Raw genomic sequence first — 56,249 nt, 5'->3', positions numbered from 1 at the left:
CCCGACGCGCGCCAGGCGTCCTGCGCGATCGCCGGCACCGCGGTGGTGGAGGGACGCGACGAGGAGGAGGCGGCGGACCGGATCAGGTGCCTGGCGCGCTGGTTCACGGAGGAGTCGGTCGTCGCGGATGCCTGACACCCGCGATCGGGAGGCGTGGTTCGGCGGCGTGGTTCGGCGGGGTGGTTCGGGACGTCGGCCCGCCGGCTGATGGTGGCCGGCGGCGCGTGACGGCCCGGAGGTCAGCCGCCGGTCGCCGGGACGGGTTCAGGGACGGGTTCCGGGACGATGGCGAGGGCGTCGATCTCCATCAGCAGTTCCGGCCGGAAGAGGGCGACCACCTGGACCACCGTGCTGGCGGGCGGACGTGTGAGGTCCACGAACTCGTCGCGCACCGACAGGATCGCGGGCACGTGCGCGATGTCCGTCACGTAGTAGTTGAGCCTGATCACATCCCCGAAGGTCGCTCCCGCGGCCGACAGGCAGCGGCTCATGTTCTCGAAGATCTGCCGTGCCTGCGCGGCGGGGTCTCCCTCGCCCACCAGCTCGCCCTTCGGGTCGAAGGGCATCTGACCGGCCACGGCGACCAGGCGTCCCGGACCGGTGACCACATGGGTGTACCCGTCGCTCGGGAAGACGCCCTCAGGGGCGGAGATGTGCGTGAGGCGCGACTGCTTCATGATCACATCCTCCAGTGAGGCTCCCCGGCCGCCCGGGGAGACGACGGTTTCAGAACTCGCAGTACATGACGTGGAGACCGACACGACCCAGCTTCGGATGGTCGAACGCGCCGGGGACCGTACCGACGATCCGGAATCCGAGCCGCTCGTAGAGGGTGACGGCGGTGTGGTTGGACTCCACCACGGCGTTGAACTGCATGCCCGCGTATCCGTGTTCGCGCGCCCAGTCCAACGCGTACCGGCAGAGCGCGGTGCCGACGCCCTGTCCGCGGGCTTCGGCGGCGACCATGAAACTCGCGGTCGAGACGTGCGAACCGCGGCCGGGGCGGTTGGTGCCCATCTTGGCGGTGCCGAGGACCCGGTCACCGGCCACCGCGACGACCGTCAGGCCCGGGGGTCTCTCAATCCAGATGTCGCGCGCCTCCGCCTCGGTCATGGCGGGGTCGTACGGAAAGGTTTCCTCCGCCTGCACCACCTCGCGGACCACCGGCCACACCTGATCCCAGTCGGACTCGACGAACTCCCGAATGCGCATGGGATCACGCTAGTACCGCGACCACCGTTATTGCCAGTTCTTTGGCTTCTGGGGCAACATTTTAGGCAACTCTGGCAAGTCCTTGCCCTCGACACTCTGACGAAACCGGGAGCGACATGACCATCAGCAAGCGAGTTCGCCAGGGCGTGCCGCCGTTCGACCCGGAGCTGGGAGGCCCGCTGCGGGAGATCCTGGACCGGCTGCCCACGCCTCTCACGCCCGAACTGATCGCCGACCGGCGCCGGCGCTCCGCGGAGGGCAGACTGTCGGACGACGACATCGCGCGTGGCGGGATGTTCGAGATCGAGGAAAGACGTGTGCCGGGCCCGGATGGCGCCCGTGACGTGCCGCTGCTCATCTGCAGGCCCACGACCGGGACCGGGCCGTACCCGGTCGTCTACAACACACACGGGGGCGGCATGGTGGCGGGCAGCAACCGGTCCACCGAACTCGCCGGAGAGCTGGACCGGGCCGCCGAGCTGGGGCTCGCCGTGGTGGCCCCGGACTACCGCCTCGCCCCCGAGCATCCCGACCCGGCGCCCGTGGAGGACTGCTACGCCGGGCTGACGTGGGTCGCGGACCACGGGCGCGAGATCGATGTGGACCCCGGCCGGATCATCCTCAGCGGCAACAGCGCCGGGGGTGCGCTCGCCGCCGGTCTCGCCCTGCTGGCGAGGGATCGCGGCACTCCCCGCCTGCTCGGGCAGATGCTGCAGTTCCCGATGCTCGACGACAGATGCGACACGTTCTCGGTACGGCAGATGGCGCGCGTCGGCCTGTGGGACGGCCTGTCCAACCTCGCCGGCTGGACCGCATTGCTCGGCGAACGCCGCGGGACGGCCGAGGTCTCCCCCTACGCCGCACCCGCCCGGGCGGCGGATCTGTCCGGCCTTCCGCCCGCCCTCATCGAGGTGGGATCGGTCGAGGCGCTGCGGGACGAGGGGATCGACTACGCGAGCCGCGTCTGGCGGGCCGGGGGCGAGGCCGAGCTCCACGTGTGGTCCGGAGCGTTCCACAGCTTCGACGAGTGGGTGCCGGAGGCCGTCGTCTCCCGGACCGCGCACGAGGTGCGGGTCGCCTGGCTCCGCCGCCTGCTGTCCCGATGATCTCCGCGGCCGGCCGGACATCCATCCGTACCGGTGCCGCCACCACCGCACGCCGCCACCACACAAGGAGAGAACGTGAGCACAGCCACACCGCCACGCCTGCTGTTCGCCGGAGGCGCGAGCCCGATCTCGACCAGCGTGGACATCTCCACCATCGCGCTGACCCAGGCGCGGGCCCGTGGCATCCACACCCATCTCATCAACCGTCCGCGGTCGCTGGCCGCGACGCCGGAGGTGAACCGCCTGGCCGACGAGGTCACCGCCGTGGACGCGGACGACCCCGGCGCCTGTGCCCGGTGGGTCAGGGAGCGCGCGGCCCGGGGCGACCGTTTCGACATGGTCCTGGGCCTGCGCGACACCGTCCAGTTGTCCGTCGCCGATGCCGCTGCCGTCTTCGGCGCGCCCGGAAATCCGGCCGACGCGGTGCGGCGCGTGCGCAACAAGGACGCCTGCCGCGCCGCGCTGGCGGCGGCGGGCTTCCCTCAGCCCGCGGTGCGGCTGTGCGCGTCCGCCGACGAGGCCGCCGCCTTTCTGGCGGACGGCTCCGGTCCATGGGTCGTCAAGCCGCGGGATGCCGCGGGCAGCATCGGCGTGCGGAAGGTGACCGGGGTGGAGGAGTTGCCCGCCGCCGTCCGGGCACTGCCGGACCCGGACCTGTTCCTGGTGGAGGAGTTCGTCGAGGGGCCGGAGTACAGCGTGGAGGGCGTCTTCCTCGGCGGGGTCCCCAAGGTGCTCGCCGTGACGGCCAAGATGAAGCTACCGCCGCCGTACTTCGTGGAGATCGGGCACGTGCTGCCCGCCGGACTGCCCGGCGACGTTCTCGCGGGTGTCGAACAGCAGGTCACCGGGGCGCTCACCGCCCTCGGCCTGCGATTCGGCGTCTTCCACGCCGAGCTGTGGCTGACGCGGGAGGGCGTCGTGCTCGGTGAGGTGCATCCGCGCCCCGGCGGCGACTGGATCCACCGGCTGCTCGAGCACGCCGTTCCCGGGCTGGAACTGTTCGGCCTGCTCTTCGACGACCTCCTGGGGAGGCCGGTGAACGAGAACCTCACCCCGGTGCGTGCGGCGGCCTCGTATTTCCTCACCGCACCGCCCGGCCGGCTGACGCGGGTGGAGGGCTGGGCCGAGGTGGCGGCGCACCCCGCCGTACTCCACGCCGAACTCGGCGTACGGCCCGGCGACGTCGTCGGCCCGGTACGGCAGTCGGCTGACCGGGTGGGCGCCCTGGTCGTGGGGGCGGATTCCCCGGAACAGGCGCGGGAGCTGGCCCTCGGCCTGGCCGCGTCGGTGCGCTTCGAAGTCGAGCCGGCAGGGGGGCGGAAATACGTTTAAACGGACGCCCGAAAATGGAGAACAGGACGATAGGCAAGTATTGCTTAGCAGCGCCGGGCAACTATTTCCTAATTTAGGCAAATCTATTGCCAAGATGTTCGCCCCTTAGTTAGATTGTCAGCCAGAGCCGATGAAGGGCGCCGGGGCTGCCGATCACGCCCTGCGCTCGACGAGTCATCCTGCGAGGACCAGTCATGTACAAGCACCTTTTCGCTTACATCGCTGCTCTCTGCATGCCTGCTCTGGCCGTGGCCGGGCTTCTCCTGTTCGGCGCAGGGCTGTCGGCGTCGGCGCCCACCGGCCGTCCGGTGGCCGCCGACATCGACTGGCCGGCGGTTCCGGCGGTCGTGTCCGACATCGACTGGCCGGCGGTTCCGGCGGTCGTGTCCGACATCGACTGGCCATAGCCGGTCGGCGCCGATCCCCCGGCACCGCGAGAGCATCCGCTCACACCGGCCGGCTACGTCGGCCGCGACCCGCGAGAGCGGTGGGTACCCGAGGCCCGATCCCTTCCAGGATCGGGCCTCTTTCCGCTGTGGGCGAGGACAAACGTCCGGTGGATTACGGTGTGGAGGCAGGTCGTCCCGAGGAGTCCGATGTCGCCGAACCCCGCCGCCCGTGTCCTGGTCGTGGACGACGACCCCACCGTCGCCGAGGTGGTGGCCCGCTATCTGGAGCGGGACGGGCACCAGGTCGAGTGCGTGGGTGACGGGGCCGAGGCGCTGCGGCGGGCGCTGGCCGACCCGCCCGACCTGATGGTGCTCGACCTGATGCTGCCCAAGCTCGACGGTCTTCAGGTCTGCCGGAAGCTGCGGGAGCGGTGGCCCGTCCCGGTGATCATGCTGACCGCCCTCGGTGAGGAGATGGACCGGGTGGTCGGCCTGGAGACCGGCGCCGACGACTACGTGACGAAGCCGTTCAGCCCGCGCGAGCTGGCCCTGCGCGTGCAGTCCGTGCTGCGGCGGGCCCGCGGCGCGCTGGTGCCGACGGGCACCGGCGTGCTGCGTGACGGCGACCTGGTGGTGGACGTCGGCGCCCACGAGGTGCGCCTGGACGGCAAGGAGATCACGCTGACCGCCCGGGAGTTCGATCTGCTCGTCTACCTGCTGCGCAACCCCCGCCAGGCGTTCAGCCGCACGGCCCTGCTCGACCAGGTCTGGGGCTGGTCGTTCGGCGACTCCTCCACGGTGACGGTCCACGTGCGCAGGCTGCGGGAGAAGATCGAGGACGATCCCACCGACCCGCGCCGGATCGTCACGGTCTGGGGCGTCGGCTACCGCTACGAGCCGCTGTCGTGATCGTCCAGATCGTCGCGGTCGCCGCCGGGCTCGGTCTCGTCATCGCGGCCCTCGGCCTGGCGCTGCTGCGGGTGCTGCGCCGCCGGTCGATCGGAGTGATGCTCGCGGTCGTCGCGGCCGTGACGGTCTCCGCGACGCTGGCCGGGGTGGTCGCCATCACCCTCGCCATGATCCTCGATGGGCGGCCGAAGAACATCGTGCTCACCGTCGTCGGCATCGGCGGCCTGGTGGGCATCGGCGTCGCGCTGGTGAACGCCCGCACGGTGGTGCGCGCCAGCAGGAGCCTCGTCGGCGCGCTGGAGAGCGTGCCGCCCTCCGGCCTGTTCACCCCGCCGCCCGCGCCGCTCCCCGCCGAACTGCAGACCATCAGCACCGCGCTTGAGCAGGCGTACGAGCGGCTGCGGCTGGGCCACGAACGCGAGCGGGCGCTGGAGAGCGCGCGGCGCGAACTGGTCGCGTGGGTCAGCCACGACCTGCGCACTCCCCTCGCCGGCATGCGGGCGATGGTGGAGGCCCTGGAGGACGGAGTGGCCGACGACCCCGAGACCGTCAAGCGCTACCACGTCCAGATCAGGGTGGAGGTGGACCGGCTCGCCGGGATGGTGGAGGACCTGTTCGAGCTGTCGCGCATCCACGCGGGCACGCTGCGGCCCAGGCTCACCCGCACGGGGCTCGGCGACCTCGTCGCGGACACCCTCGCCGCCGTCGAACCGCTGGCCCGCGCCGAAGGCGTGCACCTCACCGGCGAGGCGGACCCGCGGGTCCCGGTGTCCGCGGACGCCGGGCAACTCGGCCGGGCCGTACGCAACCTGGTGGTGAACGCCATCCGCCACACGCCCGCCCGGGGCACGGTCGTCGTACGGGCGGTGGCGGAGGGGACGACCGCCCGCCTGTCCGTGCTGGACGGCTGCGGCGGCATCCCGGAGGAGGACCTTCCCCGGGTCTTCGACGTCGCGTTCCGCGGCGAGGCGGCGCGGACACCCGGCCCCGACGGCGGCGCCGGGCTCGGCCTCGCCATCGCGCGCGGCATCGTGGAGGCCCACGACGGCGAGATCGACGTGGTCAACCGGGGCCCCGGCTGCCTGTTCACGATCACGCTGCCACTGGCCTGACCGCGCCTCGCCGCGGCCGGGGGTCACTCCGGCTCGTTCCCGGCCGTCCCGCCCACGGTGAAGGGCGTGGTGACCCCCTCGTACATGAGATGGGCGACGAGCCCCTCCGTGGCGTGCGGCAGGTTGTGGCAGTGGTCCATCCAGATGCCCGGGTTGCCGGCGACGAAGGCGAGGTCGTACGACTCGCCGGCGCCGACTTCGAGCGAGTCCACCCACCAGGGGCCGCCCGTCGCGCGCACGCCGTCACGGCTCAGCACCACGGCGTGGTGGCCGTGCAGGTGCATCGGGTGCGGCTCTCCGCTGTCGTTGACGATCCGCACCCGCACCACGTCGCCCTCCGCGACGACGAACATCGGCACGTCGGGGAACATGTGGCCGTTGATCGTCCACCAGATTCCGGGACGTCCGTCGAGGAAGCCCGGACGGCGCCCGATCACGTAGTCGAACCGCCGATCGGGCCGGTCCGGGTCGAACCCGAGCGGCGCCGGCGTGCCGTAGGTGAGCAGGTCCAGCGAGGTCGCGGGCCGGGGGACGGCGGGCACGTCGTACGACCGCGAACCGAGCACGACGCCGGCCGGACCGCCGATGTGCACCCGCACCGGCGAGCCGTCCTCGGGCATCGTCACCTCGATGTCGGCCCGGCCTCCCGCCGTGACCGTCACGGCGGTGTCCCGTACGGGAGCGGGCTCGTGCAGGTCCGTGCCGTCCACGGCGATGAGCCGGAACGGGGCGCCGCTGACCCATACGGACGTCTGGCCGTTCTCCGTGTTGATCATCCGTACGCGCACCCGTTCGCCGGGGAGGGCCTCGGCGCGGACGTCTCCCTCACGCCCGTTGATCGTGCGGGCCCCGTCGTAGAGGTGCAACAGCGCCACGACGTCGGCCGTGCCCGCGGGCGGCCGCGCCGCCGGGGTCACCACCAGGGCGCCCAGCAGGCCGCGGCGCACCTGCTCGTGGGACACCTGGTGGGAGTGGTACCAGAAGGTGCCGGCCTGACCGGCGACGAACCGGTAGGTGAACGACCGGCCCACGCCGACCGCGTCCTGGGTGACACCGGCGACCCCGTCCGCGGCGTTGGGCACGTCGACGCCGTGCCAGTGCAGCGTGATGCCGTCCGGCACCGACTCGTTGACCAGGCGGACCTGCACCAACTGTCCGACGGTCGCGTGGATGACCGGGCCGGGGGAGGTGCCGTTCAGCGTGTACCCGTCCACCGGGCGGCCGGTGGACAGGCGGAACCGCTGCCTGCGCGCGACCAGGGTGATCGAGACGTCGGCCTCGCGGTCGGGGTCGGCCGTCAACGACGTCAGGCTGCGCGCCGACGCCGCGTGTTCCGACGCCGCGTGTTCCGAGTGGGTGTGCGCCGAGGGCGTGTGCGCCGAGTGCGCGGAGGTGCCGGCGGCCACGTGTGTCAGGGCGCCGCCGTAGTCCGCGTACCCCATGTCCATGACGGAGTACGCGCCGGGCATGAGGCTGTCCTGCCACATCCAGGCCGGCGGGCCGAGCAGGGCGATGGTCGCGGCGCCCGCCAGGACGGTCCGGAGGCGGGCGCCGCGACGGCGAGTCCCGTCCATGCGAGTCGTCGTCAGACGACGGTCTCGACCCGGGCGTGGGGCTGGGCGGTCACGCTCGCCGCCGCCCGACGCCCGCGAAGCGCCGCGTGGACGGCCGCGCCGAACAGCAGCAGCGCGTTCAGGCCGTGCAGGGCGCCCAGGGCGGGGATCTGGTGGCCGAGGAGGCCCAGGGAGACCTGGACCGCGACGAGCAGGACCACGAGGGCGGCCCCCTTGACCGCGCCGGGGAGCTTCGCGAAGAACGAGGAGACCAGCAGGAGCAGCGCGATCGCAGGGATGATCATCATCCCGTTCATGCCGTGGACCATGAAGGCGAAGAACTCGGGGAACTCGATTCCCCCGCTCTCCACGCCCGCCTTGTCGATCACGCCGCCCTGCTCGATGTACTTGAACAGCCCCGCGTCGCCGAGCACGACCATCATCGCCTGCACGGCGACCTCGACCGCGACGAGTGCGGCCAGGACCTTGTAGACCAGCTTCATGACGCTCTTCCCATCCGGGACCCGGCAAGCCCTTCGACGCCCGGGCTCCGCGGTCCTCTCCTGTGTCGGCCGGCGCCCGTCTCCGCGCACCGGCCCTTACACAGAGGACGTTAGGAACGCCTCCATGGCGAACACTTAACACCGACTTGGTGACTCTTGGCGTCGCCGGTTCCGGCATGAGAAGCGCGGCTCGGCGCCGCGCTCGCCGCCCAGGTCACAGGTCGGTCTGGTGTTCCAGCTGGCCGCGCCAGGAGGGGACGTCCGGGGCGACCTCCCGCCGGCGCGGGGTGAACGCCTCCGCCATGGCCCGGAACGTGGGGCACGGCCAGCGCCACATGCAGCTCCGGCACCGCAGGATCGGGTTGCCCGGGTCGCTGGAGATACCGCCGGCGTCCCGGGGCTGGTGCAGATCGAGCAGCCGGATGCCGAGCTCGGAGAAGCTCAGCAGCTCCTCGCGCGCCTTGGCGAGGAAGTCGAGGTCCTCGGACGCCAGCCGGGCGCTGACCGGGACGTACCCCTCGCGGTTGACCAGGCCGCGCAGCGGCTCGGCCGCGTCGCGCCACGACGAGGCCTTCTCGGTGCGCACCTGCATGGTCTCCAGATGCTCGCGTAGCACACGCCGCTGTGGATCCTCGGGAATCTCACTGTTCATCTGCTCTCGGGCCCGCTGTGCTCGGCGCCCGCCCTCCTTTGCGAAGTGACGACCAAGACGCGGAGGATCCGGGCCCTCCATCCGGCGACGCCGGTGTCGCATACCGTCAAGCTTCGCGCACTCCGCGTTTACGTGGGGCCGGAATCGGGGACAAAGGGCGGACGACTCTTCGACGAATCCGATGGAGCGTGACCCGGGGCCGGGACGACGCTAGTGTGCGCCTCGTGGAGCTCAAAGTCGCGACGCAATCCCACGCCAGTCAGGCCGTCATGGCCGTCTTCGGCGAAATCGACCTATATACCGCGCCCCGGCTGCAGGCGGAGTTCACCCGTCTGCTGGAGACCGGGCCCGACAGGGTGGTCATCGACATGTCAGGAGTGGAGTTCTGCGACTCCACGGGCATGAACGTGCTGCTGTCGGCGCTCAAGCGGCTGCGCGAGCGGGGCGGCACGCTGGAGGTGGCGGCCCCGAGACCGGCGGTACGCAAGATTCTCCAGGTCACCGGCCTGGACTCGGTGTTCACCGTGCACGACACGGTGCCCGCCGACCTGCTCACGGCCGAGCATCAGGGCTAGGCGCATGGGGGAGATGGCAGTACCCGAGCCGGACACCGCGGTGGTGATCCCGGCGAAGGACGAGGCCGACCGGATCGGCGCCACCGTGACCGCCGCCCTGAAGCTGCCCGGCGTGGATCTCGTGGTCGTGGTCGACGACGGCTCGTCCGACGAGACCGGCCGGGTGGCCAGGGCGGCGGGCGCCCGGGTCGTACGGCACAGCCGCAACCGGGGCAAGGCGGCGGCGATGGAGAGCGGCGCCGAGGCCGTGCGCCTCCTGGACGAGGACCATCCCCGGCACCTGCTGTTCCTGGACGCCGACCTGGGCGAGACGGCGGCGGCGGCTCTCCCGCTGATCGCGCCGGTGCGCGCGGGCGAGGCCGACATGACCATCGCGAAGTTCGCGACCAGGGTGAAGCTCGGCGGGCACGGCATCGTCGTGCGGCTGGCCCGCGACGGCATCAAGCGGCTCACCGGCTGGGAGGCCACCCAGCCGCTCAACGGGCAGCGGTGCCTCACCCGGGCGGCGTTCGAGGCGGCCCGGCCGCTCGCGCACGGCTTCGGCGTCGAGACCGGTATGACCGTCGACCTGCTCAGGAAGGGCTTCCGAGTGGTCGAGGCCGAGGTCGAGATGTCGCACCGGGCGACCGGCACCGACTGGCGCGCCCAGTTGCACAGGGCCAAGCAGCTCCGCGACGTCGGCCTGGCCCTCGCCGCCCGCGAGCCCGCAGTGGACCAGGCACGCGCCGCCCTGCGCCCGCCCCGCCGCCACCTCCCCTAACCCCCGCCGTGATCTTGTAGTTTGTCGCAGGCTGCGCGTCTACCTGGGCCGATCGGCTCCGTGATCATGCAGCAAAGCGACCTGCGGGCGTCTTGCCCGCGGCTACATTGTTCGTGATCTTGCACTGTCCGTCGCGATGCAAGATCATCTGCCGAGATGCCGCAGGTGAGTGCCCGTCGGTCGTGATCAGTGCAAGATCACGAAAGGGATAGCCCCTGGTCGACGCCGCCACTTGCGACAAAATCCAAGATCACGGCGCGGGTGTGGTGGAATTTGGGGGTGGATTCGCGGGGGCGTGCTCGGATCGCCGCCCGGCTGGCCCCGGCCGCCGGCGGCCTGTCGATCGTTCTCACGATCACCATCGGCGTCCTCGGGCCGTCGGCGATGGTGCCCCGACTGCCGGGGCGGTCGTGGCAGCCTCCCTACTCGCTCGATCTCGCGCCGGACGGTCGTCTCGTCGTCGCGCTGGCCGCCGCGGCGCTCGTCCTCGGCACGGCAGGCCTGGCCGCCGGCCTCGCTTACGCCGACCGGATGCCGCAGGCGCGCACGCTGGTCGTCGCCGGGTGCGCCGCCGCCGCGGTCCTCGCGTTCCTGCCGCCCTCGGGGTCGGCCGACCACCTCAACTACGCGGCGTACGGCCGGATGGCGGCCCTCGGCCACGACCCGTACGCGACCGTGCCCGCCGACCTTCCCGCCGATCCCGTCGTCGGCCGGGTGGAGGAGTGGACCAGGACGCCCAGCGTGTACGGCCCGGTCGCGACGGCCGTGCAGGCGCTGGCGAGCCACGTCGGGGGCGACTCGGTCCGCCTGACAGTCTTCGTGATGGCCCTGGTCAACGCCGCCGCCTTCGTCGCCACCGGCCTGCTGCTCCACCGCGCCACCGCCGGCGATCCCGTGCGGCAGCGCCGCGCGGCGCTGCTGTGGACGGCCAATCCGCTGCTCGTCTACGAGCTCGTGGCCGGGATGCACCTCGACACCGTGGCGATCGCGTTCGTCGTGGCCGGGCTGGTCGCCCGCCGGGGCGTGCCGCTCGGCCTGGGGGTCGCGGTCAAGGCCACCGTGGGCCTGGTGGCGCTGGGCACGGCGTGGGAGCTGCGCAGGAGCCCCCGGCGGCTCGCCCTGGTCGCCGGGCCGGCGGCGCTGACCGTGGTCGTGGCCTACCTGCTGGCCGGGCCCCACGCGCTCGACCAGCTGCTGAACGCCAGCAAGTCGGTCTCGCTGGCCACGCCGTGGAAGCTCGCGCAAAGGGCCCTGCAGGTGATGTTCGGGTCCGGGGCCTACCGGGCGTGGATCCAGGCGGGGTCGCTGCTCCTGCTGGCCGCGCTGGCCGCCCTCCTCCTGCGTGGACGTCCCACCGCCGAGCGCGAGGGGCCGGTGGTGGCCCTGGCCGTCGCCGTGGCCTGGTTGTTCGCCACGCCGTACGCGCTGCCCTGGTATGACGGGCTGGGGTTCGCGCTGCTGGCCCTGGTCGCCTGGCCGGGCCTGGAGGCGTTCCTGGTCGCCCGGCTCGCCGTGCTCTCGCTCGCCTACCTGCCCGCGCGTCAGGCGGATCAGCCGGCCGACCTGGGGTGGCTCGTCGGCGTGGTCAGGGGCTGGGTGGCGCCGTCGCTCCTGCTGGCGCTGACGATCGCGCTGCTGTGGTGGGCGGCGCGGTCTGGAACGCGCGTACGGACGCCGCCAGCGCCAGCGGCACCGCGACCGTCAGGGCCATCGCCGGAATCGCGATCCCCGAGTCGTTGATCAGGAACCCGGCGAACGCCGCGGTCAGCGCGCCGAACAGCCCGGCCCGCAGCTCCGGCGCCCGCTCGTAGGCCAGGCTCAGCGCGGGCGCGCCCCACCGGGACGGCCGGGCCAGCACGAGGAACAGGAACGCCAGCGCGACCACCGACAGCAGCGTCAGCGGGAGATTGCCCAGCGTGTGGAGCATCGCCCCGAGCTTGCGCCCGACGACCGAGCCGCCCTCGCCGCCGATGATCTGCTGGACGAACGCCCCGAGGTGGGTCCGCCGGTCGGCGGGACGCAGCCAGTCGGCCACCGCGATCAGCGAGATGAGCGCGACCCCCGCCACGCCGATCAGCCCCAGCCGGAGGACCGACACACGCTTGCCCGCGGCCATCAGCACGCACACCGCCACGCCGAGGACGAACGACGGCACCCCGCCGAAGTCCGCGCCCCAGGTCGGCCAGCCGTCCCCCGCGATCGCGAGCAGGCCGTACGCCACGCACACGGCCGCGGCGAGCCTCGGCCGGCGGCGCAGCACGTGGGCGACGGCCGCCAGGAGCAGGATCGTGCCGGTCGAGTAGACGGCGAAGGCCATGTTGCCGAAGCCGTAGAACCTGCCGCCGGTCACGGGCTCGTAGCCGGCCACCGCGTTCACCTGCAGCCGCGAGCCCGTCACCACGTCGGCGAGGAGCGCGAGCGAGCTGATCCCGGCGACCACGGCGGGCGGCCCCAGCACATGGCGGCGCCACGGCCCGGCGTACGCGAGCCCGGCCACCAGGACGGCGAAGCCCAGGATCGTGCCGAGCAGGGCGGGCATCGGGTGCGCGAAGCCCCACCACGGCACGAGCTGCGCCAGGAAGATCGACACCGGGAGCGCGCCGCTGACCGTGGCGACGACCCGTGTGGTCGTCGGCATCCGCCGGTGGCGCCTGATCACGAGCGCGGCCAGGCCGTAGAAGAGCAGTTGCGCGGCGACCAGCGTGATGAAGAACGGCTCTCTGACCTCCCTGAGCACCTGGCTCGCGAGGTCGGCGTCGGCCAGCTCGGCCGCTGAGGGTGCCTCGCCGCCCCCGGACCAGGGCCTGCCGACCGCACCGTCGGGAGTGGGGAGGCCGAGCAGGTGCGTGACCGTCGTCGTGACGTCGGTGATCGTGACCAGCGCCCGCTGCCGGGTCGAGGAGGCGGTCAGCGCCCCGTGCCCGTACGGCCCGCCGGCGGCGATCGCGACGTGCAGGTGGGCGATGGCGCCCTCGCCGCGGCCGGGGGAGTCGGACAGCCCCGCCACGAGCACGGCCGAACCGGCGGGCACCTTGGCGAGCACCTCGGCGACGGTCCGGTCGGCGGCGCTCACGGCCGCCCGCCGCGCCTGCCCGCGCCCGTCGCCGGCCGGGTCACCGGCCTGGTCACCGGCCGGGTCGTCTGCCGGGCCGTCGGCCTGGGCCCCGGTGATCTCCCCCGCCTCCGCGACCACGAGGGCGTACGGCGCGAGGTCGGGCAGCGCGGCGGGCGTCGCGGCGTACGTCGCGACCCTGCCGGACCGGTCGGCGGCGGCCAGGGCGGCCCCCGGGCCGGCGGCCGCGATCCTTCCCCCGGCGGCGGTCACGGTGTCGGCGAGGAGTCCGAGCCGGGCCTTGAAGGGACCGGCCTGCTGCACGGCGACCAGTTCGGACCAGTTCGGGATCGTCGCCGTGCCGCCGGCGGCGGTCACGGGCTCGGGAAGGGGGCCGCAACCGGCGCCGGGAGCTCCCGCCCGCTGGCCCGCGGAGACCGTCAGCCAGCCGGCGGCCGGGCAGGTCACCGGCAGCCCCTCGGGAGGGACCGTCCTCGTGGACAGCGACGCGCCGGAGCCGCGGGCGGCCAGCCCCCACAGGGCGGGGGTCCGTCGCGGGTCGAGGTCGTCCCAGCGCAGGCCGGGCACTCCGATCACCACGACCCGGCCCGTCACCGCGGCCGCCTGCCGTGCGGCCGACGCGGGAGCGGCGGGCAGGACGAGGGCCGCCACGACGAGCACCAGGATCGACGCCAACAGCCTCGCCGCGGCTCGGGCCGCCGGGCCCCGAGCCGGGCCCTGTGCCGGGCCCCGAGCCGGGCCCTGTGCCGGGCCCCGAGCCGGGCCCTGTGCCGGGGCTGATCCAGGTGGCACTGTCCCGCGCTCCCTCATGATCGATAACGGTGCGGACACGGTCCACGGTAGCCTGCCTGGTCATGACGACTGGCCGCATCGCCGGGGGCCGCCGGCCCGCCTGGGCGTGGGCGCTCGCCCTGGTGGCGCTGGCCGCCGCGGCGTCGCCGCTGATCGCCTACTGGCTGACCAACCCCGAGGACCAGCGTCTGGTGGACCTGGACGTCTACCGTACGGGCGGCTGGGCGCTGCTGCGGGGTCTGCCCGTCTACGACGTGATCACGCCGGCTCCCCAGCTGCTGCCGTTCACCTATCCGCCGGTGGCCGCGATGCTGGCGGTGCCGCTCGCCATGATGTCGTGGCCGGTCGCGCAGTGGGTGTGGACGGTCGCCATCGTCGCCGTCCTCGCCGTGACGGTCCGGCACGCCTTCCGGGCTCTCCTGGACGGGGTGCGCGGCGTCCTGGCCGCGCCGCTGCTGTTCGCCGTGCTGTGCGCCGCGTGCACCTATCTCATGCCGATCAGGGACCAGTTCAGGTTCGGCCAGGTGGACCTGTTCCTCCTGGCGTTGTGCCTGCTCGACTGCGTGGCCCGCAGGCCGTGGTGGCCGCGCGGGATGCTCATCGGCCTCGCCACGGCGGTGAAGCTCACGCCCGGCGTGTTCCTCGTCTACCTGGCGATCACCGCCTTCCCCGCCCGGGAGGGGGATACAAGGCAGCGTCACGGCAGCGCAGGACAGCGGCGTGCCTTCTTCATGGCGGTGTTCACGGCGGCCCTGCTCACGCTGCTGCCGTTCCTGGTGATCTTCGACGACGCCCGGGACTTCTGGTTCGGGGCGCTGCTCGACTCCGAGCGCCTCGGCGCGAACGCCGCCACCACCAACCAGTCGCTGCGTGGCATGCTGCTCAGGCTCTACCTGCCCGATTGGCTGACCACGGTGCTCTGGCTCGCCGCCGTCGCCGTGATCGGCTGGTACGGCTTCCGCCGCGCCCGGCGGGCGTACCTGGACGGTGATGTGACGACCGCGGTGGCGCTGACCGGGCTGATGGCGGTGCTGCTGTCGCCGGTGGCCTGGATCCACCACATCGCCTGGGTCGTGGTCGTCCTCGCGGCCCTCGCCGGCTCCGGTCGCGACCCGGTCCGGCTGCTGGTCGCGGCGGGTGTGTGGCTCTACTACGTGCTGCCCATCCCGTGGTGGGGAGTGACGCTCAAGGCGCTGGAGATCCCCGTGCTCAGCCCGGTCGCGGGCAAGATCGTGCAGAACGCGTTCGGACTCGGCGCCATCGGCCTCGTCTGGCTCCTCGGCACCTGGTTGCCTCGGCGGCGGGCCGCTGTCGCCGTTCCCGCTGCGGCCACTTGACCAAGTCATTACGCTCAGTGCCGTGCTGGTTACCGTTGTGGAGATGGCCGGTGTCCTGGCGGGGGTGACCGGCGTGGCCGTCGGCCTGATCGCGCTGCGCGCCGCCCGCCGTTCCGTGCGAGTGTGCCTAGACGCCCTGGATCGGCGGGCCGCCGTCGAGGGCCCGGTGGACAGCAGGGCGATCCGCGACGTGGCGCTGTATCGGTATGAGGCGCTCGACGAGATGACCGGCAGGCTGTCGTTCTCGCTCGCGCTCATCAACGGCTTCGGCGACGGCGTCGTGCTGACGTCGATCAACGGGCGCACCGAGACCCGCACGTACGCCCGGGCCGTACGCGGCGGGAAGGGGCTGCAGCCGCTGTCGCCGGAGGAGGAGCACGCCGTGCGGGCCGCCAGGCTCGGCATCGGGCCCGAGGTCGAGCCGCAACGCCTCCCCGGCTGAGCCGCGACATCTCCCCGGCCGAGCTGGGCCTATGCCTCCCCGGCCGAGCCGGGCCTATGCCTCCCCGGCTGGGCGGGGCCGACGGCTGAGCGGGGCCGGCCGGTTCACCGGCGGAAGCCGGTCGGGCACAGGGGTGTCTCCGCACGCAGGCCACACCTACCTGCGGATACCCTTGGGGCATGTCGAAGCTCGCGTACCTGGGGCCCCAGGGCACCTTCTGTGAGGCGGCCCTGCGGCTCCTGGAGCCCGATGCCGAGCGCCTGCCCTGCGCCAACGTCGGAGCCGCGCTCGACGCCGCCCGCGACGGAGAGGCGGACGGCGCGGTGGTCCCGCTGGAGAACTCGGTGGAGGGGGCGATCACGCAGACCCTCGACGAGCTGGCCGGGGGGAGGGCGCTCCACATCACCGGCGAGTGGCTGCTTCCGGTCGAGTTCTCCCTGCTGGTGCGGCCCGGCACCGAGCTGGCCCAGATCAAGCGGGTCCTCACCCACCCGGCGGCCCACACCCAGTGCCGCGGGTTCATCGAGCGCGAGATGCCCGGCGCCGTGGTGATCGCGGCCTCGTCGACGGCCGCCGCCGCGCAGGAGGTCGCCTCTCCCGGGTCTCCGTACGACGCGGCGATCAGCCCGGCCATCGCCGGGGAGTACTACGGGCTCGACGCGATCGCCTCGGACATCGGCGACCGCTCCGACACCGTCACCCGGTTCATCAAGGTGAACCGCCCCGGGCGGCTGCCCGAGCCGACCGGCGCCGACCGCACCTCGCTCGTGGCCTTCCTGCGCGACGACCACCCGGGCGCGCTGCTGGAGATGCTGAGCGAGTTCGCGGTGCGCGGGGTCAACCTGACCCGCATCGAGTCGCGTCCTACCGGCGACGGCATCGGCCGCTACTTCTTCCACTTCGACTTCGAGGGGCACATCGCCGACGCCCGGGTCGGGGAGGCCGTCGCCGGGCTCCACCGGCTCTGCGACGATCTGCGTTTTCTCGGCAGCTATCCGCGGGCCGACCGGGTCGCGACGCAGATCAAGGAGGGTACGGCCGACCCGGACTTCGCCGAGGCCGCCGAATGGCTCGGAAAGATCCGCGCCGGCCTCGCTTGACGGGCGGGAGCCGCACCGGCTCCGGTAGCCTTTGAGCCGTGATTGACCTGCGAACCCTTCGTGAGGACCCTGACCGGCTCCGGGCGTCGCAGCGCGTCCGCGGCGAGGACTACTCGGTCGTGGAGACCCTGCTGTCGCTCGACGAGCGCCGCCGTGCCGCGCTCAACACCTTCGAGTCGCTGCGCGCAGAGCAGAAGAGCATCGGCAAGTCGGTGTCCCGCGCGTCCGGAGACGAGCGCCAGACGCTGCTCGACCGCGCGAAGGAGCTGGCCGCGCAGGTGAAGGCGGCCGAGACCGAGGCCGCCGCGCTGGCGAGCGAGCTCGACGAGCTGCTCATGACCGTGCCGAACTTCGTCGAGGAGGGCGCGCCTCCCGGCGGCGAGGACGACTACGTGGTGCTGGAGGAGGTCGGCGAGAAGCCGGTCTTCGACTTCGAGCCCCGCGACCACGTCGAGCTGGGCGAGCGGCTCGGCGCGATCGACACCGAGCGCGGGGCCAAGGTTTCCGGGGCCCGGTTCTTCTTCCTCAAGGGCGTCGGTGCGCGGCTCCAGCTCGGGCTGCTGAACATGGCGATCCAGCAGGCCGTCGAGGCCGGCTTCACCCCGATGATCACGCCCGTGCTGGTCAAGCCCGAGGCGATGGCCGGCACCGGCTTCCTCGGCGCCCACGCGAGCGAGGTCTACCGGCTGGAGGCCGACGACCTCTACCTGGTCGGCACCAGCGAGGTGCCGCTGGCGGCCTACCACTCCGACGAGATCCTCGACCGGGCGTCGCTGCCGATGCGGTACGCCGGCTGGTCGTCCTGCTTCCGGCGCGAGGCCGGGTCGTACGGCAAGGACACCCGGGGCATCATCCGCGTCCACCAGTTCGACAAGGTGGAGATGTTCTCCTACTGCCGTCCTGAGGACGCGCACGAGGAGCACCTGCGGCTCCTCGCGTGGGAGAAGGAGATGCTGGAGAAGGTCGAGATCCCCTACCGCGTGATCGACGTCGCGGGCGGCGACCTCGGCTCGTCGGCGGCGCGCAAGTACGACTGCGAGGGCTGGGTGCCCACGCAGGGCCGCTACCGCGAGCTCACCTCGACCTCCAACTGCACCGACTACCAGGCCCGCCGCCTCAAGGTGCGCTACAAGGACGAGGACGGCAAGCCGCACCACGTGGCGACGCTCAACGGCACGCTCGCCACCACCCGCTGGATCGTGGCGATCCTGGAGAACCACCAGCAGGCCGACGGCTCGGTGGTCGTGCCGAAGGCGCTGCGGCCGTACGTGGGGCTCGACGTCCTGGAGCCGCTGTCCCGGTAGATCCACCGGCCCTGATCGAGGAGACCTCCGGCGTGGTGCCGCCCACCACGTCCGGAGGTCTTCGCGTCTCACGCTCTGTGGCGGGTTTCGGCGGCAGTGCCGGGCGGGCATCGATTGCCTCAGATGTCCGGCGAAAGTGCAATCTGCACCTTTGATGGCACGGTGCCGTCAGGTGTGATTTAAATCTCTCGGTTCGGACGGCATCCGAGTGCGAGAAGGGCTCCGTGCGTGAAACTTTCATGCGCGAGGGTCTTCCACGGGTCAGCCCCATGCTTACGGCCGGATGGCCCCGGACATGCGAAAGGCGGGGCTCGCCACCGCGAACCCCGCCTCCGTTACGTCAGGTCACAGACCGCGGACGTTCGACGCCTGCGGACCCTTCGGACCGGCGATGACCTCGAACTCGACCCGCTGGCCGTCCTCGAGGTTGCGGTAGCCGCTGCCAGTGATCGCGGAGAAGTGCACGAACACGTCGGGCTCGCCGCCGTCCGGTGCGATGAAGCCGAAGCCCTTCTCAGCGTTGAACCACTTGACAGTTCCCTGAGCCATTACTGCTCTCCCTAAGGAAGTGAATCTTGGGGACCACACCTCGTGGACCCCGGGTGTGTCGCACAGCTCCCCGGGTGGCTCATACAGTCAAACTGGTTTTCGCTACGGGAACAGCTAATACAACGCCTTCATATCTAACACTATGTAGCCCGTTGGTGTTCCATGTCCGGGGGAGATTTCTCGCCGCCGATGTGGCCACCGGTGTGGGTGTGGCAGCCGGTGTGGCGGTGGCCGTAGGCGTCCGTGTGGCCGGGGTATGGCGGCGGATGTGGCCGTGGCGGTATGCGTCGGGTGGCCGGGTGCGGCGGGGTACGACGGTGGTTGTGGCCGTGGGCGTGACGGTGGTTGTGGCCGTGGGTGTGGCAGTGCGTGTGGCATCGCCCATCTCGGTGCACACTGGAACCTGTCATGACTTGTCCCCGACTCGTCGCCACGGACCTCGACGGCACCGCTCTGCGCACCGACGGAACGGTCTCCCCACGTACCGCCGCCGCTTTCGCCCGGGTGGAGGAGGTCGGCGGCACCCTCGTCTTCGTGACCGGGCGGCCGCCCCGGTGGATGCACACCGTCGCGGGAGCCGTACGGCACCGCGGGCTCGCCATCTGCGCGAACGGCGCGCTCATGTACGACCTCCACACCGAGGAGATCGTCGACTCGCGCCTGATCGACGCCGACGTGCTCGAAGAGTGCGTCGCCCGGCTGCGGCGGCATGTGCCCGGCCTCAGATTCTCGGTGGAGTACGAGGGAGGCTTCGCGCACGAGTCCGACTACCCGCTGGGGCGCTGGGACGCCCGGGAGCTGGCCTACGGGCGGATGGCGGCCATAGCGGCGCTGACATCCCGGCCGTGCGCCAAGCTGCTCGCGCAGCATCCGTCGATGGACCCGGACGAGTTGCACCGCGGAGTGCTGGAGATCGTCGGCGACATCGTGACCCCGACCCACTCCAGCGGGCGGGCACTGGTCGAGATGAGCGCGTACGGCGTGACGAAGGCCACCGCGCTGGCGACGTTTGCCGAGGAGCGGGGGATCAAGCCCGCGGAGGTCGTCGCCTTCGGCGACATGCCGAACGACCTGCCGATGCTGACCTGGGCCGGCACGTCGTACGCCATGGCGAACGCCCATCCCGACGTGCTGGCCGCCGTCGATCACGTGACGGCGGCCAACAACGACGACGGTGTGGCGGTCGTGCTCGAGACCCTGTTCTGAGTCGGCGGGGAGCGGGGTTTACAAGTAGGGGCCACCCGCGCGGTGGCCCTGATCGTCCTGTGAGGCTTGGGTCATGCCGCCGGGGAGTGCGCGGCGCATCTGCTCCAGCTGCGCCCGGGCGGCCATCTGCTGGGCGAACAGCGTGGTCTGGATGCCGTGGAACAGGCCCTCCAGCCAGCCGACGAGCTGGGCGTGCGCGACTCTCAGCTCCGCGTCGCTCGGCGGGGTCGCGCTCTCGTCGTTGAACGGCAGGGTCAGCCGTTCCAGCTCCTCCACCAGCTCGGGGGCCAGGCCCTCCTCAAGCTCCTTGATGGAGCTCTGGTGGATGTCCTTGAGCCGCTTGCGGCTGGCGTCGTCGAGGGGAGCCGCCCGCACCTCCTCCAACAGCTGGCGGATCATGCTGCCGATCCGCATCACCTTGGCGGGCTGCTCCACCAGGTCGGCGACGGACCGCTCCTCGTGCTCGCCCTTACCGTTGCCGCCGGAGGCCGAAAGGCCCTGCGGCCCCACGACCACGATCTGCGGCGTGCTCTCGTCTGCGTTCATCGATCGCTTACAACTCCTGATTCGCCGGGGCACACCGTGCTCACCCCATCAACTTAACTCACCTGACCAGCAAGAGCTTTCCGATGTGTTCACCCTCTTCGAGCATCCGGTGGGCCCGGGCGGCCTGGTCGAGGGGGATCCGCTCGTGCACCACGGGCCGTACGGCTCCGGCGGTGACGAGCGGCCACACGTTGTCCACCACACCCCGGCAGACCACGCCCTTGTCGTCCGCCGGGCGGTTGCGCAGCCCGGCCGCGTGGACCGAGGCCCGCTTGGCGAGCAGCGCGCCGAGGTCGAGCTCGCCCTTCGCGCCGCCCTGCATGCCAATGACGACCAGGCGGCCGCCGGTGGCGAGGGCGCGAAGGTTCCCGGGCAGGTACTTCGCGCCGATGATGTCGAGGATGACGTCGGCCCGGCCCTCGAACCGTTCGGCGAAGTCCTCCTCGCGGTAGTTCACGCCCTCGTCCGCGCCGAGTTCGCGGCAGCGCGCGAGCTTGTCCGCGGAGCCGGCCGTCACGAGCACGCGCGAGCCGTACGCCTTGGCGAGCTGGACGGCCAGCGTGCCGATGCCGCTCGCGCCGCCGTGCACGAGCAGGGTCTCGCCCTTGCGAAGGCGGGCCGTCATGAAGACGTTCGACCACACCGTGCAGGCGACCTCGGGCAGACCGGCGGCCTCGTCCAGCGGGATTCCCTCCGGCGCCGGCATCACCTGCTGCCAGGGGACCGCCACGCGCTCGGCGTATCCGCCGCCGGCCAGCAGGGCGCAGACCCGGTCGCCGGGCGCGAGACGTGGGACGTTCTCGCCGACCTCGATGATCGTCCCGGAGCATTCGAGCCCGGGGATCTCGGAGGCTCCCGGCGGCGGCGGGTAGAGGCCGCGGCGCTGGAGCAGGTCCGCCCGATTGACGGCCGAGGCGGTGACCTCGATGACGACCTCACCTGCGGCGGGACGCGGGTCGGGCACTTCCTGCCAGGCCAAAACCTCAGGTCCGCCAGGTTCGGAAATCACGATCGCACGCATGTGACCTAAAGTAGCGTGGCGGAGAACTCGGCGGTTGCCCGCATTCACGGTATTACGTGGCGCTAATCTGCAATGTGTTTGCTACCCCATTAGCTCAGCCCGAGGGGGTACACGGTGGCGAGACATGATCGTGAGGATCCCCATTCTCTCGAGGACCAGCTGGCATGGCTTGACGCGATCAAGGAAATGCCCGACGAGGTGGAGATAGCGGTCAGCGCGGTCACCTCCGCGACGCTCGCCTCTCCACAGCCACCGCCCGCCGAGCCTGAGCCCACTTCGCCGTACCCCACCGACCCCTGGAGCCTCGTCCCGTCCGAGTCCGCCTCCGGCGGCCTGCTTCGCGGTGCGGGCGAGGGTCTGCTTGGCGGCGCGGGTGACAGCGCGGCCGGCTCCGCGTACGGCGCCCCGGCACGGGAGGACGCGCAGACATCCGAGTCGTCGTCCACCGGCCCCATCCGCGACCCCCTCTTCGATGCTGGCTATTCGGAGAGGTTTGGGTATGAAAGCGGGGAAAAGTCCGGATTTGGGTCCGGCTATGGCGCCGACTCGGCCTACGGCGAGACGAGCTTCGGCGACACGGCGAACGTGAATGACACGACGGCCTTCGGTGAGACGACCGCCTTCGGCGGGACGACGGCCTTCGGTGAAACCGCGGCCTTCGGCGAGACCACGGCCTTCGTGACCAGGCCCGAGTCCTCGCCGCCGGAACAGCGTGAGGACACGCCGTCGGCCGAGTCGCCCGCCGCGTTCGGCACACCGCCGGAGACGAGGGGTGCGGAGCCCGCCACGTCGACCGGGCCGGTGAGCGCCCCGTCGTTCGGTTCGCCTTCCGGTTCGTCCCTCGGTTCGTCTTTTGGGACGGCGTCGGAGCCGTCCTTCCCGGGGTCTTTCGGCTCCTCTTCCGGAGCGGGACCGGAGTCCGCCGAGGCGGCCTCCGACGCGACGCCGGAGACACCCGGCGATGACCAGGAGCCCACGGAGGACGACGGCCGCTCCACCCCGCCGTCGGGCGGCCTGAGCGGTTCCTCGTCCTTCACCACCCCCCTGTTCGGCGAGCAGTCTTTCGACAGCGGCGCCTTCCCCGGCTCCCCGGCGGACACCGACGCCTACAAGAACATCGGCGCGTTCTCGGGCAGCGAGTCGGCCAAGCCCTTCGTCTCCCCGGCGCCCGGCGATTCGTCCTCGGCGACGGAGTCGCTGCGGGGCTGGCTTGAGCCGGCCGTGCCGGTGCCGGCCGCGCAGCAGGAACCCGGTGCTCCCGCCGCTCCCGCGGCTTCTGCGGCTCCTGCCGCCCCCGCGACTCCTGCCGTTCCCGCCGCTTCTGCCGAGCCGGAGGAGCCGCCCGCGCCGCCGCAGAGCCCGTCTCCGTTCGCCACCCCACGGGCCGAGGCCGCGCCGGACTTCACGGACGACCGCTTCACCGGCTCCCTGCGGGAGGACCTGGCCGCCGAGGAGCGGAAGCCGTACGAGCCGGGTCCGGTCGCGGCGCCGACGCCACCGCCCGCACCCGCACCCGCGCCTGCACCCGCACCCGAGCGCGCCTCGGCGCCGAGCCACGCACCGGTCGAGGCCGCGGCCGTGGAGCGGGACGCGGTGGCGGAGCGGGAGGCGTACCAGCCCCCGCGCCGACCGGCTCCCGTCTCCGCCTTCAGCTCGCCCGCGCGTACGACGGGGAAGTCGGCCGGCTCCAAGCCGACCGCCGACAGTCTCGATCCGGGCACCCTGCTGAGGGGGCGGCGCAACACTCCCGCGACGGGCTGGCGGCGGCTGGTCTACAAGGCGTCCGCCGGGCTGATCAAGCCGGGCGAGGCCCCGGAGGTGCGGCGGCGCCGTGAACTCGTGCAGCGCGCCCGCACGCCCGTCGCCACCGGTCACCACCGAGTTGCCGTGCTCAGCCTCAAGGGCGGGGTGGGCAAGACCACGACGACCGTCGGCCTCGGCGCCACGCTCGCGCAGGTGCGCGGCGACCGTGTCATCGCCGTCGACGCCAACCCCGATCGTGGAACGCTCTCCGATAAGGTCGAGTTGGAGACCGCGGCCACCGTACGCGACCTGCTGAACGAGCGCGCGCAGATCAAGCGATACGTGGACATCCGCGCCTTCACCTCGCAGACGACCTCGCGGCTGGAGATCCTGGCGTCGGACCGCGACCCGTCGGTGTCGGAGGCGTTCAGCGCCAAGGACTACCACGCGGTGGCGCAGGTGCTGGAGAACTTCTACTCCATCTGCATCACCGACTGCGGCACCGGCCTCCTGCACTCCGCCATGTCGGGCGTGCTCGGCATGGCGGATCAGATAGTGCTGGTCAGCTCGCCGTCCGTGGACGGGGCCCGGGCGGCCTCGGCCACGCTGGACTGGTTGGAGGCGCATCACTACGGCGACCTCGTCCGGGCCGCAACCGTGGTGCTGTGCAGCGTACGGCCCCGGTCGAAGTCCACCGTGGACCTCGACAAGCTTGAGGCGCACTTCGCCGCCCGCTGCCGCACCGTCGTCCGCGTGCCGTACGACGCCCACCTGGAAGAGGGCGCGGAGATCGACCTGGATCGCCTCCAGCAGGCCACCAGGGACGCCTACCTCCGACTGGCGGCCTCGGTGGGCGACGGCTTCGCCGGGCCGCACGCGCTGGCCGAGCCCAGGTTCTCGGAGATCCCGGATCATCTGTAGGCGAGACGTCGAGGCGAAATGATCTCTTTTGCGTTCGCGGTCACCTACGGGAGAGTGAGAGACTAGGCTGCTGCGTGGCGCTCTGGCATGGGGCGCCCGGGAGAGCTCGCCTAGTGGACGATGGCGGCGGTCTTGAAAACCGCTAGGCCGGGTGACCGGTCTCGTGGGTTCGAATCCCACGCTCTCCGCTCAACCAGCCAAAACGGCGTCTGACCAGCGGATTCGCTCGGTTCAGACGCCGTTGCTCGTTCCAGCCATGCGCAGCCGTACGCCACCCTGAGCAGCCCTCGGCCGCTGTCTGCGGAATATGCGCGGAATGATGCAGCGCGTGTTCTCGCAGGTCGCGCCCTATGAGAGCACGGGCCTTGGGACCTTCCGGGCCCGTGCTCAACTGATCAGTCCGTCCCAGTTCCCCGGGACGCATCCTCACTGGGAAGGCGTAGCATCTGGACGTTGTCCAAGGATGGGCGGCCGGCGAAGTGGCTATATAGCGTCAGCAAGACATCCTGTTCGCTGCGGCTTAGCTCCGACTTGGCGATCGCTCTTTCCACTGGATCGGCTACCTGCGTTAACATGTCGAAGTAGTCGCCAACTGGGATCTCCAGCAACTCTATAAGCTTCCGCACATGGTGGCTCTCGGGAGTTTTCACGCCCCGTTCCCACTCAGACACCTTCGGTTGGGATACCCCCACCTGCCGAGCGATGTCGTGTTGCTGCAGACCCTTTGCTAGGCGAGCTTTCCTGAGCATCTCGCCGGACTCTTGAGAGATCACGTACTAGTAGTACAAGATCATGAAGGGGTGCGTCGTGAAACTGCGAAAGTTGCTCCCGCTGTCACTTGTGATCTGCGAACGGGACTAGGATCTACCGCTTTCCTTGCGGGGGTTTCAGAGTCTGCGCATGTCGGATAGTCGGCCCGAGGCCACCTCCCCGCCTAGGGGACCACTATGGCCTGCCATCAGCGTCTTCATTGAGTTCGATTACTCGGATCAGGTACTGCTGTCGTTTGACCGCACACCCGATGCGATGAAAGTTGGTCTGGACCTTCCTCGCCAGGCTGATCGTCTCCTCGCGCTGCACAAGGCGGTTATTAAGGCAGCTCAGATGATGACAGGTGCGAGAGACGAATCAGATGCCGTGCGCCTACTCCTTCAGTTTGCGAAGAGTGAGGAACGAGAGAGGTTGCGGCCACCAACGATGGTCGCAGAATCGGCCGAGACGACCTGGCGTAGCACGCCTGTGCCGAACCTCAAGCGTGACTACCCGATCGGCGAGGACAGCAACCCCCGCGAGGTCCCTAGTGGTCTGCCCGATAGCAGCAGACGACGACATTGAATGCCCTTAATCGGAGAGACCTCCACGACTAGACGTCATACAAGAAAGGGCCCCGGAAATCCGAGGCCCTTTTTCGCTTCCTTGGTCACCCGGTCAGGGCGATCTTCATGCCGCTGATATATTTGATAGGCGCGCCCAGGCTAGAGTGAAGCTAGCGACACTTCGCAGAGAACTAGACCGTGCTCTCATTGTTGGAATGACAGGTTCAGAGCTAGTAGAGTTGGTTAAGCAGGCACCGGAGTTTTGGATGCGCACAGCGTGACTAACTTTCTCGGTACTCGATACGCTTTCGAAGCCTTCACTCTCAAGGCTTCGAGTGCTATAAATAACATTCTCCTACCCAAGTATTACGATCCCGAGGCAGCTACCACTCTTAGGCTGATGGAAGCAAATTGCGACCTGATCAGCATCAAGGAACTTGTCTCGTTAGGCGTCATCGAGCTTGAGACCGGCGACGAGGTTGGAAAGCTTGCCTACGGCGGTGGAGATGTCTCGTTCGTGCGCACAAGCGACCTTGGTAATTGGGAATTGAAGTACGACCCCAAGCAACGTGTGTCGCAAGCGACCTATCAAGCATATAAGGACAAGCAGTCCGCACAACCCGAAGATATTCTCCTCGTCCGAGACGGTACCTATCTTGTAGGTACGAGCAGTATGGTCATGCCGGCGGATTGTCAAATGCTCTATAGTGGCGGCATCTATAGGATTAGGGTGAAGGATAAGAGGGTAGTCGATCCGTACCTACTTCTCGCACTCTTGAACACAGAAGTCTGCGGGAGACAAATGCGCAACAAGCCAATTTACGCGAGATGTCATCGATACTTTGGGGCGGCGCCTGGAGGAAGTTGTACTTCCTGTTCCCCGTAGCCAGGAGGTTCGGACTGCCATCTCTCACCTGATGGCAGACCTGCTCAAAGAAAGGGCCGAGCTGCGAGAGCAGGTGGCTAATCTTGGCGTCTCGCTTGTTGGCGCATCAGCATAGACGATGACACTTCATCTATGGCCGATGAGCGCTTCTGGTACAACCCCTCTCCCTTGACATCGCTGGCGCTGCCTGTGTGTCTCATTGCGGCCCGCAAGTAACAGCAGCGTTTACGAGAGGGCTAACTAGGAGTAGGGGTCGTGCAGCGGCTTGCGCTATTCGATCTGGACAACACCCTTGTGGATCTCGATGTGGCGTTCCGAGTGTGGGTTGAGAAGTTTGCCGAGGAGCATGGCTTGGGACGCGAGGGCATTGACTGGCTGATCCGTCTTGACCGGGACGGTTACCCACACCGAGAGGTGTTCTTCCGCAAGGTTCGCGAGCGTTTCGCCCTACCTAACTCCGTCGAGGAGTTGTGGGGCAGCTATCGGAGGCGGATGCCGTATCTCGTGCGCTGTCGGCCCGAGGTGCTGGACGGCCTGGTTCGGCTGCGCGTGACTGGGTGGCAAGTCGCGATCGTCACCAACGGGACGGCGGACAACCAGCTTGGGAAGATCCAGCAGACAGGGTTGGCCGAGGCCGTCGACGCCTATGCGCTGTCGGGGCTGGAGGGCATTCGCAAGCCCGACGTCGGCCTGTTCGAGATCGCGGCCAAGCGTTGCGGCGTGACTCTCGCCGAGGGCGGATGGATGATCGGCGACAACCTAACCGCCGACATAGCCGGCGGACGTGCCGCAGGTTTGCGAACAATCTGGATCGACCGAGGCACTTGGCCCGACGCCGACCACCAGGCCGATCACGTGGTCACGGACGCACTTCAAGCTATTGAGATCTTGCTGGCAAGCAGCGAGGGCGGCAGCTCATGATGACAGCAGCGGTGACAGCAACGTCGGCCACCAAGAGCATCCGGCGGCAGCCGTCCACCATCCTCTGACCACGGTCTCTAGATCGAGGGCAGGGCGATTGTTCCGCCTGAAAAGCGGAAGGTCCGTCCTGACTTGGAAGCCGGTTGTTCCGGTCGGTCGGAGAAGCGCCGGATCACGCTACCGTGCGCGGTTGGATGGAGAGCATGTCCGCTCACGACGTGGCCCGGCTGTTGCCCGATGTTCCGGTGCTCCGTGACCTGTGCCGGTCCATGGCGGTGCTGGAGGCCATCCTCAGCCCGGGGTGGGAGAGCCGCTACCACTGCTTCGACGCAGGGTGGGGTCCCGGGGAGGAGATGGCCTCGATGCGCAACAGTTCCGGAGATGAGTACTCCATCGTCTTCTCGGCAGCGGGCGCCTACATCCGCGGCTTCGACCACGAGGCGGCGATGAGCCCGTACAACAACGACGGGCCGTGGCCGGGGGTGCTCGACTCGGTTCCCGAGGTCTTTCGGCACTGCGTGGCCGAGCCCGCGTTCTGCGACGAGGACGGGATGCCGGTCCTGACTGCCTGCCTGTGGCGCGGGACCGGTGACGACTGCTGGCGGGTGGGAGAGATCGACTACCCTGACGGCGCGAGCGACCCCGACGGGGCGTCATACCTATTCGCGCGGCTCACCGATCCGTCTCCGGAGGCGTTCCGGCGGTTCGCCGAGGACTACTACGAGATTCCGGTGGACCTGGACGCGGTGCGGCACGTCTACGCGCTCCGCCCGCTGACACAGGCGGTGGTCACCACACTGAATGTCGACCTCACCATCAAGGATCTCGCCGACGACCTCGCGGCGGCCCGGTATCCATCCGTCACCGGCTGAGAAGACGCTCTGCCCGTGGGGTGGTGGTCGTGCAGAGGCTCGCGCTCTTCGACCCTGGCCGCCGGTGGATGGATGGGTGGTGACGATCTCATCAAGGACATCGGTGGGGGACGGGCCGCCGGCGTGCGTACGGCTCTGGGTCGACCGGCGGAACGGGCCCAATCAGGAGCACGAGGCGGACCACGTCGTCACGGACGTGCTCCAAGCGATGGAGATCATGCACGGCGAAGGCTGACCGGACTGCCGCGAGGTGATCTGCAATGTAGTCCGCTCAGTGCGGATCCAGGGGCAGATGGACAGGTGCGTTACCGTGCGGTGGTGACGTTCATGAACATCGTGCGTCGTAAGGGCGACGAGCTGTATCCGTGTCCGTGCTGCGGGTTCCTCACTCTTGAGGAGCGGGGCATGCACGAGATCTGCCCGGTGTGCTTCTGGGAGGACGACGGCCAGGATGAGCATGACGCCGACGAGGTTCGCAGTGGTCCCAACTACGGACTGAGCCTCACCCAGGGACGGCGAAACTTCGCCAAGTTCGGCGCAAGCAGTAAGCGGTGCGTCGACAAGGTACGTGACCCCCTCCCTCACGAGTACCCAATCCAATGATCTTGCTAACCCGAGTGCTAACAACAGGTCTAGACGGACCTGGACGACCGTGGACTGAGGGATCCTGCAGAGACCGCCCCACCAGGCCCAGAAGACAACCGCGGACGGTCCTGGACGGTCTTGACCTAACTCGTAATGAAGGGGCCAAGGGTTCGATTTCCTCAGCTTAGGCAGATCCGCCTCAACGAGTGTCGGCGTACTCCTTAGTATGCATGCAGAGGTGAGTACGGGTAAACGACGTCCGAGATCGGCCTATGCCGGTTACGATCCATGCCACTGATCAAGCGAGAACGCTCAAGGGCCAAGCCTGTCAATGACGTGGATCTACGATGCGGAGCATCTCGATGAAGCCCTCGACGCTTCTGAGGGTTTCTCCATCGAGTGGATCGGGAGCGAAATGCATAAGCTCGTTACGAACGTCTTTGACGACTTCTAGTATCTCGAGGAAGAGTGCGTGGTCGAGTGGCCAATCGAGACGCTCCCAATGTGAGGGAGGCGCGAGCAGATACTTGTACGCCCCAAGCATCAGGTCGTCCGCCGAATTGACCTTAGCGGCCAGATGTCTAGGCGCTGCCTGTCGTAGTTCGTCGAGGGTGAAGACCTCGTTCGCACGCCTCCTCAGTCGCCGCTCGGCCTCCTCCACCAGTACGAAGGGGCGGGCAAGATGGCCGAACTGCTGCGTCAAGTCGGCTGCGGTGATGATGCCTATCACCTTCTTGTCCGAGTCACAAACGAAGACGTACCCCCTGTCGTAAATCTCGCTTACTTGGCTCAACAGGTCTTCATGATGATCGACGGAGCGGACGGTCCGATCTACCGCATCCGAGACGGTGAGGACCTGCTGCCGCATGGAAGCCTTGCCGATAGACTCCCAGCTCACGGCTCCATACAAGGTCCCGTTCTCGTCGATCACCGCAAGCTGCGAGTACTTGCCGCTCAGCATTTTGGTGTGGGCGATGCTGATCGTGTCTTCCAACCGGACGGAGGCCGCACCTTTGTTCGCGGCCTCTAGCACGCCAACCTGCAAGGTGATTGCGGGCAGGTCGGGGGCATCCTCAACGTCGGGTTGGAGCGACTGGCTGGGAGACTGCGCCGAGCTGTCAGGTTCTTCGCCGACAGGGAGGAGTTCGATGGTGTTGTCGAACCATCCCTCCGTGAATGATGGCCGCGTTGTCACTCCCTTGGCGACAAGATCTGCTTCGATGCGGGCCACCGACGCGGGTGTGCGACGGGTAACTCCCCACCGTTTGAGAAATTCACGGATGGTGAGCCTGATTGGCTCACCCGCAGTATTGGCGATTACTCCGTCGAGAAGCTCATGCGGGGTGGCGAAGCCTTCCAACATAGCCATCTCGTCCGGCGTAGGGCCAGGGTCGATACCCTTCTCTGCGAGATGGGCGATCCGGCGGGGAGCTCCGAAGCGGCTGAGAGCGCAGACCGTCAGCAGAGAACTCATGCTATTGCGCAAGTCTTGCTCTACCGCATTTTTTGGGATATCCGTGCGTAGCCATTCCACGGGCCGCACCTGACGGAAGCCGGGATCAGCGTCGCCCTGGTACCGATATGGCCCGGTGACCCGACCCACGGCAATGGTCTGCCGTGTCTTCAACGGGCACACGATAAGGTCGCCTTCACGGATTTCTCGAAGGAACCGCCATAATTGCCCCGTCCAGTTGGACAGAGTCGCTTTCTCTGCATCCGGGTAATTCTCCTTGACCACTGCTGCGATGTCGGTGCGGGACTCACAGGTACTGAGGTCGCCAAGGTTTGACCAGCCGAGGATCGCTTGCCCTTCATTCAGGGCGACGTTTTCCCGCTGCCCGTTCTCGCCGAGTCGAACTAACCATGCGCGTAATGTCATCGGCACCCGTCCCTTTGCTGCACCTGCAGCCTCCACCCTGCCACAAGGGCCCGCGCTCCCGTCAAGGAGTGGAAGAACCGCAAACCGCGCAAGACCCGAAAGCGGTCGAGGGTGAGGGGACTACCCGAAGGGATATCGCCGAATCTGCTGCGGGGGAACATGAGCTTCCCTGGTTACGTTGCGTGAGCGCCTAACTCCAGCAAGGTGATCTTATGTTAGCTGCGATGATAGCCGGCCAGGACTGGACATTGCGGATGGGCTGCGCGGTCGGCCTGAACTCCTTGGCTGGTTCCTCCGGCGTCCGCCGGCGCGGACCAACTCCACCATCTGCCGCCGGAATTCCTGCGGTACGGCACACATGATATGGGCACTTGGAACTCCTCCCGGAACACATCGTCGCAAGCATTCAGCTGTCCACCAGACCGGGTCACATGAATGCTGCTGGAGTACTGATGTGCGGCTGTAGGCTTTCGCACCGAAAACAGGAAACGGAGACAAGTTGTGATCGAGAAGATTTGGCGTGCGCTCAAGGGCGCTGCGTCGCAGCCGAGCACCGCCCCCGGTGCTCCCCGCAGTCGGACGTTCTACCACTGGCGCTGCTCGTGCGGCGCTCACTCTCGCGGCGGCTGGCTCATCACATTCGACGCGGAGTACAACGCCCAGCGGCACATGTGGCGCCAGGGCGTGGGACATCCGATGCCGGAGGTCTACTTCACCGAAGAGGAATTTGCGTAAATCGGAGTTGATCCCGCTCGCCGAGGACGCTCCGCCAGAGCATGGGCTTCTCTGAACTACCGCACCGGCTCGATCTCACGCATTGCTGCAGGTGGCCGGCTCCGGTCCTTCCTCAGCGGTTGGTGCGGCTCTCTCACGCAAGATGCGTGGCATTGCATACGTGGTTCCATTGACGACAACGGTGACGACAACGTCGGCCACCACAAGCGCCCGGCTTCATTCGCGGAGCACTGCTGGCCCCGCCTGGGGCAGGAGGAGCAGGGTGATTGTTCCGCCTGAAAAGCGGACGGTCGGCAGTTCGATCCTGTCCGTGAATACCGGCATTGACCAGCAAGAACGCCTTGAAATGATCACCGTTCCAGGGCGCTCTTCGTTGCGTTGATGGACCCCAGGATTGGTTTAGGCGTCCACCTCATAGCGATACCAACGCCGCGGATCCCCGTCCTCGTGCACCCATAGCATCCCATCTCTGCCAATCTTCCCCCGTGCCCAGCCGGTCGGGTGTCGGTCGTCTGGCAGCAGCAGGTGCCCACGCTCCGTCTCGGTGACGGCTCCGCCCTGCCGGCGGGCCCTGCGGATCTCCCAACGGAACCCACCGCCTGCTCGGTGCTGATCGAGGAAGGCAAGCTCAGAACCGGAGACGGCCAAGCCGCTGCATCGCGTGACAGGGTTCGGTGTGACGCTCCGGACGCCGTCAGCGTCGATCTCGATCAGCGGAAAGTCGGTGTAGGGGCAGGCGTGGACCACGTCGCGACCGACATTCAACGCATAGCAGTCGCACCAGACGACGCCTGGGGTGTGGGACGGTGCCATCCAGGGCGGGCCACCGTCACTGTCCCAGCGCACCAGACCGATCATGAAAGTGTAGGAGCGGGTGCCGTCCGGGTTGATGGACCAGTAGTTCGACTCGTCGAAGTAGCTGGTCCAGATGTTGCCCTGGGCATCCGTCAGGAGCTGCTTGATGCCGTCACCAGCGTAGAAGGCCGACCGGGTCTGCCCACCTCCGTCGATCACCTGGACGTTGTCGGTGAGGCGTAGTTCGCCCTCGGAAGTTGGCTCCTGGTAGCGCTCGACGTGGATGCCCACGGGCTCACAGCGGGCAGCTGCCAGGACGATGCCATCGCCGAGGGTGTCGATGTGGGTGAACCATAGGCCGAGATCTATCAGCGGGATCTGGCGGATATCGGCTCCGTCGCAGATGACGGCGGTCGCGTCGTAGCGCGGGGGCGGCCGGAGCTCGGAGAAGTGCGGGATGGGGGCGAAGCCCTGGGCGGGGTCGGCAACCAGGGCGGCGAGCCGGCCGCGGTGGTCGATGGTTGAGGCCAAGACCTCACAACAGGCGTAGCGGTCGGGAAGGGTCGCGTGCAGCGCGAGCCGACGGTCAGCGACCATGAGCCTTTCTCGTTGTCATCCACTGATGATCGCATACGAGGCAACGCCGAGTCGTCGAGTCATGGGTGGCAGGGAAGCGCTCGAGCCTGGCGGCCCTCCGCTCCGGTCCGCTTGCCACCTAATGGCTAGGGTGATCGACGCGGTCCGCGCGGGATATGTACGGGATGATCTTCCGTTTCCCCTCTTGGGCGGCAGGCTACGTCGCAGGTGAGAGACGGTGTGGATGCGGAATTCGCAGTGTTCTTGAAAACCGCTAGGCCGGGTGACCGGTCTCGTGGGTTCGAATCCCACGCTCTCCGCCCAACCAGTCAAAACGGCGTCTGACCAGCGGGTTCGCTCGGTTCAGACGCCGTCGCTCGTTCCGGCCATGCGCAGCCGTACGCCACCCTGAGCAGCCCTCGGCGCCGCTGTCCGCGGGATATATGCGGGATGGATCTTGGGGGCGCTCCGGCTCCGGGGTGATCGCCAAGACCTGCGAATCGTGGCCGGCCGTAGATGGCTGAGGGGGGCCTGATCACCCCGCCCGCCATCGACCCGGGACAAGATCGAGCACCGGTGGCTGCGCGCGTCCCTAGTCTCCCCGGGCGGGCGTCGAAAGGGCGCCCACGCTGCCCCTTTTGTTCGTACGATACAGGCTGACCTCATGTGCCAGAGGTCAAATAGCCTGCGGGGAAACACCGGGCGACAGTTGGCAACTGATGGAGGTCAATGATGGCAAGCGTGGCTCTACTTGGGGGGCACGTCGTACGTGGTGACAGGCTGGACCAGTGGACGTACCACGCCTCTGTCGATGGGAAGGTTGGAGTGGTCACCCGGCTTTTCCCGGCAGGGACCGCGAAAGACGTAGTTGAAGATGCTTTGGTGGATTTGCTACGCAAACACCCAGGAGAACTGGGGGGAGTGGCATCCACTCCGACCGATAGTGCCGCAGGCAACAATTCGGGGGACGATGACGGCGGGGACGACGATGACCGGGGGGACGACGATGACAACGGGGGCGACGAAGGCGACGGGGGCGACGATGAGGAGGGAGACGACGATGACGACAGGGACGAAGGCGACGGTGATGCTGATGCTTCCGCCTCCGAAGGCGAAGATGATCGTAGCGATGGAGTCGGGGATGGGAATGACCGGCTGAAGGAACTTGCCGCAGCTATATCGAGAGGCCTGCTAGCAGGAGGAATTGAAATACCCCCCGAGGATGCGGACGGGGACGGTACTGGCACAAGCAACGAGGAGCGACTAGCCAACCTAATCGCGACAGTTCTTGCATCGGGTGGTGGTCACGCACCTGCTGACGGACTCGGTAATGATGTTCATGGGATCGATCCGGAGAAGTTGGCGACCCTTGTTGCGGTGGCCCTTGCACGAGGAGGTGCTCGCCCCCGACCGGACGACAGTGGTGACGGAGACGGCACCGGTCGGCCGGTTCCGATCGCAGTTGTCCGAACCCTCTTGGCCAGAATGTTGTAGGAGATGTTGCCGGTTGCTCAGGCGTGATGAAGCTCTTCATGCGCATGCCCGGCGCTTTAGAAGCCGCTGCGAATGAGGGCCGCTCGTCGGGTCATTCGACGAGCTTGCCGCCCTCGAAGGTCGCTCCGGCGCGGACCAGCGCGATGTCGTGGTGTTTCTCCGCCCAGTCAATACCGCAGGTGATGGCCAATCGAGCCTCCCGTGTTCTGATGTGTGCCCAGCGTGTGAGCCTGTGCGGGGTCACGCAGCGCCCTAATAGAAGGGCTCGGTGGCCCGGCATCCGATGAGCATTTCGCGGCCCCAGCTCACCGCACGGGTGTCAGTCTGTGGGCAGAGCTCGCGGCTCGCGTTGCAAGAGGGGAAGTCACCGTGCGGTCGGCTCAGGTCACGATCATGGCCCTCGTGCGGCCAGGAGCGCATCTGCTTCACGAGAGGCGCGGCACCGGAGCCCGCCGCCTGTGGATAGGGGTCAAGCCCCGGGTTTCAAGTAGGAGTCATCCGGTGCCGTGCAGTGCTATTAGGTTTCAAGCATTGCTCCCGCCGTGCTGCTGTGGCCGACCAGGCGGGAGATCTCTTCGAGCGGGATGCCCTGGTCAGAGAGCAGGGATACGAAACTGTGCCGTAGCTCTCGGGGCGTCCACGGTTCTGACGGCGGCTCCCTCGCGTCACGAGGGAGCCGCCGCGATCAGGCTCGGACGAGAGTGCCCACAGTGGTCCGAAGACGCGGAAGGCAGATCACCGCGGCAATACCCAAAAGGATCAACAGGATGGGCAACGCCGTCTGCTGCCACGGCCACGCCGGGCCGTCCAGTTGCAGGCCGTCGGTCGGCAGTTCCATGGTCTCGGCGGTCCAGCGGGCGGTGGCCACATCCGTTGTCCGGGCCAGGTCCCGCACGGCGTCGTTGTAGGCGAAGTCCTGTCCGGAGTGGACGTACACCGGCTCCAGGCCGTCGGGGACCTGGCCCAACCGAACTCCCGCTCCGGGCACGAGCAAGCTATCCAGGTCCGGGGCCGCGCTAGCGAGATCGGCGCGGGGCAGGAACGTCAGACCATGCCGTGACCGGATCGGGCCGCCGTCCGCGCTCACGGCCAGCGTCCGGTCTGCGAGCGACTTGTCGTGCGTCTCGAACACCGACGCCAGGTCGATCTCGCCGACGCCCGGCGTCAGCATCACGCCGACGGTCGGCGGCGCCCACGTCCATCCCGCGTTGACGATCGCGGCCGGGGCGGGCATGGCGATGCCGGTCACGACCGGCGGCGTGTTGCCGTAGTACCGCCAGCGCACGGCCTTGGCCGCGTTCGCCGCCACCGTCGAACCGGCCAAGCGCTCGATCATGTGCAGGGTTCCGTCGATGCCGGACAGCACGCCCGCGGTCGTGACGACGGTACCGCTGTCGACGAAACGCTTGCCGTGCACCCAGTTCACCGCGGGATAGTCCGACTCGAACGAGCCGATCCGCAGCCAGTGCGCGGTCGCGGGCCGGCCGTCGAGCAGACCCGCCGAGGCGAGGACACCGGCGCCGTTGCACACGCTCAGCAGCAGCGTGCCGCGGTCCACCTGATCACGCAGCCACGTCGTGACCGGGGCGGTGCTGGGCTTGCCGACGTCCGGCATCGCCGGGATGACCGCGAGCTTCGGCGCGGCACCGCCGGTGAGTTCGGCAAGATCCGCGAAGCTCAGGTCCGGCACCAGGTCCAGACCACCGGTCAACGGCAGCGGACGCCTCTGCGACGCGACGGTGTAGACGTTGAACCGGCCCGAGGCGGCGAGGATCTCGTACGGGGCGAGGGCATCCGACGCGACGGCCCCGTTGTCGCCGATCACCACGACCGCGGTCGGTTTGGCGGGGTCGAAGGCCGGGTGAGCGGCGGCGGGAACGGGCCGGTTCGGCCCGGGGGCGTACTCGGCGTTGAACGTGGCGAGGGCGGAGATCGCCCCGCCCGCCACCGGAATCAGGAGAACCGCGATCACCGCGAGCGCGCGGCGCAGGAAGGTGCGCATCGAAACCTCAGTGCCAGTAGTGGTCGCGGCGCCACACCATGGCGGCCAGCATCAGCGGGAACATGATCACGTGCCCGGCCATCATCAACCCCATGGCGGACAACGCCCCGAGCCAGAACGGCACCAGCAAGACGAGGAACGGCAGGTACATCGCAGCCGCCATCTCACCGATCCGCGCCCACGAATGCCTGCGCAAGGCCATCGCCACGGTCATTCCGATGGTCATGTCGGTCGCCATGACGAGCGCGCCGATCTCCGGCCGCGCCGACCAGGCGTCCGGCCACAGCGGCGCCAGTGCGAACATCCCGGCGAGCATGGCGATCACCATCTCGACGTAGTGCCAGACGAACCGGCTCAGCTTGCGACTCGTACTCCGGCTGGTTGTCATGGTCGTCATGACGTCCCCTCAGATTCGGCATCGACTGATACCGACGAGAGTGGCCGCCGGCCGCCGTCCTGCCATGTGCCGGAAGTCATGCCGGAGGTCATGCCCGGGATCATGACCCGGGCGGAAATGGTCAGAGCAGACCGAGTGACCGTGCGCGTAGTGCGGCCTGGGTGCGGTCGCGGGCGTTCAGTTTCGACAGGATGTTGGTGACGTGGTTTTTCACGGTGCCCTCGGCCAGGTAAAGCGTTGTGGCGATTTCGCGGTTGCTGTGGCCGGTGGCGAGGTGGCGGAGGACTTCGAGTTCGCGGTCGGACAGCGGCACGACCAACGGCTGCGGTTCCGGGGCGCTGGTCGAGGGTAGGCGGGCGAACTGGGCGACCACCTTCGCGGCGACGGACGGCTGCAACACCGACTCGCCGCGGGCGGCGGCCAGGACGGCCTCGATCAGCTGAGCCGAGGAGACGTCCTTGAGCAGGTAGCCCAAAGCTCCGGCGCGAAGGGCGGCGAACACGTCCTCGTCGTCGTCGAACGTCGTCAGCGCGATGATGCCGATGCCGGGGTGGTCGGTCCGCAAGCGGCGGGTCGCGGCGACGCCGTCCAGGACGGGCATGCGCAGATCCATCAGGACGACGTCCGGGGTGAGCTCGGCGGCCTGGCGGATCGCTTCGTCGCCGTTGCCTGCCTCGCCGACGACCTCGATGGCGTCGTGCGTGGCCAGGAGGGTGGCCAGGGCCTCGCGGAACAGAGCCTGGTCGTCGACCAACAGGACGCGGACCGGGCTCATCCAGGAACCTCCATGCTCAATGTGTAGCCCGCCCCCGGTGCCGACTCGACGCTCAACCGTCCGCCCAGGTGCTCGGCGCGTTCCCGAAGCCCGACCAGTCCGAAACCGGACGCAGGCGTCGAAGCGGAGCCGGCGCCGTCGTCGCGGATGGCCAGCCGGACAGCGGTGTCAGCGTAGTCCAGGACCACGTCGGCACGGGTTGCCTGGGCGTGCTTGCGGACGTTGGTCAGACCCTCTTGCGCCGCACGGAACAAGGCCTCGCGCGTCTCGTCAGGCAACGGTCGTTGCTCGCCGGATATCGCGACGCTGGTGGTCACGCCCGCGGCGGATGTCAGTTCGGCCAACGCCTGCAAGGCGTCGGGCAGGGGAGGGGTTTCGCGTGGTTCGCGCAAGGTGCGGACCGAGCGGCGTACCTCGGCGAGTGCGGCCTCGGCCTGGTTCTGGGCCTTGGCGAGTACCTCGTCGGCCTTGGCGGTGTCGGTCGGCAGGACCGCACGGGCGGCCTTGACCTGCATCTGGACGACGGTGAGCGAGTGTCCGAGTCCATCGTGGATGTCGCGTGCGACCCGGTTGCGTTCCTGCACGGTTGCGAGCCGCTCCGCCTGCGCGGCGTAGCCACGCAACTGCTCGTGCGCCTCGGCTAGTTCGACACGGGCGCGTTGTTCGCGTTGCAGCAACTCCGTCGCGATCGCGGCGAACACCGCGGCGACAAGTATTCCAAGCCCTTCTCGCAGCCCTTCGCCCCACGACATGCCGAGGTGGACGAACGGGACCAGCCCGACCACGACCGCCGTCGCGGCGATCGGCAACCGTAGCCGCACGCACTGGCTGACCAGCACGACGAGCAGAAGCGTCGCGGCGACCCCTGCGTTCAGCGAGAACACGACGAACGCGATCGGCAGCTGCACGGCCACGTACCCGAGCGACCAGGCCAGCTGATTGCGCGCACGTACCCACGAGAAGCCGGCGGTGGCCAATGCGGTGAACACCGCGCCGAGCACGAGCGACGGCAGGGACTCTCCAGATGCGACGACCCCGATCAGCAGCGTGAGCAGCGCGCCGAAGGTCAGCACGGCCAGAGCCCTGTTCATGCGCTCACTGTGGGCCGTCCGGCGGCGCACGGTCAACTCACGGTAGAAACGCGCCATGATCTCGCGGATCTCGGCTCCGTCGCAGATGACGGCGGTCGCGTCCCGAAGCATGCGGGCGCACGTGCGATGGCACGACAGCTGAGCGAGCGTTCAACTGCCGAGGGCGCGCTTTTGTGGGTGGATCGTCTCGCCGCGGGCGAGCATGTCGACGAACTGGGTGATACGGCGGGCTCGGGTCTCGGCGCGTTTGGCGTTCGCGATCCGATAGAGAACGGCGTAGCGGTTTTGCGAGGTGAGGATGTCGAACATCGCTTGTGCCTGGGGATTCGCGGCCAATGCGGTGGCCAGGTCGGCTGGTACCTCGATGCCGGCTTGTCCCGCGTAGGCCGTGTCCCAGCGGCCGTCGGCCTTGGCGCGTTCGACCTCGGTCATTCCGGCCGGATGCATCCGGCCCTCGCTGATCAGACGGGTGACGATGGAAACGTTCCGCGCTGACCAGGGACTTTGCCTTCCGCGAGGGGTGAAGCGCCGGCAGAAGGTGGTCTCATCCCGCCGTCGTAGCCGACCATCGATCCAGCCGTGGCACAGGGCTTCGTCGAGCGCCTGGTCATAGGTCAGGCTGGTGGGCCCGGTCGTGTTCTGCTTGGCGAGGACCAGCCACACCCCTGCCGAGCTGTCGTGGTGCTCGCTGAGCCACTCGCGCCAGGCTCGGGCATCGGTAACGGTCAGTTCCGGTAGTTCGTTGCTCATCGTCACGTATCCCTATGGTTGTCGGCGGTCACCCGAAGGTGGGAGCCCAGGACGAGGGCCTGCCGGAAGTGGCGCTGGATCGATCAGCGGTGGAGCCGGCCGATCACGTCCTTCGCCGCGTCGCCACCGGGCCCCCTGGACGGCTGACGCCCGCCCGTCTTCACCAGGTCTTGCTGGCCGGCTCCCGGATCGTGTGGTTGATCCGGTTGAAGAAGTTGGTGAGTGCGATGTTCAGGATGATCGCGGACATCTGCTTCTCGTCGAAGTGGCCGGCAGCAGCGTCCCAGATCTCGTCGGTCACGCCCGGCGCGCCGTCCTGGATCCGGGTGGCGGCCTCGGTCAGCGCGAGCGCCGCCCGCTCCTCCTCGGTGAAGAACGGGGCCTCGCGCCAGGCGACCACGTTGTGCAGCCGCTCCTCGGTCTCTCCGTGCTTCTTCGCCGTCTGAACGCCGGCGAACACACACGGGCTGCAGCCGTTGATCTGGCTGGCCCGCAGGTGGACCAGTTCGAGCACGAGCGGGTCGACGCCACCGGCGTGAATCGCCTTCTGGAGATGCTGGATCGCTGTGATCAAATCGGGATTCGCCACACTCTTCATGCGTGCTTCCATGGGTCCTGCTCCTCGTCGGTTACGTGCGCCCATCCGGGCCCGTCCTCTGACGCCCCCTGGCGGAGGTCATCGTGGCCGTAATGGACTTTTCGGCCGAGGTGTTCTCGGTCATGCCGGCGACATTACGGTGTGACCCGGTCAGAAACGGTCCTGGTTATCGAGCAGACTGTTGGCCGTGGTCAACACCTCGGCGCGGCTGCTGCGGCTGCTGTCTTTGCTGTCGACGCGGCGGTCCTGGACGTGCGCTGATCTTTCCGCCCAGCTGGAAATCACCGAACGGACGGTTCGCCGGGACATCGCCCGGCTACGTGAACTCGGCTACGGCATCGAATCGGAGATGGGCCCATGGGGCGGCTACCACCTCGGGCCCGGAACCAGCATCCCGCCACTGATCCTTGACGAGGAGGAGGCCCTCGCGGTCGCTGTCGGGCTGCGCACCGCCGCCTTCAGTGGAGTCTCCGGCAGCGACCAGGCAGCCCTGTCGGCGCTGCTGAAACTACGCCAGGTGCTGCCGGCCAGGATCGCCGACCGGCTCGGCGAGCTGGACGCCGCGTTCACCCACACCGCACGACCCGACGACAGCCAGATCTCCCCCGCGCTGCTGCTCGACCTGGCCACCGCGTGCCGGCGAGGCGAACGCACCCGGTTGACCTACCGCGACGGGGCCGGAACGACGTCCACCCGCCGAGTCGATCCCTACCGGCTCATCTACACCGGCCGCCGCTGGTACCTCCTCGCCTACGACCTGACGCGGCAGGACTGGCGTACCTTCCGTACCGATCGCGTCATCGATGCCACAGCCACCGGGCAGGCCACTGCCCTGCCCGACCCGCCGGATCCGGCACACATGGTCAGCCCGGGCGTCGCGCTGAGGCCCTACCCGGTGCGGGTGACCATCCGCCTGGCCGTACCGGCCGATGAGGCCCGCAGGCTGGTGCCGCCAACGGTCGGCGTCCACCACCCGGACGGCGACGACGCCACGATCATCGACATCGGCGGGCCGGACGCCGACAGCCTGGCCCGTTACCTGCTCAGCCTCGGCCGGCCACTCCGGATACTGCACCCAGAAGAGGTTCGCCAGGCATTCCTCGCCCGCACGCAACAACTCCTCGAGGACAACCGGCAACCGTGACGCTTGGCGTCGCGTGTCAGGTTGGTGGCTGTGGGGGTGGGATCTGCAGAAGGCGGGCGGCCCAGGACAGGGCGGCGGTGAGGCGGCGCCGGCGTTGGTCGAACAGAGCCGGGTTGGCGTCGCGCGCCGGGGTGAGCAGGGGTTGTTGCCCGGCGATCAGCGCGGCGTGGCCCGTGGCGTGCGGCCCCTGGCCGGTGTCCGGTGCGGGGCCGCCTTCGGCGTGCAGGGCGACGAGCCAGAGGTGGTGGTCGAGCCAGGGATCGCCGATCGCCGCCGACGCCCAGTCGGCCAGTACCAGGCGGCCGTCGCGGCACCAGAGGTTCGCTGCGCGTACGTCGCGGTGGATCAGGCTGTCTCCCTCGGTGGGTGCCTCGGCGGCCGCGGCATGAAGCGTTTCCAGGTGTGCGGCCAGCCACCGGCGCGTGCATACGTTCATGCGCAGCAGGCGGTCCGGGTCGGCGGCGATGGTTTCCCAGGGATTGGACGCCTCCCGCAACACCGGCACGCCAGATGGTGCGGGCAGCGTGTGTACCTCGTGGAGCAGCTTCCGGGTGGCTGCGACCAGGGGTGCGGTCCAATCGCGGACCCAGTGGTCCTGCTCCAGCGTTTCCAGCACGAGCATCGGCAGCGGCTCGCCGGTGCTCGCCAGCAGCCGCGGCAGGAATGGGCGGTCGCCCAGCGCCTCGTACACCGCCAACTCCACACCGAGCTCGGCGCAGTCGGCAGGCACGGCGGCCTTGACGAACGCAGAACCGCCACCGGCTTGGTCGGCGATTCGCGTCACGGACCTGCTGTGCCCGCCCGTGACCGGTCGCAGACCCGTGATCTCGCGGCCGAGCGCGCGGCCGGCTGAGGCGGCGATGTCCGCGTCGGTTGCGGGCCCGGTGGTCACGGGCCGGCCGGACACGCGCGACAGCAGCAGTTCGACCACCGGTTCGTTGGCGCGGCGGACCGCCTGCCTGCTGCCCGGGTCCGGTCGGCCGAGCGACTCGGTGACCAGGCGCCATATCAGGGCGCGCAGCAGCAACTGGTCGATGTCGTCCTCGCCGTCCAGTTCGTCGAGGATGCTGGGCGGTGCGGCGGACCAGGCCAGCAGGTCCACGGCAGCGATCGCCAGGGCGTAGCCCGCCGGCCGCCGGCTCGGTGAGAAGTCGATGACCGCCGGTGGCTGCCCAGCCGCGAACAACACGTTGCCCGCGATGTCACAGTGCACGAGCTGGTCGGGCAACCGTACCGGCCGGATGGCGGCCCGCAAGCCCTCCACCAGATCCGACAGTTCCGGCGCCAGCTCGACCTCGGCCTGGTCCCACGCCACCCGTTCGGCCACCGCCCAGCGGTTTCTGCCGCGTCCCAGCCAGCCCGGGGCGGGGACACCGGCGAGGGCCGCGTGGAAAGCCCGGCTGGCCGCGACGAGCTCCGGCCACCGCGCCACGGGATCCGGCTCGCCCTCGACAGCGGTCCACGCCGCCCACCCGCCGGCGACCCACGAGCCGTCAGCCGCGCGCACTGGCAGGGGCACCCGGAAACCCGGACCGCGCAGATCGGCGAACACCTCGGCCAGCCACGACGCCACCACCGGACGCGGGGCGGGCTTGAGCACCAGTTCGCCCGCCAGCCAACAGGTGCCGTGCCCTCCGGGCAACAGCCGCGCGGGACCGGAGGAAACCCCGAAAGCCGTGCGCACCTCCACCGGCAGATCATCAGACACCACGCCACCCTCCCCACCGGATCGCGCCGGTGTCAATCGAAATACCGCCCCTGCCGGCGTCCTCCCTTGGTTGCGTCTCCGCTTGAGGGTGAGCCGCAGGTCAAGGTCATTTCGGGCGGGATAACCGTAGTGCTCTGTACGGAGCCTGTATCCCCGCTGAACCCCCGCTCTTTACGATCGGGGTCAATCACGTCCGGCGAAAGGAAGTGGTCATGAGAGCGCTGATCAGACGGGTCGCCGACAGGATGGTCGACAAGGTGGTCCCGCACGCCGAAGCCCGCGCCTGCGGATGGGAGGGCTACTGCAAGTGCGTCGGCGGCGACATCTACCTTTACTACTGCGGCCGCTGCACCTACTACGCGCACGCCGGCTGCTGACAGGCGGCGCGTGACGGGGTGACGGGTGAAAGGGTCACCGAGCCGGACCCGGTGCGACCATCGGGTCCGGTGGCACACGAGGGGGATGGCGGTTGTCGCTTCTGCTCACCGTCGCGGCGATGGCGGTCCTCGCGCTGGTGACGGCGACCTTGGGGATGCGCCGGGCCTTCGTCGTGGTGACCGTACGGGGCAGGAGCATGCAGCCCACGCTCCGCGACGGTGACCGGGTGCTGGTGCGGCGACGTGGTGTGACGGCGGTCCGCCCCGACGACCTGGTCGTCTTCGCCGACGTGATCGACGCGCCTCCCGTGCCGGCGCCCGCCGGGGCGGCGGAGGACGACGGCCCCCGCACGGTGTGGGTGGTGAAACGGGCGGTAGCCGTTCCCGGAGACCCCGTCCCCGAGGCGCGTGTGCCCGTGCTGGCCGGGGGGACCACGTCCGTCCCCGCCGAGCGGCTGGTGGTGCTCGGAGACAACCCGGCGGTGAGCCGGGACTCCCGCCTCTACGGGTACGTCGCCGCAGAGCGTCTGCTGGGGGTTGTGATCCGGCGAATGTGACCGTCTGATGGGGATTCATGCTGAGGCTGATGATCGGCCAGTTACGCCGCCAGTCGGTGCGCTCGATGACGATGCTGCTCGGCGTGCTGCTGGCCACGAGCGGGTTCACCCTGCTCACCGGCTCGGTGGAGACCTCACGCCTGCGCGTGACCGGGACCGTGGACGACAACTACCGGAGCACGTACGACGTGCTGGTGCGGCCCAGGGGGAGCCGGGACGCGCAGGAGCTCACGCACGGGCAGGTGCGCCCGAACTTCCTGTCCGGCCAGTTCGGCGGCATCACGCTCGACCAGTGGCGGCGGATACTCGCGCTGCCCGGCGTCGAGGTGGCCGCTCCGGTGGCGATGGTGGGGTACGTCGACGTGACGGCGACCGCCGAGATCGACCTCACCGAGCAGCTCGACCGAGGGGCACGACAGCAGTTGCTCAAGGTGGACAGGACCTGGATCAGCGACCGGGGACTGTCGACGATCGACGACCCGGGTGACAGGTACGTCTACGTCACCCGCAACCCCGTGCTGTGGCCGAGGTTCACGACGAACAAGGCGAACTTCGTGGAGTTCGACGGCTACCGCTACGAAGGCCGGAAGGTGCGGGTGGACGCCGCGGTGTGTGACCGCCCGGGGATGTCGTCCGGCTACCCGGCGGCCGAAGTCCTCCCGGACGGACGGATCCAGCCGATCTGTCCCACGGCGCGCAAGCGAGAGCCCGGACGCACCTACCTCACAGCGGCGGACCGGTCCCGCGTGGACGTCTACCAGATGCTGCCGGACGGCGGTTTCCGCACCCGGCTCGGCGACCCGGGTGGTGGGATCATTCCCCGGCAGGTACGGCTGCCGCGCCTGACGCTCCCTGTCGGCTGGCCCGTGCCGCTGTTGCTGGCGGCCGTCGATCCCGTGCAGGAGGCGGAACTGGTCGGGCTGGATCGCGCCGTGGTCAGCGGGCGTTACCTGCGCGCGACCGACGGCCCGACACCGACCAGGTGGGAGCTGTTCGCCGATGTTCCCATGCTGCTCTCGTCGACCGCGCACATCGACGAGCAGCTGACCGCCGGAGTCTCCCGGCTGGACCGGCCGCCGCAGATCGCGAACCTGCGCGGCGATGAGCTGTGGAAGCGGCTACGGGCGGAGCCGGTCCGGCGCACGTCGACCGTGCGCATCGACGCGGAGAGCGTCTACCGGCAGGTCGGCGAGCGCCCGATCACCGACCCCGGCGACACGTGGCTCAACGTGGACCGCGTCATCCAGTCCGGCCGCCCGCGCTACGGGGGCGCGGAGGGGGTGCTGAAGCCGGATCCCGTCACCGTCGGCCTCGACGAGGTGTGGCGGCAGGAGAACTCCCTCGTGGACACCTCGGCCCCGTTGTTCGCGCACGATCGAGCGCTCCGGCCGATGACCGCGCGTGAACTGGCGGGTCCGGGTGGCGTGACCGAATACGCGTTCCCGCAGGTGGTGGGTAGGTTCGACGCGGCCGGGCTGACCGAGTTCTCCGCGTTGTCCGCGGTGCCGCTGGAGACGTACCAGCCGGCGAGCGCGACCGGCGCGGACCGGACCGCGCGGGCGGCGCTGGGAGACCGACCGCTGCTGCCCAACGGCAACCCCGGCGGCTACCTGGCCACCCCGCCCCAGCTCCTGACGACGCTGACCGCGCTGCCCATGCTCATCCGCGGCGACGACCCGGCGCAGGAGGCGCCGGTCTCCGCGATCCGGGTGCGGGTCGCCGGGGTCACCGGGCTGGACGATCTGTCCCAGGAGCGGATCCGCGTGGTCGCCGAGAAGATCGCCACCACGACCGGGCTCGAAGTGGACATCACCATCGGCTCCTCCCCGGCCCCGCGGCCGGTCGAGCTGCCCGGCGGCTCGTTCGGCCGCCCCGAGCTGCGGCTGCTGGAGAACTGGACGACCAAGGGCGTGGCGGTCGCGCTGACCAGGGCCGTCGACCAGAAGAGCGCGCTGCTGTTCGGCCTCATCCTCGTGGTGTGTGTGCTGTTCCTGGGCAACGCGGTGGCCGCGTCGGTCCGGGTGCGGCGGCGCGAGCTGGCCGTCCTCGGCTGTCTGGGCTGGCCGGCCGGGCGGCTGGCCGCGCTGGTGCTGGGGGAGGTGCTGCTGGTCGGCCTGGTCGCCGGAATCCTGGGCGCCGCCGTGTCCCTGCCGCTGGCCGCCGCCACCGGCATCGGGGTGGGCCCCGGACACGCGCTGCTGGCCGTACCGGTCGCCTGCGGGATCGCCCTGCTCGGCGGGCTGGTGCCCGCGCTGCGCGCCGGGCGGGCGCACCCGATGGCGGCGATCCGTCCCCCCGTGGTCACCCGCACCCGGGCACGCCGGGCCCGGACGGTGTACGGCATGGCGGTGGGCAACCTGGTCCGGGTCCCGACCCGCAGCCTGGTCGGCGTGCTGGCGCTCGCGGCCGGAGTGGCGGCGGTGTCCACACTGCTGGTGATCACCTGGCGGTTCCACGGCGAGGCCCAGGGCACGCTGCTGGGCGACGCCGTCTCGCTCCAGGTGCGCGGGGTGGATCTGGCCGCCGCCGTGACCACGGTGGCGCTCGGCGTGTTCGCCATCGCGGACGCTCTCTACCTGAGTGTCCGGGAACGCAGCGGCGAGCTGGCCGCGCTGCGCGCGTGCGGGTGGTCCGACGGGGAGCTCGGCCGCCTGATCGTCACTGAGGGAGCGCTGCTCGGCCTGACCGGCGCCGTGCTCGGGGCCGGTCTCGGCCTCGGCGTGCTGGCCGCGTTCCTGGGCGGCCTCACCTGGGCGACGGTGAGCGCCACGCTCCCGGTCGCCGCGGCCGGAACCGCGTTGGCGGTGCTGGCCGCCGCCGTCCCCGCGCAGCTCATGCGCCGCCTGCCGCTCGCCGCCGTGCTGGCGGAGGACTGAGGCCGTCGATGAGACATGTGGAACTCGCCTGCCAGATCCTGCTCGCCGTGGTCTTCGGCTGGTCGGCGGTGAGCAAGCTGGCCTCCCGTGAGGCGTTCCGGCGGTTCGGCCGGTCGATCGAGCCGCTGACCGGAGGCGGCACCTGGCCGGCCGCGGCCCTGTGCGCCGCCGAGGCGCTGGTCCCTCCGCTGGTCGTCGTGGCCCCGCCGGTGGGGTTCGGGCTGGCGGCCGGATTGGTCGCCGTGCTCACGGCGGGGGTGGTCGTGGTGCTCCGCCGGGGCCTCGCCGTACGGTGCCGGTGCTTCGGGGGTGGCGAGGCGGACCTCGGCACGCGGCACGTGGTGCGCAATCTCGCCCTGCTCGGTGTGGCCGCGCTGGGCCTTGCCGCGGCGGTGCTGCCGGGCGGCGCCGGGATCGACGGCCCCGGCGTCCTGCTGGCGGCCGGGGTCGCGCTGCTCGCGGCGGCCCTGGTCATCCGTTTCGACGACGTCGCCGACCTGTTCGGCCAGTGAATGTGTGGAGGTGCGTTGTGGGATACGTGGTCGTGGCCCTCGTGCTCGTGGGACTCGTGGCGGTGCTCAACCTGGTGTTCACGTTCGGCGTCGTCCGGCGCCTGGCCCGGCAGGACCGTGAACTCGCGACCCTGCGGGCCGTCCTGCCGTCGAATCCGGAGGAGGTCATGAACGCACCGGGGTCGGCGCCGGAGGACTTCGGCGAGGTCACGACGACCGGTGGTGAGCACCTGGGCAGGGACTCCCTGACCGGCGGCATCATGCTCGGGTTCTTCACGCCGACCTGTGCTCCGTGCCTCGCGCAGGCGTCCCCCTTCGCGGAACGCGCGCGGTCCCTGGGCCGCGACCGGGCGCTGGTGGTCGTGGTCGGATCGCGGGACGATGTGGGCGAGCTGGTCGCGCTGTTCGAGCCGGTCGCGCGGGTGCTGGTCGAGCCGGATCAGGGCCCGGTGCAGCGGGCCTTCGGCGTACGGGGCTTCCCGGCGATGTGCGTGCTGGACCCGGACGGGCGGGTCGCGGCCGTGGACACGGGAGTGGACCGGCTCCCGGAGCCCGCGGCGAGGGCGGAGAGGTGACGATGGAGGCGCGCACGACCGGCACCCGGCGCGGTGTCGAGGTGACGATCAGGGGCCTGACCAAGCGGTTCGGTCAGGGAGACAACCGGATCGTCGCCGCCGACGACGTGTCGCTGCACGTGCCGGCGGGGCAGCGGGTCGCCGTGGTGGGCGCTTCGGGCTCCGGCAAGTCCACCCTGCTCCACCTGATCGGCGGCATGGAGCGGGTGGACGGCGGCACGATCACGGTCGGGGACCGGGAGGTGACCGCGCTCGGCCGCCGTGAGCTGTCGGTCTACCGCCGCAGCGTCGGTTTCGTCTTCCAGCGGTTCCACCTGCTGCCCGCGCTCACCGTCCTGGACAACGTCCTCGCGCCGGTGCTGCCCCGCCGGGTGGAATTCGACCGTACGGAACGGGCCCGGCAGCTGCTCGCCGCCGTGGGCCTGCTGGACCGGGCACAGGCCGTGCCGTCGCAGCTGTCCGGCGGGCAGCAGCAGCGGGTCGCGGTCGCGCGCGCGCTGATCGGCGACCCTCGGCTGATCCTGGCCGACGAGCCCACGGGCAACCTCGACTCGGCCACCGGCCGGGAGATGATGGAGCTCGTCGATCGCCTGGTCGCCGAGCAGGGGCTGACCCTGCTGGTCGCCACTCACGACGACGGGGTGGCCGCGCACTGCGATCGGATCATCCGCATCCGGGACGGCCGGATCGTCGACGACACCGCGCGCTGACCGCCCGGGGCTCAAAGCCGGAGCGGGTCGCCTGTCCTGTTCTGGACGCCCGGGCGGAGCAGGTCGGGGTCGCGCCGGAGGATGGCGGCCTGGAGCCACTCGACGCGGTCGTCCGGATCGAGGCCCAGCGAGCGCCGGAGCACCTCACGGGCGCCGGCGCACGCCCGGAGCGCCCCGGCGACGTCGCCGAGCCGGTACAGCGTGACCATGAGCTGCCGGTGCGGGCGCTCGCGCACCTGGTGCTCGGCGAGGTGCCCGCGCAGGTCGGCGATGAGGGCGGACCCGCTGCACCGGTCGGTCGCGGTCAGGTCGAGCCGGACGTCGAACCAGTCCTCCAGCACTCCGATGCGGCGTTCGTCCAGCGCGGTCGCGGTGGCGGTGAGGATCGGCCCGCGGCGCAGCCCGGTCAGCGCGGGCCCGCGCCACATGTGGAGCGCGCGCTCGTACGCCGAGGAGGCGGCCGGCAGGTCGCCGTTCATCTGGTCGTTCCTGGCCCGGGCGCACAGGTCGGCGAAGACGTCGACATCGATCTGTTCCCTGTCGACCTGCAGCCGGAGGCCGTCGGGGTCCGAGACGAGCTGCGGCCCGCCGTCGAAGACGACCCGGCGCAGTTCGGTCGCGTACGTCCGCAGGTTGGACATCGCCGAAGCGGGCTGGGCGCCGTCCCACAGTTCTTCCAGCAGCCGGTGCCACAGCACCAGCTTTCCTGAGTTCAGCAGCAGCATCACGAGCAGCGCCCGGGGCTTGTGAGCGGTCAGCGAAATCGGTTGTGCCCCATTGAGTATTTCGAGTGGACCCAATAACCGGAACTCAAGCCCCATGAAGACCCCGTAAGCCCCCGGAAACTTTCGGGCGATTGTGGAAAATATAAACTCCGACAGAACGTATTTCAAGTAAAGGGCATATCCGGCGTAGCTGATGGCCGGTCCCGATGCCCCGGCTCGGAGAACTGGTAGCCCCGCGCCTGGAGGGTGAACAGCCGCGCGTAGACGCCGCCGGCGTCCATGAGCGCCTCGTGCGTCCCCCTCTCCACCACCTGTCCCCGGTCGAGGACGACGAGCAGGTCCGCGTCCCGCACCGCGCTGAGCCGGTGGGAGATCAGCACGCTGGTGCGTCCGGCCCGGTGCGCGCGCAGGCCGGTGTGGATCTCGTGTTCCGCCTCGGCGTCCAGTCCGGAGCTGGGTTCGTCCAGGATGAGCAGGTCGCGTTCGCCGCGCAGGTACGCCCGGGCGAGGGCCAGCCGCTGCCACTGCCCGCCGGACAGGTGGACACCGTGCTCGCCGTCGTCCCCGTCGAGGAAAATGCGCGACAACAGGGTGTCGTAGGCGCGGGGGAGCTTCTCGGCGAAGGAGTCGGCGCCCGCCGCACGCGCCGCCGCGACGATCCGGTCTCGATCGCCCAGCACGGCGAGATCGCTCAATCCGATGTTGTCCGCCACGGTCAGGTCGTATTCCATGTAGTCCTGGAAGACCACGCCGACGCGGCGCCTCAGCTCGTCCGGCGCCATGTCGCGCAGGTCGACCCCGTCCCAGAAGATCGTGCCGCGCTCCGGGTCGTACATCCGGCACAGCAGTTTCACCACTGTGCTCTTGCCCGCCCCGTTCCTGCCCACGAGGCCGAGGGCTCCGCCGTACGGGATGTCGAAGCTGATTCCGCGCAGCGCCCAGTCCTGTTCGGGGGAGTAACGGAACCACACGTCCCGGAACTCGATGCCCCGCCTCAGCACGGGGACGGGCCGCGGACTCGCCGCGACCGGGATGTCGGGATGGCCGGACGTCACCGCGATGTGGTGGGAGAACAGCCGGAGGTGCTGATGCGCCTGGGCCACCTCGGTGACCAGTCCGGTGAGCGAGCCCTGCACCCCCGCGACGGCGGCGACGAACATCGAGACGTCGCCGATCGTGCGGCCGCCGTCCAGGGTGCCCACCAGCGCCCACAGCAGCCCGGCCCCGGCCGCCAGCGCGCCCGCGAGGCCCGTGCAGGTCTGCACGGCCAGCTCGCGCCGGTCCGTACGACTGCGTTCCGCGTCCGCTGCCCGGCGCTGGTCCATCATGAGCCGGCGCAGGTGGCCGGCGATGCCGAACAGCCGGATCTCCTTGGCGGCCCGCACGTTGACGAGGAGGTCACGGAAGAAGATCTCCCGCCGCTCATGCGGGCCTATGTCCCACAGCATGGTCGCCCGCCGCCGGGACAGCCACAGCTCGGCCAGCAACATGGGGGCGGCGGAGCCGAGCACGAGGACGGCCATCCACGGGCTGATCGCGGCGAGCGAGGCCACGAAACCCACCCCGACCAGGGCGCTCCTGGCGATCCCCAGGAGAGCGGCGACGAGCAGGGCGGGAGTGGCCCCGCCGTGCCGCTGGGCCAGCTGCAGCCGGTCGAGGAAGGCGGGATCCTCGAACCGGGCCAGCCCGACGAAGCGTTCCGTGGCCAGGAACAGGCGGTCCTGGGCGATCCGGCTCACCCGCCGCCCGGTCTCCTCGCGCAGGTAGTGCGTGATCGCGGGAACCGCCGCGGCGCCCGCTCCGCACACCGCCAGGGCGGCCCCCAGCGTGACCACCAGGGCGATCGTGGCGTCGCCGTGCGCGATCACGTCCAGCGTCACCTTCGTCAGCCAGGCGACGGCGAGTGGGACCGCGGCGGCGAGAACGGTGAGCGCGGCGAACAGGACCAGGCGGCACCGGCCGGCTTTCCAGGCGAGACCGAGCGCGTCCCTCATTCCGCGCGGCCTTCCGCCTCGCTGGTCGCGTCGGCGAACGCGAACGCCGGTGCGGGCGCCGGTAGCGCGGTGACGGGGAACGGCATGCGGCCAGCCCTTTTCGATCGGGGACCCGGGGTCGCGGGACCGGGAGGACCACGCCTGTGACGTGGGCATCCTGACCTGCCGGTCTTCTCGCAGATTAGGGGCGCCGCGTATAGGAGTCGTACATTCCCGGCACAACGCCATCGCGGGTTGGCGCTGTTCGGCCGAGCCGCCCGTACGGCCGTGGGCATCGGCTGGAACTCGGCCGGAGGGCCACGGCGACTGGCCGCCCTGCTTTCACCGGGGGAAAAAGCACGCGGGTTTACGCCTGTCTGCCCGCACACCCTCGGGGGCTCCCCCTCTTTGGTGTCCGACTCGGGCTCCCCAGCACGACCGAAGGAGGTCGGCCCTTTGCGATGGATAGCATGGCGTTATGACAAGGGGCAGAAATCTGGCGGAGATACACGATGTCGTCGTTGTGGGTGCGGGACCGGCAGGAAGCAGCGCGGCCTTGGCGGCAGCTCAGGCCGGCGCGCGCACGTTAATCCTTGATCGCTCACAGTTTCCGCGTTATAAAACGTGTGGAGGCGGGCTTATAGGCGTCACGCTGCGTTCCTTGCCACCAGACCTCGATGTGCCCGTCCGGCAGGAGATCTTCACTACGACATTCAGTCATATCGGTCGTAACGTGCACCATAAGATGTCGCCTTCACGTATTTTGTCGCTGGTGGATCGATCGGAGTTCGATCAGGCTCTACTGGCGAGGGCAACCCAAGAGGGAGCTGTTGCGCAGCTGCCCACCACCGTATTGTCGGTGACGGAGGACGGCGACCATGTTGTGCTCAATACCGACCGTGGTCCGGTCAGGGCCCGTTATGTCATCGGTGCAGACGGAAGCGCCAGCCGGATGGCGCGATACGTGGGAGTGGAGCTCAGTCAGGTAGACCTGGGCCTGGAAGTCGAGCTTGACGCGTCGGACATCGCGCACGCATGGACCGGCCGCATCCATCTCGACTGGGGCCCGATACCCGGATCGTACGCATGGGTATTCCCGAAAGGCCGGCGACTGACCGTCGGAGTGATCGCTCGCAAGGGGACGCCCCAGCAGACGCGTGATTATCTCGCCGCCTTTCTCCGTCAGCACGGGTTGTCCGACGTCAAGGTCCTTCATGAGTCGGGACATCTCACTCGCTGTCGTTCTCCTCAATCTCCTGTGGGCCGGGGAAGGGTTCTCCTCTGCGGGGACGCCGCCGGGCTGCTGGAGCCGTGGACCCGCGAAGGAATCTCCTTCGCGATCCGGTCGGGCGGAATCGCGGGCAGGCTTGCGGCGGAGGCGAGCAGAGCGGCCGGAGAGCCATCACTTATGCAGGCGGATTATCGGGGCCGGATAGGATCCGGCCTCGCGCTGGAGATGCACGCCGGCGTGCGGTTCCTCGCCGCCTTCGAACGCCACCCGCGGACCATGCACACACTGCTCAGCCGCACGCCGTGGGGATGGCGGGAGTTCCGGAGAATCACGCAGGGTGACACCACGTTGGCAAGGGCCATGCGCCACAGTCCGGTACGGCTTGCGCTTGGACTGCTGACAGCAGGATCGGCGAATGCCGCGTCCTAGGTCCTGGGCCTTCAGATGGTGGCGATCTGTCGCGGATCGAACACGCGACGCTCAACGCCTCAGGAGTGAGGTCTTATCTCGGCTGCTGAAGCATTTGGAGAAGCCGAGGGCGGCGGCCGGGAGAATGTGGGCGGACTCTCGGACTGAGGCGGGCGCCACCCTAAGGAGCCTGCTGGGAAAGCGAGGGATCGGGAGAAGGGACTTCCTCTCCAGGAGGCGCGATCTCTGGGTGCGCCCTCACCGCAATTATCCATCACTACAGTATCGCTACGCTCATGACATAGGTCATGTTCTCGGACTCCGCTGCTTCGGCGTCAATGCCGTAGCGGGGAGGCTTCGATGGAGGCGCCGATGGGTGGCGGCCCCACTGGTCGTGGCGTCGGCCCCTGTCGTGTTGGCGATTGTTCTCGGTTGGAGGTCGCCGCCCCCACAACAATCGGCGGTCGCGTACTATGGATGGTTGATTTACTTCTCCCTGCTGGTCCTGGTGGTTACGGCTTTCTCTTGGTGGGGAGTCAAAATCTTCTATCAGCTGACCCCGCAGCTGGAGAAGATGCTGAGCGTTGCTGGGCGTGGCGCGTATGACCGTTGGGCGAACATCACCACCGCAACCGGCCCGCAGCTCTCGTTTTCGATGCTCTTCTCCGCCGTGAGTGTGGTGGCTATACGGGTAGCCGCCTCCGTGCCTGGAATGTCTCAGCGCTTGTATGTCGACCAGGCATCCTATCTGGCAGTCCTGGTCGCCGCTTTTTTCATCGGGGGCGGAGTCTATTGGATAGTCGTGGGGACCACGTTGTCGATCGTTCTGACACGGCCGGGGCATCTGATCCTTCACTGGTACGCTCCGGCTCACACCCCAGGCATGGAGCTGCTTTCGCGCTGTTATCGGATGGGGTTCTACGGCTCCTCCGTTGGCGTGGCTCTCTGTCTTTTTCCTTTGCTCGCCTGGGCTTATAACGGTCCGGACTCGACTCTGCTGCTCATCGTCAAGATTGCCTTGTTCCTGACGGCCGCGACGGCCACATCGCTCATTGCGGTCATTCCGCAGTGGCGGCTGAGTGCGGTGGTCGCGGAGCGGCGTCGCAGATCGCTTGAGGAAATCAATGCTTTGTTGCCTGACACCGTCGAGCGAGTGAGAGACGGGGATCGATCTGATCCCAGTCTCCTCGCCTGGCTTCAGGTGCTCACCACTACTCCTGCCACCACCGTGAAGGAGTCGACCGTCGCCGGCTTGCTCCTGGGAATGGCGACTGCGCTCCTGCCGTACATCATCAAGATTCTCGCTTAGAAGTCCTAACAGAATGATCAGCGGGTGAGGCGTCGCCAGCAGATGACGGCGGCGGCGAGGGTCATGAAGGCCTCGTGGATGTGGTCGCGGATTTACCAGCGGATGCGCAGGCGCCGGAACCAGTGCAGCAGCGCGTGGGCTGCTCGTTTACCCACCGATGCACGCCGAGGCCGGAGCCGTGCGGGGTGCCCCGGCGGGCGATGACCGGTTTGACTCCCTTGGCCCAGACCATGCGGCGGTACTTGTCGTGGTCGTAGCCCCGGTCGGCGTACACCAGCGTGGGTCGGCTGCGGGGCCGGCCCCTCCGGCCCCGCATCGGATCGTCAGTCGCTCGGGCACGGTCAGCCTGGCCGGACGCGTCATGCCGGCCGCCGTCCCCAGACGGTTCCGCCTCCTGTGCATCACGCCGCTGTCATCCCAGAACCGGTGGGCTCGGGGGCCAGGGCCCGTGCGGGCTCCTGGCGGCTGACCCGCCAGAGGCCGTACGACGCCACAGCGGCGCCCACGGTCATCAGGCAGACGCTCGCGATCTCGCCGACGCCGCCGGTGACGACGTTGTCTCCGACGATGCCGGCCGCGAACAGAACGGGCGCCAAGGGCGAGGTGACGCCACGGCGCACCAGCGCGATCAGCACCAGCAGCAGGGAGAGGAACCCCAAGAACACGTAGTAGGTCACCGGCACGGCCCACAGGCCTGGGCCCTGGAAGCGCTCCACGACGAATTGCTCCATTGCCGTCTGGTTCAGACCGGAGGCCCCGGTCTCGACCAGAATCAGGTGGAACATCGCAAATGCGCCGGAGCACGGGACCGCGGGCACCAGCAGGGCCCACCCGATCCGTCCCGCGACGCTGCCTCGCATGATGGGCCCCAGACCGGCGAGGGCGAGCCCGAGCAGGGCCGCGGCGCCGAGCGCGATCAAACCGCCGGCTGTGAGCCGGCCGCCGCCCTCGGCGATGGCCGCGATCGAGGTGGTTTCGTCCAGGTCCCCGAAAACCGACTCCGCGACCGCGACGCACAGCCACGATCCGACCAGCGCCAGCGCGGTGACCCGGAGCGACGGCGCCTGACCCGCGCCCTCGCCGGGCCGGAACGGGGGGAGGGGCTTGAGGAGTTTCATGAGTTTCCTCCGGTGATCGGCGAACAGTGCGGCCACGCTAGGTCGCCGCCGGCCGCCGGTGCGTCCGCCGTGACGGACCTTTCGCCTACTCCAAACGGAGGAGGCCACCGCCATCAGGGGCATGATCTGCGGCCGGTCCGCCCGCATTAAAGTTCGCTCATGCACAGTCGGTTGTCGCGGCGCCAGTGGGCCTTCGACCTCTTCCTCGCAGTGGTCGCCGCGGCCGTGGCGATCGCACAGCTCGTCATACCGAACAACGACGGCTACTTCGGTGGGCCGATATGGCTCAACGTGGTCGTCTCCCTGCTGAGGACGATCCCCCTGGCCGTACGCCGGGTCTGGCCCGTCCCTGTCGCGGTCGTCGTGTTCGGGGCGGACATCCTCACGAGCCTGTGCGTTCCCCACACCTCCACCTTCTGGGGCATGGTCCTGCCGATGGCGATCGCGATGTACTCCGCGGCACGCTGGAGCGACATGCGACGGACGCTGCTGGTACTGCCGCTCCCGGTGGCCGCCTTCACGCTGTATCCGATCCACATGCAGACCTTCGGTCGTTCGTGGCAAGACATCGCCTTCCCCCTGGTGGTCCTGTGGGCGACCTTCATCGCGGGGTACGTGATCAACCGGCTCCTCCATCAGCGTCAGGACCTCAAGGAAGCACTGCGCCAGCTTGCCGAGCAGCGCGACGCGCACAGCCGTCACGTCCTCCTGGAGGAGCGGACCCGGATCGCGCGTGAGATGCACGATGTGCTCGCGCACGGCGTGACCGTCATGGTGGTGCAGACGGGCGCGGCGCGGATGGAGCTCGACGAGTCGGCGACGGCGGCCCGCGAGTCGCTTCTCGCGGTGGAGGCCACCGGGCGACAGGTCATCGGCGAGTTGCGCCGCACGCTCAACCTGCTGCGGCTGAGCGACGACCTCCCCCTGTCGGGACAACCTTCACCCGGTCTGGCGGACCTGCCGGAACTCGTCGCGTCGATGCGTAAGGCCGGCCTGACGGTGGAGCTGCACCTCCCCGAGCACGTCGACGCCGATCCCGGGCGGGAGCTGGCGGTCTACCGGATCGTGCAGGAGGCTCTGACCAACGCGCTGCGGCACGCCGGCCGTACCCGAGTGCACGTGCGCATCACCGCCGCCCCGCACCTGGAGGTCGAGGTATCCGACGAGGGGCCGCGCCACGGTGACGGCCGGGGATCCAGACTCGGAGGCGGTCACGG

The 56,249-nt window shown here is 69.3% G+C and carries 52 protein-coding genes, 2 tRNA genes and 2 pseudogenes (1 of these 56 running past the window's edge); 34 read left to right on the top strand and 22 right to left on the bottom strand.

Annotated features, from left to right (window positions below; all coding sequences use genetic code 11):
- On the top strand, positions 1-135 hold the final stretch of the coding sequence (locus ACGFIB_RS08125) for an ATP-grasp domain-containing protein (RefSeq protein WP_357258302.1). It extends 1,071 nt beyond the left edge of the window; 135 of the gene's 1,206 nt are visible here — the last part of the coding sequence; the start codon falls outside the window, past its left edge; its stop codon occupies positions 133-135.
- 104 nt (positions 136-239) lie between these two features.
- Here the strand turns inward: ACGFIB_RS08125 and ACGFIB_RS08120 are convergent, their stop codons facing one another.
- Both ACGFIB_RS08120 and ACGFIB_RS08115 read right to left on the bottom strand, forming a co-directional pair.
- Entirely contained in the window at positions 240-677 is a 438-nt protein-coding gene (locus tag ACGFIB_RS08120; protein WP_393369530.1) for a RidA family protein, read from the bottom strand.
- 49 nt (positions 678-726) lie between these two features.
- Complete coding sequence (locus ACGFIB_RS08115; protein WP_357238097.1) at positions 727-1,212, bottom strand: GNAT family N-acetyltransferase; 486 nt, start codon at positions 1,210-1,212, stop codon at positions 727-729.
- Positions 1,213-1,328: 116 nt separating this feature from the next.
- On the opposite strand from ACGFIB_RS08115, the gene ACGFIB_RS08110 reads away from it, so the two are divergent.
- The 5 genes from ACGFIB_RS08110 (at position 1,329) to ACGFIB_RS08090 (ending at position 6,060) form a co-directional block, all read left to right on the top strand.
- Positions 1,329-2,318, top strand: a complete 990-nt coding sequence (locus ACGFIB_RS08110) for an alpha/beta hydrolase (RefSeq protein ID WP_357238095.1) — start codon at positions 1,329-1,331, stop codon at positions 2,316-2,318.
- A 75-nt stretch (positions 2,319-2,393) separates the two neighbouring features.
- On the top strand, positions 2,394-3,650 hold the full coding sequence (locus ACGFIB_RS08105; RefSeq protein WP_357238093.1) for an ATP-grasp domain-containing protein: 1,257 nt from the start codon (positions 2,394-2,396) through the stop codon (positions 3,648-3,650).
- A gap of 194 nt (positions 3,651-3,844) precedes the next feature.
- On the top strand, positions 3,845-4,057 hold the full coding sequence (locus tag ACGFIB_RS08100; protein WP_393369525.1) for a hypothetical protein: 213 nt from the start codon (positions 3,845-3,847) through the stop codon (positions 4,055-4,057).
- A 189-nt stretch (positions 4,058-4,246) separates the two neighbouring features.
- Positions 4,247-4,948 (top strand): response regulator transcription factor, encoded by a 702-nt coding sequence (locus tag ACGFIB_RS08095; RefSeq protein WP_357238089.1) that lies wholly within the window; start codon positions 4,247-4,249, stop codon positions 4,946-4,948.
- The gene (locus tag ACGFIB_RS08090) at positions 4,945-6,060 is read left to right on the top strand and encodes a sensor histidine kinase (protein ID WP_393369522.1); all 1,116 of its coding nucleotides are present in this window, start codon (positions 4,945-4,947) and stop codon (positions 6,058-6,060) included. Before ACGFIB_RS08095 ends, ACGFIB_RS08090 begins: the two co-directional genes overlap by 4 nt.
- Before the next feature lie 23 nt (positions 6,061-6,083).
- Here ACGFIB_RS08090 and ACGFIB_RS08085 read toward each other — a convergent pair whose 3' ends face one another.
- The 3 genes from ACGFIB_RS08085 to ACGFIB_RS08075 all read right to left on the bottom strand — a co-directional run bounded on the left by ACGFIB_RS08085 (position 6,084) and on the right by ACGFIB_RS08075 (position 8,768).
- A complete protein-coding gene (locus tag ACGFIB_RS08085) occupies positions 6,084-7,634 on the bottom strand; it encodes a multicopper oxidase family protein (RefSeq protein ID WP_393369519.1) in 1,551 nt (516 codons plus the stop codon).
- Positions 7,635-7,645: 11 nt separating this feature from the next.
- Positions 7,646-8,116: a hypothetical protein gene (locus ACGFIB_RS08080; RefSeq protein ID WP_142567934.1), complete on the bottom strand. Its 471-nt coding sequence runs from the start codon at positions 8,114-8,116 to the stop codon at positions 7,646-7,648.
- Positions 8,117-8,330: 214 nt separating this feature from the next.
- The gene (locus ACGFIB_RS08075; RefSeq protein ID WP_393369516.1) at positions 8,331-8,768 is read right to left on the bottom strand and encodes a hypothetical protein; all 438 of its coding nucleotides are present in this window, start codon (positions 8,766-8,768) and stop codon (positions 8,331-8,333) included.
- A 224-nt stretch (positions 8,769-8,992) separates the two neighbouring features.
- Here ACGFIB_RS08075 and ACGFIB_RS08070 point away from each other — a divergent pair, with 224 nt between their 5' ends.
- The 7 genes from ACGFIB_RS08070 (at position 8,993) to serS (ending at position 18,151) form a co-directional block, all read left to right on the top strand.
- Complete coding sequence (locus ACGFIB_RS08070) at positions 8,993-9,343, top strand: STAS domain-containing protein (RefSeq protein WP_142567933.1); 351 nt, start codon at positions 8,993-8,995, stop codon at positions 9,341-9,343.
- A gap of 13 nt (positions 9,344-9,356) precedes the next feature.
- Positions 9,357-10,103: a glycosyltransferase family 2 protein gene (locus ACGFIB_RS08065; RefSeq protein ID WP_189104864.1), complete on the top strand. Its 747-nt coding sequence runs from the start codon at positions 9,357-9,359 to the stop codon at positions 10,101-10,103.
- A 279-nt stretch (positions 10,104-10,382) separates the two neighbouring features.
- On the top strand, positions 10,383-11,843 hold the full coding sequence (mptB, locus tag ACGFIB_RS08060) for a polyprenol phosphomannose-dependent alpha 1,6 mannosyltransferase MptB (protein ID WP_393369513.1): 1,461 nt from the start codon (positions 10,383-10,385) through the stop codon (positions 11,841-11,843).
- 2,187 nt (positions 11,844-14,030) lie between these two features.
- Positions 14,031-15,305 carry a glycosyltransferase 87 family protein gene (locus tag ACGFIB_RS08055; protein WP_393369510.1) on the top strand — a complete coding sequence of 425 codons (1,275 nt, stop codon included), beginning with the start codon at positions 14,031-14,033 and terminating at the stop codon, positions 15,303-15,305.
- 22 nt (positions 15,306-15,327) lie between these two features.
- Entirely contained in the window at positions 15,328-15,747 is a 420-nt protein-coding gene (locus ACGFIB_RS08050) for a DUF4446 family protein (protein WP_142567929.1), read from the top strand.
- 179 nt (positions 15,748-15,926) lie between these two features.
- Positions 15,927-16,847 (top strand): prephenate dehydratase, encoded by a 921-nt coding sequence (pheA, locus tag ACGFIB_RS08045; protein ID WP_142567928.1) that lies wholly within the window; start codon positions 15,927-15,929, stop codon positions 16,845-16,847.
- A 38-nt stretch (positions 16,848-16,885) separates the two neighbouring features.
- Complete coding sequence (gene serS, locus ACGFIB_RS08040; protein WP_142567927.1) at positions 16,886-18,151, top strand: serine--tRNA ligase; 1,266 nt, start codon at positions 16,886-16,888, stop codon at positions 18,149-18,151.
- Between the two features lie 345 nt (positions 18,152-18,496).
- Here the strand turns inward: serS and ACGFIB_RS08035 are convergent, their stop codons facing one another.
- Positions 18,497-18,700, bottom strand: coding sequence for a cold-shock protein (locus tag ACGFIB_RS08035; protein WP_041952879.1), 204 nt, complete (start codon positions 18,698-18,700; stop codon positions 18,497-18,499).
- A 408-nt stretch (positions 18,701-19,108) separates the two neighbouring features.
- Between ACGFIB_RS08035 and ACGFIB_RS08030 the strand changes: the two genes are divergently transcribed.
- On the top strand, positions 19,109-19,906 hold the full coding sequence (locus tag ACGFIB_RS08030; protein WP_357238077.1) for an HAD family hydrolase: 798 nt from the start codon (positions 19,109-19,111) through the stop codon (positions 19,904-19,906).
- Between the two features lie 18 nt (positions 19,907-19,924).
- Here ACGFIB_RS08030 and ACGFIB_RS08025 read toward each other — a convergent pair whose 3' ends face one another.
- Both ACGFIB_RS08025 and ACGFIB_RS08020 read right to left on the bottom strand, forming a co-directional pair.
- Positions 19,925-20,452 carry a bacterial proteasome activator family protein gene (locus ACGFIB_RS08025; protein WP_142567924.1) on the bottom strand — a complete coding sequence of 176 codons (528 nt, stop codon included), beginning with the start codon at positions 20,450-20,452 and terminating at the stop codon, positions 19,925-19,927.
- A gap of 58 nt (positions 20,453-20,510) precedes the next feature.
- Entirely contained in the window at positions 20,511-21,473 is a 963-nt protein-coding gene (locus tag ACGFIB_RS08020; RefSeq protein ID WP_393369505.1) for an NAD(P)H-quinone oxidoreductase, read from the bottom strand.
- A gap of 186 nt (positions 21,474-21,659) precedes the next feature.
- Here ACGFIB_RS08020 and ACGFIB_RS08015 point away from each other — a divergent pair, with 186 nt between their 5' ends.
- Positions 21,660-24,137, top strand: coding sequence for a nucleotide-binding protein (locus ACGFIB_RS08015; RefSeq protein ID WP_393369502.1), 2,478 nt, complete (start codon positions 21,660-21,662; stop codon positions 24,135-24,137).
- Positions 24,138-24,236: 99 nt separating this feature from the next.
- Positions 24,237-24,325 (top strand) — tRNA-Ser (locus ACGFIB_RS08010).
- 207 nt (positions 24,326-24,532) lie between these two features.
- On the opposite strand, the gene ACGFIB_RS08005 is transcribed toward ACGFIB_RS08010, so the two are convergent.
- Complete coding sequence (locus ACGFIB_RS08005) at positions 24,533-24,886, bottom strand: helix-turn-helix domain-containing protein (RefSeq protein WP_393370038.1); 354 nt, start codon at positions 24,884-24,886, stop codon at positions 24,533-24,535.
- 844 nt (positions 24,887-25,730) lie between these two features.
- Between ACGFIB_RS08005 and ACGFIB_RS08000 the strand changes: the two genes are divergently transcribed.
- From ACGFIB_RS08000 to ACGFIB_RS07980, 5 genes are all read left to right on the top strand, one after another.
- Entirely contained in the window at positions 25,731-26,339 is a 609-nt protein-coding gene (locus ACGFIB_RS08000; RefSeq protein ID WP_393369499.1) for a restriction endonuclease subunit S domain-containing protein, read from the top strand.
- Between the two features lie 255 nt (positions 26,340-26,594).
- The gene (locus ACGFIB_RS07995; RefSeq protein WP_393369497.1) at positions 26,595-27,260 is read left to right on the top strand and encodes an HAD family hydrolase; all 666 of its coding nucleotides are present in this window, start codon (positions 26,595-26,597) and stop codon (positions 27,258-27,260) included.
- 203 nt (positions 27,261-27,463) lie between these two features.
- On the top strand, positions 27,464-28,132 hold the full coding sequence (locus ACGFIB_RS07990; protein WP_393369495.1) for a hypothetical protein: 669 nt from the start codon (positions 27,464-27,466) through the stop codon (positions 28,130-28,132).
- Positions 28,133-28,211: 79 nt separating this feature from the next.
- Positions 28,212-28,367: a hypothetical protein gene (locus ACGFIB_RS07985; RefSeq protein WP_393369493.1), complete on the top strand. Its 156-nt coding sequence runs from the start codon at positions 28,212-28,214 to the stop codon at positions 28,365-28,367.
- Between the two features lie 92 nt (positions 28,368-28,459).
- Positions 28,460-28,735 carry a CPCC family cysteine-rich protein gene (locus tag ACGFIB_RS07980; protein WP_393370035.1) on the top strand — a complete coding sequence of 92 codons (276 nt, stop codon included), beginning with the start codon at positions 28,460-28,462 and terminating at the stop codon, positions 28,733-28,735.
- Positions 28,736-29,045: 310 nt separating this feature from the next.
- Here the strand turns inward: ACGFIB_RS07980 and ACGFIB_RS07975 are convergent, their stop codons facing one another.
- The gene (locus ACGFIB_RS07975; protein WP_393369490.1) at positions 29,046-30,596 is read right to left on the bottom strand and encodes a CBS domain-containing protein; all 1,551 of its coding nucleotides are present in this window, start codon (positions 30,594-30,596) and stop codon (positions 29,046-29,048) included.
- A gap of 501 nt (positions 30,597-31,097) precedes the next feature.
- Here ACGFIB_RS07975 and ACGFIB_RS07970 point away from each other — a divergent pair.
- Positions 31,098-31,331, top strand: a complete 234-nt coding sequence (locus tag ACGFIB_RS07970; protein ID WP_393369487.1) for a hypothetical protein — start codon at positions 31,098-31,100, stop codon at positions 31,329-31,331.
- 399 nt (positions 31,332-31,730) lie between these two features.
- Here ACGFIB_RS07970 and ACGFIB_RS07965 read toward each other — a convergent pair whose 3' ends face one another.
- On the bottom strand, positions 31,731-32,723 hold the full coding sequence (locus ACGFIB_RS07965) for a hypothetical protein (protein ID WP_393369484.1): 993 nt from the start codon (positions 32,721-32,723) through the stop codon (positions 31,731-31,733).
- A 221-nt stretch (positions 32,724-32,944) separates the two neighbouring features.
- Here ACGFIB_RS07965 and ACGFIB_RS07960 point away from each other — a divergent pair.
- Positions 32,945-33,022 (top strand) — tRNA-Ser (locus ACGFIB_RS07960).
- Positions 33,023-33,431: 409 nt separating this feature from the next.
- Positions 33,432-34,196, top strand: coding sequence for a hypothetical protein (locus ACGFIB_RS07955; RefSeq protein ID WP_393369482.1), 765 nt, complete (start codon positions 33,432-33,434; stop codon positions 34,194-34,196).
- 685 nt (positions 34,197-34,881) lie between these two features.
- Here the strand turns inward: ACGFIB_RS07955 and ACGFIB_RS07950 are convergent.
- From ACGFIB_RS07950 to ACGFIB_RS07925, 6 genes are all read right to left on the bottom strand, one after another.
- Positions 34,882-36,198 (bottom strand): DJ-1/PfpI family protein, encoded by a 1,317-nt coding sequence (locus ACGFIB_RS07950; protein ID WP_393369479.1) that lies wholly within the window; start codon positions 36,196-36,198, stop codon positions 34,882-34,884.
- A gap of 7 nt (positions 36,199-36,205) precedes the next feature.
- Complete coding sequence (locus tag ACGFIB_RS07945; protein ID WP_357241239.1) at positions 36,206-36,595, bottom strand: hypothetical protein; 390 nt, start codon at positions 36,593-36,595, stop codon at positions 36,206-36,208.
- A 121-nt stretch (positions 36,596-36,716) separates the two neighbouring features.
- Positions 36,717-37,370: a response regulator gene (locus ACGFIB_RS07940; protein ID WP_142567920.1), complete on the bottom strand. Its 654-nt coding sequence runs from the start codon at positions 37,368-37,370 to the stop codon at positions 36,717-36,719.
- A complete protein-coding gene (locus tag ACGFIB_RS07935) occupies positions 37,367-38,572 on the bottom strand; it encodes a sensor histidine kinase (RefSeq protein ID WP_393369476.1) in 1,206 nt (401 codons plus the stop codon). Before ACGFIB_RS07935 ends, ACGFIB_RS07940 begins: the two co-directional genes overlap by 4 nt.
- A 39-nt stretch (positions 38,573-38,611) precedes the next feature.
- Entirely contained in the window at positions 38,612-39,211 is a 600-nt protein-coding gene (locus ACGFIB_RS07930) for a YdeI/OmpD-associated family protein (RefSeq protein ID WP_393369473.1), read from the bottom strand.
- Between the two features lie 160 nt (positions 39,212-39,371).
- Positions 39,372-39,821: a carboxymuconolactone decarboxylase family protein gene (locus tag ACGFIB_RS07925; protein ID WP_393369470.1), complete on the bottom strand. Its 450-nt coding sequence runs from the start codon at positions 39,819-39,821 to the stop codon at positions 39,372-39,374.
- Positions 39,822-39,996: 175 nt separating this feature from the next.
- On the opposite strand from ACGFIB_RS07925, the gene ACGFIB_RS07920 reads away from it, so the two are divergent.
- Positions 39,997-40,953 (top strand): helix-turn-helix transcriptional regulator, encoded by a 957-nt coding sequence (locus ACGFIB_RS07920; RefSeq protein WP_393369467.1) that lies wholly within the window; start codon positions 39,997-39,999, stop codon positions 40,951-40,953.
- Positions 40,954-40,969: 16 nt separating this feature from the next.
- Here the strand turns inward: ACGFIB_RS07920 and ACGFIB_RS07915 are convergent, their stop codons facing one another.
- On the bottom strand, positions 40,970-42,664 hold the full coding sequence (locus ACGFIB_RS07915) for a hypothetical protein (RefSeq protein ID WP_393369464.1): 1,695 nt from the start codon (positions 42,662-42,664) through the stop codon (positions 40,970-40,972).
- Between the two features lie 209 nt (positions 42,665-42,873).
- On the opposite strand from ACGFIB_RS07915, the gene ACGFIB_RS07910 reads away from it, so the two are divergent.
- From ACGFIB_RS07910 to ACGFIB_RS07885, 6 genes are all read left to right on the top strand, one after another.
- Positions 42,874-43,038, top strand: coding sequence for a hypothetical protein (locus ACGFIB_RS07910; protein ID WP_167748098.1), 165 nt, complete (start codon positions 42,874-42,876; stop codon positions 43,036-43,038).
- Positions 43,039-43,130: 92 nt separating this feature from the next.
- Positions 43,131-43,595, top strand: coding sequence for a S26 family signal peptidase (locus ACGFIB_RS07905; protein WP_393369461.1), 465 nt, complete (start codon positions 43,131-43,133; stop codon positions 43,593-43,595).
- A gap of 17 nt (positions 43,596-43,612) precedes the next feature.
- The gene (locus ACGFIB_RS07900) at positions 43,613-46,471 is read left to right on the top strand and encodes an ABC transporter permease (RefSeq protein WP_393369458.1); all 2,859 of its coding nucleotides are present in this window, start codon (positions 43,613-43,615) and stop codon (positions 46,469-46,471) included.
- Between the two features lie 8 nt (positions 46,472-46,479).
- Entirely contained in the window at positions 46,480-46,983 is a 504-nt protein-coding gene (locus ACGFIB_RS07895; protein WP_393369454.1) for a MauE/DoxX family redox-associated membrane protein, read from the top strand.
- Between the two features lie 17 nt (positions 46,984-47,000).
- Positions 47,001-47,558 carry a TlpA family protein disulfide reductase gene (locus ACGFIB_RS07890; RefSeq protein ID WP_142567913.1) on the top strand — a complete coding sequence of 186 codons (558 nt, stop codon included), beginning with the start codon at positions 47,001-47,003 and terminating at the stop codon, positions 47,556-47,558.
- Positions 47,559-47,560: 2 nt separating this feature from the next.
- Positions 47,561-48,268, top strand: a complete 708-nt coding sequence (locus ACGFIB_RS07885; protein ID WP_357241266.1) for an ABC transporter ATP-binding protein — start codon at positions 47,561-47,563, stop codon at positions 48,266-48,268.
- An 11-nt stretch (positions 48,269-48,279) separates the two neighbouring features.
- Here the strand turns inward: ACGFIB_RS07885 and ACGFIB_RS07880 are convergent, their stop codons facing one another.
- Together ACGFIB_RS07880 and ACGFIB_RS07875 are read right to left on the bottom strand one after the other, a co-directional pair.
- Positions 48,280-48,993, bottom strand: coding sequence for an AfsR/SARP family transcriptional regulator (locus ACGFIB_RS07880; RefSeq protein ID WP_223853790.1), 714 nt, complete (start codon positions 48,991-48,993; stop codon positions 48,280-48,282).
- Positions 48,994-49,157: 164 nt separating this feature from the next.
- Complete coding sequence (locus tag ACGFIB_RS07875; protein WP_393369449.1) at positions 49,158-50,987, bottom strand: ABC transporter ATP-binding protein; 1,830 nt, start codon at positions 50,985-50,987, stop codon at positions 49,158-49,160.
- A gap of 457 nt (positions 50,988-51,444) precedes the next feature.
- On the opposite strand from ACGFIB_RS07875, the gene ACGFIB_RS07870 reads away from it, so the two are divergent.
- The gene (locus ACGFIB_RS07870) at positions 51,445-52,626 is read left to right on the top strand and encodes a geranylgeranyl reductase family protein (RefSeq protein WP_393369446.1); all 1,182 of its coding nucleotides are present in this window, start codon (positions 51,445-51,447) and stop codon (positions 52,624-52,626) included.
- A 460-nt stretch (positions 52,627-53,086) separates the two neighbouring features.
- Positions 53,087-53,914, top strand: a complete 828-nt coding sequence (locus ACGFIB_RS07865; protein WP_393369443.1) for a hypothetical protein — start codon at positions 53,087-53,089, stop codon at positions 53,912-53,914.
- 17 nt (positions 53,915-53,931) lie between these two features.
- Here the strand turns inward: ACGFIB_RS07865 and ACGFIB_RS07860 are convergent.
- Both ACGFIB_RS07860 and ACGFIB_RS07855 read right to left on the bottom strand, forming a co-directional pair.
- Positions 53,932-54,233, bottom strand: a pseudogene (locus ACGFIB_RS07860) (IS5/IS1182 family transposase); the annotation flags it as partial.
- 82 nt (positions 54,234-54,315) lie between these two features.
- Positions 54,316-55,032, bottom strand: a complete 717-nt coding sequence (locus ACGFIB_RS07855; RefSeq protein ID WP_393369440.1) for a hypothetical protein — start codon at positions 55,030-55,032, stop codon at positions 54,316-54,318.
- 159 nt (positions 55,033-55,191) lie between these two features.
- Here ACGFIB_RS07855 and ACGFIB_RS07845 point away from each other — a divergent pair.
- A pseudogene (locus tag ACGFIB_RS07845) lies at positions 55,192-56,145 on the top strand (sensor histidine kinase); the annotation flags it as partial.
- Positions 56,146-56,249 lie beyond the last annotated feature (104 nt).

This window comes from Microbispora bryophytorum, assembly GCF_043197435.1.
Taxonomy (GTDB): Bacteria; Actinomycetota; Actinomycetes; order Streptosporangiales; family Streptosporangiaceae; genus Microbispora; species Microbispora bryophytorum.
This window is presented reverse-complemented; position numbering and strand designations above follow the sequence as displayed.

Excerpts from the sequence above, each read along its gene's own strand:
- ACGFIB_RS07910 (WP_167748098.1), top strand. The coding sequence starts at position 42,874 with ATGAGAGCGCTGATCAGACGGGTCGCCGACAGGATGGTCGACAAGGTG.
- ACGFIB_RS07945 (WP_357241239.1), bottom strand. The coding sequence starts at position 36,595 with ATGACGACCATGACAACCAGCCGGAGTACGAGTCGCAAGCTGAGCCGG.
- ACGFIB_RS07855 (WP_393369440.1), bottom strand. The coding sequence starts at position 55,032 with ATGAAACTCCTCAAGCCCCTCCCCCCGTTCCGGCCCGGCGAGGGCGCG.
- pheA (WP_142567928.1), top strand. The coding sequence starts at position 15,927 with ATGTCGAAGCTCGCGTACCTGGGGCCCCAGGGCACCTTCTGTGAGGCG.
- ACGFIB_RS08035 (WP_041952879.1), bottom strand. The coding sequence starts at position 18,700 with ATGGCTCAGGGAACTGTCAAGTGGTTCAACGCTGAGAAGGGCTTCGGC.
- ACGFIB_RS07895 (WP_393369454.1), top strand. The coding sequence starts at position 46,480 with ATGAGACATGTGGAACTCGCCTGCCAGATCCTGCTCGCCGTGGTCTTC.
- ACGFIB_RS08085 (WP_393369519.1), bottom strand. The coding sequence starts at position 7,634 with ATGGACGGGACTCGCCGTCGCGGCGCCCGCCTCCGGACCGTCCTGGCG.
- ACGFIB_RS07965 (WP_393369484.1), bottom strand. The coding sequence starts at position 32,723 with ATGGTCGCTGACCGTCGGCTCGCGCTGCACGCGACCCTTCCCGACCGC.
- ACGFIB_RS08095 (WP_357238089.1), top strand. The coding sequence starts at position 4,247 with ATGTCGCCGAACCCCGCCGCCCGTGTCCTGGTCGTGGACGACGACCCC.
- ACGFIB_RS07975 (WP_393369490.1), bottom strand. The coding sequence starts at position 30,596 with ATGACATTACGCGCATGGTTAGTTCGACTCGGCGAGAACGGGCAGCGG.
- ACGFIB_RS07940 (WP_142567920.1), bottom strand. The coding sequence starts at position 37,370 with ATGAGCCCGGTCCGCGTCCTGTTGGTCGACGACCAGGCTCTGTTCCGC.
- ACGFIB_RS07875 (WP_393369449.1), bottom strand. The coding sequence starts at position 50,987 with ATGAGGGACGCGCTCGGTCTCGCCTGGAAAGCCGGCCGGTGCCGCCTG.
- ACGFIB_RS07880 (WP_223853790.1), bottom strand. The coding sequence starts at position 48,993 with ATGCTGCTGCTGAACTCAGGAAAGCTGGTGCTGTGGCACCGGCTGCTG.
- ACGFIB_RS08120 (WP_393369530.1), bottom strand. The coding sequence starts at position 677 with ATGAAGCAGTCGCGCCTCACGCACATCTCCGCCCCTGAGGGCGTCTTC.
- ACGFIB_RS08055 (WP_393369510.1), top strand. The coding sequence starts at position 14,031 with ATGACGACTGGCCGCATCGCCGGGGGCCGCCGGCCCGCCTGGGCGTGG.
- ACGFIB_RS08115 (WP_357238097.1), bottom strand. The coding sequence starts at position 1,212 with ATGCGCATTCGGGAGTTCGTCGAGTCCGACTGGGATCAGGTGTGGCCG.
- ACGFIB_RS08030 (WP_357238077.1), top strand. The coding sequence starts at position 19,109 with ATGACTTGTCCCCGACTCGTCGCCACGGACCTCGACGGCACCGCTCTG.
- ACGFIB_RS07990 (WP_393369495.1), top strand. The coding sequence starts at position 27,464 with ATGTCCGCTCACGACGTGGCCCGGCTGTTGCCCGATGTTCCGGTGCTC.
- ACGFIB_RS08015 (WP_393369502.1), top strand. The coding sequence starts at position 21,660 with ATGCCCGACGAGGTGGAGATAGCGGTCAGCGCGGTCACCTCCGCGACG.
- ACGFIB_RS07885 (WP_357241266.1), top strand. The coding sequence starts at position 47,561 with ATGGAGGCGCGCACGACCGGCACCCGGCGCGGTGTCGAGGTGACGATC.
- ACGFIB_RS07980 (WP_393370035.1), top strand. The coding sequence starts at position 28,460 with ATGAACATCGTGCGTCGTAAGGGCGACGAGCTGTATCCGTGTCCGTGC.
- ACGFIB_RS08025 (WP_142567924.1), bottom strand. The coding sequence starts at position 20,452 with ATGAACGCAGACGAGAGCACGCCGCAGATCGTGGTCGTGGGGCCGCAG.
- ACGFIB_RS07935 (WP_393369476.1), bottom strand. The coding sequence starts at position 38,572 with ATGCTTCGGGACGCGACCGCCGTCATCTGCGACGGAGCCGAGATCCGC.
- ACGFIB_RS07930 (WP_393369473.1), bottom strand. The coding sequence starts at position 39,211 with ATGAGCAACGAACTACCGGAACTGACCGTTACCGATGCCCGAGCCTGG.
- ACGFIB_RS08110 (WP_357238095.1), top strand. The coding sequence starts at position 1,329 with ATGACCATCAGCAAGCGAGTTCGCCAGGGCGTGCCGCCGTTCGACCCG.
- ACGFIB_RS08065 (WP_189104864.1), top strand. The coding sequence starts at position 9,357 with ATGGCAGTACCCGAGCCGGACACCGCGGTGGTGATCCCGGCGAAGGAC.
- ACGFIB_RS08100 (WP_393369525.1), top strand. The coding sequence starts at position 3,845 with ATGTACAAGCACCTTTTCGCTTACATCGCTGCTCTCTGCATGCCTGCT.
- ACGFIB_RS08075 (WP_393369516.1), bottom strand. The coding sequence starts at position 8,768 with ATGAACAGTGAGATTCCCGAGGATCCACAGCGGCGTGTGCTACGCGAG.
- ACGFIB_RS08080 (WP_142567934.1), bottom strand. The coding sequence starts at position 8,116 with ATGAAGCTGGTCTACAAGGTCCTGGCCGCACTCGTCGCGGTCGAGGTC.
- ACGFIB_RS08020 (WP_393369505.1), bottom strand. The coding sequence starts at position 21,473 with ATGCGTGCGATCGTGATTTCCGAACCTGGCGGACCTGAGGTTTTGGCC.
- ACGFIB_RS07955 (WP_393369482.1), top strand. The coding sequence starts at position 33,432 with ATGATGGCAAGCGTGGCTCTACTTGGGGGGCACGTCGTACGTGGTGAC.
- ACGFIB_RS07950 (WP_393369479.1), bottom strand. The coding sequence starts at position 36,198 with ATGCGCACCTTCCTGCGCCGCGCGCTCGCGGTGATCGCGGTTCTCCTG.
- ACGFIB_RS07925 (WP_393369470.1), bottom strand. The coding sequence starts at position 39,821 with ATGGAAGCACGCATGAAGAGTGTGGCGAATCCCGATTTGATCACAGCG.
- ACGFIB_RS07900 (WP_393369458.1), top strand. The coding sequence starts at position 43,613 with ATGCTGAGGCTGATGATCGGCCAGTTACGCCGCCAGTCGGTGCGCTCG.
- ACGFIB_RS08005 (WP_393370038.1), bottom strand. The coding sequence starts at position 24,886 with ATGCTCAGGAAAGCTCGCCTAGCAAAGGGTCTGCAGCAACACGACATC.
- ACGFIB_RS07870 (WP_393369446.1), top strand. The coding sequence starts at position 51,445 with ATGACAAGGGGCAGAAATCTGGCGGAGATACACGATGTCGTCGTTGTG.